Source organism: Acidovorax sp. 99, from assembly GCF_003096455.1.
In the GTDB taxonomy this organism is placed as follows: domain Bacteria; phylum Pseudomonadota; class Gammaproteobacteria; order Burkholderiales; family Burkholderiaceae_C; genus Acidovorax; species Acidovorax delafieldii.
The window spans coordinates 4,658,140-4,714,379 of record NZ_QEKU01000001.1 but is presented as its reverse complement, the minus strand read 5'-3'; the positions used below and the strand labels follow the sequence as shown (position 1 = coordinate 4,714,379).

Below are 56,240 nucleotides of genomic sequence, written 5' to 3'. Positions count from 1 at the left end.
ATGTGCTGGGGCGGCTGATTGGCAAAAAGCTGGGCGACAAGCTGGGCCAGAGCGTGGTGATTGACAACCGTGCGGGGGCGGGCACGGTGATTGGTGCGACGTCGGTGGCGCGGGCGGCGCCCGATGGCTACACGCTGCTGATGAGTTCGGGCACCACCTTCACCGTCAACCCCGCCGTGCGCGCCAAGCTGCCGTACGACCCGGTCAAAAGCTTTGAGCCCATCGGCATCACGGGCCGCACGGGGTTGATCTTGCTCGCCAACAAGGATGTGCCTGCCAACGACCTGAAGCAGTTTGTGGCCCTGGTGAAGGCGGCCCCCGACAAGTATTCGTATGGCTCGTTCGGCACAGGCACCACCTCGCAGTTTGCAGGCGAGATGTTCTTCCACGCAGCGGGTCTCAAGATCCAGCATGTGCCCTACAAGGGCAGTGCACCTGCAATGACCGACCTGCTCGGCGGGCAGATCCCGTTCACGGTGGACACCGTGTCGGCCGCGCTGCCGCAGCTCAAGGACGGCAAGATCAAGGCCATTGCGGTGACCTCTGGCAAACGCTCGGCCCTGCTGCCCAAGGTGCCTACGCTGGCGGAGAGTGGCTACCCCGGCCTGGAGATGGACACCTGGCTGGCCATGGTGGCGCCCCGTGGCCTGCCGCCGGCCGTGAAGTCCCGCCTGGAGCTGGCGCTGGCCCAGGTGGTGTCGGACCCCGAAACGCGTGACAAGATGATCGCGGTGGGGTTCGAGCCGTCCTATGCTTCGTCCAAGGTGTTGGCCGAGCTGATCGACAAGGAGCTGCCGCTGATGCGCGCCATTGCACAGCGCGCAGCCATCACCGCAGACTGAACCCGTGTGACCAGAACAAGGAGACAAGCCCGAGATGACCACAACAAGCCCCCAAGCCCTGGTTGAGCTGACCGCCAACGAACTGCGCCATCACATCGGCACGCGCGAGATTTCGCCGGTGGAGCTGCTCGACGCCTGCGTCGCCCGCATCGAGGCGGTGAACCCGCATGTGAATGCCGTCACCGCCACCTGCTACGACCGCGCCCGCACCGAGGCCAAAGCGGCCGAGCAAGCCGTGCTGCGCGGCGAACCACTGGGCCTGCTGCATGGCCTGCCCATGGGCGTGAAGGACCTGGAGGCCACGGCGGGCTTGCTGACCACCTATGGATCGCAGATCTACCGCGAGCACATCCCGGCCGAGGACAACGTGCTGGTGGCGCGCCTGCGCGCAGCGGGCGCCATCGTCACCGGCAAGACCAACATCCCCGAGATGGGGGCGGGCGCGAATTCGCGCAACACCGTGTGGGGCGCTACGGGCAACCCCTTCAACCCCAACCTGAACGCCGGGGGATCTTCGGGCGGCTCGGCCGCTGCGCTGGCGTGCGACATGTTGCCGGTGTGCACGGGCTCGGACACGGGCGGGTCGCTGCGCATTCCGGCGTCCATCTGCGGCGTAGTGGGCTTCAGGCCATCGCCCGGCGTGGTGCCCAGCTCGCGCAAGCTGCTGGGCTGGACGCCGATTTCGGTGGTCGGCCCCATGGGCCGGACGGTGGAAGAGGCCTGCCTTCAGCTGGCCGCATCGGCGGGCATGTCGGCGGGTGACCCGCTGAGCTACCCGCTGGACCCGATGAGTTTCTTGCTGCCTGAAACCGTGGACCTGAGCCGCCTGCGTGTGGCCTACACCGAGGACTTTGGCGCCTGCGCTGTGGACAACGGCATCCGCACCGTGTTCCGCCGCAAGGTGCAAGCCATGAAGCACCTGTTTGCCCGTTGCGAAGCCATCGACATTGACCTGGGTGACGTGCACCGCTGCTTTGACGTGCTCCGCGCCGAGGCCTTTGTGGCAAGCACGCGCGAGGCCTACGAGCGCGACCCCGCCAGCCTGGGCCCCAACACCCGCGCCAATTACGAAATGGGCGCCGCTATGACGCTGCTGGACAGCGCCTGGGCGCAGGCAGAGCAAACACGCATCCTGGCGCGGTTTCAGAAGCTGTACGAGGACTACGACATCATCCTCGCGCCCACCACGCCCGTGTCGCCCTTTGCCTGGACCGAGCTGTTCGCCAGCCACATCAACGGCGAGCCGCAGGCCAACTACTACCGCTGGCTGGCGCTCACGTATGTGACTACGCTGACCACCCACCCAGCGCTGAGCCTGCCGTGCGGGCTGGACGACGCTGGCATGCCGTTTGGCCTGCAGATCGTGGGCCGGTTCCGTGCTGACCGGCACACGCTGGGTGTGGGGCATGCGCTGGAGCAGGCGTTCAAGGGCATTGCAGGGCTGGCACGGCCCCGGCCCGATATTGCCAAGCTGACGCAGACGCGCGCCGAACCCGCGCTGACCTCCATCGTGACCGTGGCACCCGACCCCCGCGATGCCCGCAGCCTGCCGCGTGACGACCGTGCGGCATCGGCAGCGCAGGTGTCGGCCGTTTGAGCAGGAGGAGCAGATGCAAACCGTAGACACCATCGTCATCGGCGCAGGCATTGCCGGGGCCTCCGTGGCCTGGCAACTGGTGCAGCCCGCCGCCGCAGGGCAGAGCGCCAGCGTGCTGCTGCTGGAGCGCGAATCGCAGCCCGGCTACCACACCACCGGGCGTTCGGCCGCGCTCTACATGGCCACCTATGGCACGCCCAACATTCAGGCGCTGACCCGGGCGAGCCGCGCGTTTTACGATGCGCCGCCGGCGGAGTTTGGCGCTGACCCCATCCTCTCGCCCCGGGGCGTGGTCTATGTGGCTGGTCCCGACCAGCTGGACTTGCTGAAACAGACCTACGAGGAAGCGCACGCCACCTCGCCCAACGTGCAATGGGTGGACAAGCCCGAGCTGCTGGCGATGCTGCCCTGCCTCAAACCCGAGGCTGTGGCGGCCGGCATGAGCGAGCCCGAGGCGGCCGACATTGATGTGAACGCCCTGCACCAGGGCTACCTGCGCGGCATGCGTCAGCGCGGCGGCCAGGTGCTGACCCACGCCGAGGTGACGGCCGTGCGCCGTGACGGCGACGTGTGGCAGGTGACGCTGGCCGACGGGCGGGTGTTTGCCGCCCCCACCATCGTCAACGCTGCGGGTGCCTGGGCCGATGTAGTGGCAGGCCTTGCGGGTGTGCCGCCGATCGGGCTGGAGCCACGCCGCCGCACGGCGTTTACCTTTCCCGTGCCCGAGGGCATGGACGCTACCCATTGGCCCGCCGTGATCGGCATTGACGAAAGCTTCTACTTCAAGCCCGACGCAGGGCAACTGCTGGGCTCACCGGCCAATGCCGACCCCACGCACCCGCACGATGTGGTGCCCGAGGAGCTGGACGTGGCCACCGGGATTTATCACATCGAGGAAATGACCCGGTTCCAGATACGCCGCCCATCGCACACCTGGGCCGGGTTGCGCTCGTTTGTGCGGGATGGCGACATGGTGATTGGCTGGGACAACCATGTGCCCGGCTTCTTCTGGCTGGCCGGGCAGGGCGGATATGGGATTCAGAGCGCGGCGGGCGCCTCGTTGCTGGCGCGGCAGCTGCTGCGCGGCGAGCCGCTGGCCGGGGAGTTGGTGCGCGAGGGCGTGGGGGTGGAAGGGCTGTCGCCCGCGCGTTTGCGCTGAGCCGCCAGGGCCGAGAGAGAGGGGGGGCTCAGCCCCTCAGGCGAACGTGTTGACGTTGGTCCCCAGCGTACCGCTGGTGGCCAGCTGAGGCTGGGGCATGGACTGCTGCATGGCGTCGATCATGGTGGCGGCCGACACGGCCTGCATGTCCAGCGCCTTTTTCAGCACCACCATGTTCAGGGCGTCGGACGTCTTGGCGTTGGCCAGGCTGGTAGCGGTGTTGACGATGCTGTTGGTCAGGGCGACGTCCATGGTGACTCCTTGGGGCAATGGTGGTTTATCGGCACTACAAAAGCGAGCTTGAGGGTTGTTACATGTGCAGGGGGCGGTGAAGCTGCGCTGTTCTGCATTGCCTTAGTCCAGCGCAGGCACCCCCAGGGCTGGGCAGGCGGCCAGGTCGGAGGTGCGGGCGTTCGGCAACTGTCGGGCTGCGTCGCGCAAGGCGGTGCGCAGGCCTTCTTCCAGCGTGGGGTGGTAGAACGGCATGCCCAAAAGATCATGCACGGTCAGCTGCTGCTGCACGGCCAGGGCCAGCAGGTGGGCGAGGTGCTCGCCATCGGGGGCGCACAACTCGGCACCCAGCAGGCGACCACTCGCGTGGTCGGCATAAACGCACAGGCGTCCCTGGTTGCGCTGCGCGGTGCGGGCACGGCCCTGGTTTGTGTAGCTGGCGGTGCCGGTGACGGTGCTGTGCGCGTCCATGTCGGCCAAGCGCGGTCCCACAATGGCGATGTTGGGGTCGGCGAACACGATGGACAGCAAGGTGCGGCGCCGAAAGCGCGTGGGCGTGGGGGCCAGGGCGTTCAGGCCTGCAATATGGCCTTCATCGGCCGCCTCGTGCAGCAACGGGGTGTGGGTGTTGGCGTCACCCGCCAGAAACACCGGCAAATTGCCAATTTGCTGGGTTTGTGGGTCTACGGTGGGCAGGCCGCGCGCATCCAGCGGTACGCCCAGTGTCTCCAGGCCCAGGTGTTCAATATTGGGCACCCGGCCCATGGCGGCGATGACCTGGTCCACTACCACGCGGTTGGCGCCGCTGGCGACTTCAATGCCTCCAGGCACTTCGCGCAGCTGCGCCTCGGCGCCCATGTGCAGCACCATGTCCTGCTTGAGCTGGGCCGCCAGCTCGGCATTCAGCGTTGGGTCGCTCAAGCCAGCCAGCGTGTGGCCAGTGGTGAACGCAGCCACCTGCAGGCCCAGCCGCGCGAGCGCTTGCGACAGCTCCACTCCAATCGGGCCCATGCCGATCACTGCAATGCGGGGGCCTAGGGTTGGTTGTTCGAACAAGGTGTCGGTGGTGAGCATGCGGTCGCCAAACGCCAGCCATGCCTCGGGCACACGGGGGCGTGATCCCGTGGCGATGATGATGCTGCGCGTGGCGTAAGCCGTGCCATCAATGTCCACCAAACGCGGCCCCAGCAGCGTGGCGCGCCCTGGCACCTGGTTGCTGCCCAGTTCATTGGTGGCTTTGAGGGCGCCCGCCACGAAGTCGTCGCGCAGTGCGCGCACGCGCTGGAGCACGGAAGGCAGGTCGGCGGTCAATGCACTGGCGCCCCGAAGGCCAAACGCTTCAAAGGTGTGGCGACGGTGGAAAGCGTTGGCCGCCTCGATCAGCGCTTTGGACGGCATGCAGCCCACGCGGGCGCAGGTAGTGCCCCAGGGGCCTTCATTGACGATGAGGTAGCGGTCGGTGCGCTTGCGCACTTCACGCAGCGCGGCCAGGCCCGCCGTGCCTGCGCCAATGATGATGGTGTCGAGCGGTTGGGGCATGGGGCTCTTTCGGAGTCGGAAAAGCCGGAGTGTGTAGCGTGAACGGCCCCACCGCTGTAGGCATGCACGCCGTTTTACGACGACGCTGTGGGGGGCTTGCCGGGGCGCTTCCCAACCCTTTGTATGAAGGCGTAGCCCTGGGTCAGGCCTCGGCATCCGTCCAGCCCACGCGGCCTTGCCCGTGGTCGTTGATGCGTTGCACAAAGGGCGCCGCCTGTGTCTGGGGCAGGCGCAGTTGCAAGGTGACCAGGGTGCCATGCTGCACGTCGATCAGTTCGGCACCAGCTGTCTCGATTTCTCGGCGTAGCAGGCCCTCTAGGGCATAGGGCACCTGGCATTGCAAGGTGGTCATGCGCTGCAGCGTGACCTTGGGGGCGGTGAGCAGCGCCTGGGCAATGGTGTCGGTGTAGGCGCGCACCAGACCGCCCGCGCCCAGCTTGACGCCGCCAAAATAGCGCACCACAGTGGCCAGCACGCCTTCCAGGTCCTGGTGGCGCAGCACGTCCAGCATGGGGCGGCCAGCAGTGCCGCCGGGCTCGCCATCGTCCACTGCCGCCGACTGGCCGCCCGCCAGCAGGGCCCAGCAGATGTGGGCGGCGCCAGGGTGCTGCTTCCACAAGGCATCGACGGCGGCCTGGGCGCTGGCGCGGTCGGCCATGGGTTGCACGCAGCCGATGAAGCGGCTTTTCTTGATGATGAGTTCGCTGTGCGCCGGGGCGGCCAGAGTCTGGGGCATGGGGCAGCGAGTTTACGGCGAGCGCGTTGGTTGCTCGCATCGGGCTGTGTGTGACGGAAGTCACAGTCCTGACCCTGAAGGGTATGACTCGGCACCAATCGCGTCGCGAATGTGCGTTCTGTCACACACACCTTAGGCGTGCGTTCCTACACTGCAGAGTTGTCGCTGTGGCCTACGCTGTTGCTACGCATTTGAAAGCACCTGGGCCATCAGAAAAGGAACCGCCATGTTTGCCACCTCGCTCTCTGCACCTTTGCCTACCTCCCTCGCCAGCCATCTGTTTGGCCGTTTCATTGCTCCCTCTGGCTCCCAGGCGTCGAGCACCGGTGCGGTGGCACCGGCCAGCGCAATGCCCAGCGCGATGGACGAGCAGGACGACGAAGCGATGCCGGATTTGGCTCAGCGCGTGCGGGAAATCGGCGAGTGGTGATACGGCGCCCTGCGTGATGTGACAAACCACGCAGTGGACCGAATGTTTAGTCGGCGTTGTCTGCGCCGCGCTTCTCCTCCAGGTCGCGTGCCATGAGCACGCTGGTGTAGTTGGTCAAAGGGCGCCAGTCGCACTCGCCCACCACCCTGTAACCCCAGGATTCATACATTGCTATCAAAGCGGTAGCGGGTTGTGCAGTGTCTAAAGCCATCACCCGGGCGCCTGCCTTGCGGGCATAGTCCAGGGCATAGGCGTGCAACTGTTTGCCGTAGCCCCGGCCTTTGGCGTCGGGGGTGATGCAGAACTGGCACAGCGACCACACCGCAGGCTCGCGGTACAGCGGTACGGTGGACTCGGGTTGCGGCGGTCGCAGCGTGGCGGTGCCCACATAGTCTTCTCCATCCAGCATCACCAGCCCCGTGCCAGAAGCAAATCGCTTGGCTGTGTCTTCCACGGACTGGTGGGTGCCCCAGTAGCGCAGGCCCCGCTGCGCGTGGGGTGCGTATGCGGAGTGGATGAGGGCGGTCAGCCGTGCCAAGTCATCGTCGGCCGTGACGGGGCGAATCAAAAGCGGATTGGACAAAGTCATCGAGATGCTCCGTGGCCTCGCGTTGGGCGCTGCCGGTCATGCAGCGGATTGCGTAGCCTCATTCAAAGCTTCAGCTCCCAGGTTTCTCCCACCAATTGCTGACCAAAACCTTCGTAGGGCTCGGTCTTGACCAACTGAAAACCCCGTTGCGCATAGATACCGCGCGCCGCCGTCAGGCAGCTGTTGGTCCACAGCACCATCTTTTTGTAACCTTTTGCACGCGCAAAGGCAATGCATTCGTCGGTCAGGCGGGCGCCCAGGCCTAGACCCCGCGCTTTGGGGCTAAGGATGAGCATGCGCAGCTGCGCCGTGGTGGCAGATTTGCGCACCACAAACACCGAGCCCACGCGCTCGCCGTCCAGCTCGGCGATCCAGGCTTTCTCCCATGCGGGCTGGAACTTGCGCAAGAACTGCGCTGCGATGTCTGCCACCAAGGCCTCAAAACGGTTGTCCCAGCCGTACTCGCGCCCATAGATCTCGCCATGCTGCTGCACTACCCAGCCCATGTCGCCGGGCAAAGGGTCGCGCAGGACGGCGATTCGGGTGCCATCCGCCGCGTTGGAGGGGGAGGACAGCAGGGCTTCGATCCGTTCCATGGCCTCCACGACCTCCTGGCGCCGAGCCGGGGGCAAGGGGGCGAGCAGTGCGGCAGCTTCGTCGCGCGAACGCTGCTGCAGCGGCTCGAACGCCTCGCGTCCAGCAGCGGTGAGCGTGACCAGGCTTTGCCGCGCGTCCTTGGCGTTGGCATGCCGTTCTATCCACCCGGCCTGCTCAAAACGCCGCAATATCCTGCTCATGTACCCGCCGTCCAGCCCCAGCTCCCGCGCGAGTTCGCTCGCCACAGGGGCCTCACGATGGGCCAGCTCGTAGAGCACGCGCACGTCGGTCAGCGATAGCTTGCTGCCCAGGTACGGGTCCAGCACGCCAATGCGGCGGGTGATGAAGCGGTTGAACCGGCGCACGGCTTTCACCGCGCTCGCAGGCACGGGGACGGACTCGGGAAGGGTAGAGGTGTTGTTGCTCATGAATGCCTCTGTCAGTTAATTAATTGACTAAAGCAAGTATATGTCTGACGGCCATCAAGCCTGTAACAGTGAGGGGCAAGGGCTGCCGAGGCGACAAAAACCGTCCGTCAACGTAAAATCACGGGTTATCCACCACAGACGCGCCCCACGAAGGCCCCCATCGCACCGGGGGCGGCCGCGACCTCCTTTGCATGAACGCCCCCGTTGACGTCTCCTTTTTTGCGCGCGCCGCAAAGCCATTGACCAGCTACCGCCCGTACTGGGCCAAGCGCTTTGGCACGGCACCGTTCCTGCCGATGAGCCGCGCCGAGATGGAGAAACTGGGCTGGGACAGCTGCGACATCATCCTGGTGACGGGCGACGCGTATGTGGACCACCCGAGCTTTGGCATGGCCGTGATCGGCCGCACGCTGGAGGCGCAGGGCTTTCGTGTGGGCATCATCGCCCAGCCCGACTGGCAGAGCGCCGAGCCCTTCAAGGCGCTGGGCAAGCCCAACCTGTTCTGGGGCGTGACGGCGGGCAACATGGATTCGATGATCAACCGGTACACCGCCGACCGGAAGATCCGCAGCGATGACGCCTACACCCCCGGCGACGTGGGCGGCAAGCGCCCCGATCGTGCGGCCATCGTCTACAGCCAGCGCTGCCGCGAGGCGTACAAGGACGTGCCCATCATTCTGGGCGGCATTGAAGGCAGCCTGCGTCGCATTGCGCATTACGACTACTGGAGCGACAAGGTGCGCCGCTCCATCGTGGTGGACAGCAAGTGCGATCTGCTGCTGTACGGGAACGCCGAGCGTGCGCTCGTTGAAGTGGCCCACCGCATCGCAGCGCGTGAACCGGTGGAGCAGATCACCGATGTGCGCGGCACGGCCTTTGTGCGCCGACCGGACGACGAGAGCGGCAAGGGCTGGTTCGAGATCGACTCCACCACGGTGGACGAGCCCGGCCGCGTAGAGGCGCACATCAACCCGTACATGACCACCAGCGAGCAGGCTGCGGCCCAAGGCAGCACCTGCAGCAAAGAGGATGGAAATGCTACTGATTCTGTAGCGGGTACCGCAAATAACACCAGCGCTACCGGCCAAAACAGCCCCAACCCTGCCATTCAGCCGATTCAGTTTGTTGCCAATCCGGCGCTCAAGGCCAAGCTCAAGGTGCCCCCGCGCGAGAAGAGCGTGATCCGCCTGCCCAGCTACGAGCAGGTGAAAAGCGACCCCGTGCTCTACGCCCACGCCAACCGCGTGCTGCACCTGGAGACCAACCCTGGCAACGCGCGTGCATTGGTGCAGGCCCACGGCGAGGGTGTGACGGCGCGTGATGTGTGGATCAACCCGCCCCCCATCCCGCTGACCACGGCCGAGATGGACTACGTGTTCGACCTGCCTTACGCGCGTGGCCCGCACCCCAGCTACGCCGACGAAAACGGCAGTCATGACGGCGCGACCAAGATCCCCGCGTGGGAGATGATCCGCTTCTCGATCAACATCATGCGCGGCTGCTTTGGCGGCTGCACCTTTTGCTCCATCACCGAGCACGAGGGCCGCATCATCCAGAGCCGATCGGAAGATTCGATCATCCAGGAGATCGAGGACATCCGCGACAAGGTCAAGGGCTTCACAGGCACCATCAGCGACCTGGGTGGCCCCACGGCCAACATGTACCGCCTGGGCTGCCGCAGTCCCGAGATCGAGGCCGCCTGCCGCAAGCCAAGCTGCGTGTACCCCGGCATCTGCCAGAACCTCACCACCGACCACGGCCCGCTGATCAAGATCTACCGCCGTGGCCGCGCGCTCAAGGGCATCAAGAAGATCCTCATCGGATCGGGCCTGCGCTATGACCTGGCTGTGAAATCGCCGGAGTACGTGAAGGAGCTGGTACAGCACCACGTTGGGGGCTACCTCAAGATCGCGCCCGAACACACCGAGCAGGGCCCGCTCACCAAGATGATGAAGCCGGGCATCGGCAGCTATGACAAGTTCAAGCAGATGTTCGAGAAGTTCAGCGAAGAGGCGGGCAAGAAGCAGTTCCTGATCCCGTACTTCATCGCCGCGCACCCGGGCACCAGTGACGAGGACATGATGAACCTCGCCATCTGGCTGAAGAAGAACGGCTTCCGCGCCGACCAGGTGCAGACCTTCTATCCCAGCCCCATGGCCACGGCCACGGCCATGTACCACTCGGGCCGCAACACGCTGACCCGCGTGCGCCGCGAAATGCGCGATGTGGATGAAGAGTCTGTGGACATCGTGCGCGGCGAAAAGCGCCGCCGCCTGCACAAGGCCTTCCTGCGCTACCACGACCCAAACAACTGGCCGCTGCTGCGCGATGCGCTCAAGGCCATGGGCCGGGCGGACCTGATCGGCAACGGCAAGCACCACCTGATCCCGACCTTCCAGCCGCTCACCGACGGTGGTTACCAGAGCGCGCGGCGCAAGAACTCGACCCCGACAGGGGCCAAGCCCGCCGTGGCACCTGCGTCGCGCACGTTGCAGCAGCCCACGAAGGGCCGCATCCTGACCCAGCACACGGGCCTGCCACCGCGCGTGACCGGGGGCGCGGCCAAGCCGGCTGCTGGCGGCAAACCGTTCAAGAAAGCGCGATAGTCCGCTGCCTGCCTGCTTGCGTGGCGGGGCGGGGCTGGGCGGGCAGGGCGTCCATCTGCCCATTGCATCTGCAGGCTGAAACGGGGGGCTGGCATGCCGCGCCAACGGCATCGGTGGGGTGGCGGGACTCAGGCGCGCCAGGCCCGCGCGGTGGTCAGGCGGTCGTGTAGTCCCTCGCCAGGCATTCCGACAGCGGCACGGGCTTCGCCACCGCATAGCCTTGGGCGTAGTTCACGCCGATGAGTCGCAACGCATCCACGATGGCTCCGGACTCGGCGAACTCGGCAATCGTCTGCTTGCCCATCACATGGCCGATGCGGTGGATCATTTCCACCATGGCGCGGTTGGTGGGGTCTTGCAGAAGGTCTTTCACGAAAGCGCCGTCGATCTTGAGGTAGTTCACCGGCAGGTGCTTGAGGTAGGTGAAGGACGACATCCCCGCGCCAAAGTCATCGAGCGCGAACCGGCAGCCCAGTTGCTGCAGCTCCTTCATCAGTCGCACCGCGTTGGGCAGGTGCGATATCGCGCTGGTCTCGGTGATCTCGAAGCACAGCAGCGCGGGGTCCAGGCCGGATTCGGTGAGCGTGGTACGGATGTATTTGAGCAAGCTGTCATCCCCCAGGCTGGTGCCCGAGAGGTTGATGGCGCAGGTGTGTAGCGGCTGGGCGCCCGGGGTGCGCTGGTGCTGCGCCAGTGCCTGCAGTGTGTGGCGGATCACCCAGCGGTCGATGGACGGCATCATCCCGTAGTGCTCGGCGGCCGGGATGAAGGTGCCGGGCGCCACCAGTAGGTCGTTTTCCTCCTCGCGCAGGCGCAGCAGCACCTCCATGTGCAGGCCTTCCTCACCGGTGCCTTGCAGCGCGCGGATGGTCTGCGCGTACAGCTGGAAACGGTTGTGCTCCAGCGCCAGACGCAGGCGCCGCACCCAGTCCATGTCGCCTTCGCGCCGGGTCATCTCGATGTCTTCGGGCTGGTAGATGAACACCCTGTTGCGCCCGCCTTCCTTGGCACGGTAGCAGGCCATGTCGGCCACGCGCATGGCCTCCTGGATGAAGGTGAGCGCTGGGATGAGCTGCACCATGCCGATGGAAAGGCCCGTGCTGAGCTGCTGGCCTTCCCAGGCCAGGCGCAGGTCCTGGCCAGCCTGGCGCAATTGCTCTGCAATGCGCGCCGAGGGGCCAACGGGGCAGTCCTTGAGCAGGATGCCGAATTCGTCGCCGCCCAGCCGTGCCAGCGTGTCCCCTTCGCGCAGGTGGCTTTGCAGCATGCGACAGACCTCTCGCAGCATCTCGTCGCCGGCCTGGTGGCCGCAGGTGTCGTTGATGAGCTTGAACTGGTCCATGTCCACGTAGAGCAGCGAGCCCTCACGGCCCGGCTGGCGCGGGTGGCTGAGCAGGGCTTCAAGCCGGTGCTCGAACTCGCGGCGGTTCACCAGGCCCGTCAGCGCATCATGGCTGGCCTGCCACGAGAGCTGCTCTACATAGTGCTGCTCGCGCGTGACGTCGTGCAGCGCCAGCACCGCCCCGGTCAGCACACCCCGGTGCCGGATGGGGGAGCCCACCAGCCTCACCGGAACGATGCTCTGGTCCGGTCGCACCAGGGTGCGGTGGATGTTGCCCTTGGCGGCACCATCGCTGCGCAGCAGCGTCTGCACCAGGGCGTCGGCCGACACGGGTGGTGCATCACCTTCGAAGACCAGCAACTGCGCCAGAGGTTGTCCGGTGGCCTGGGCGGCTGGGCGGGCCAGCAAGGTTTCTGCGGCAGGATTCATGTAGGTGACCTCGCCGTGGATGTTGGTCGTCACCACGGCATCGCCAATGGCGGCCAGCGTGGTGCGCGCCTGTTCCCGCTCGACCTCCAGGGCGCGCTCCGCGTTCTGGCGCTGGGCCAGCAACTTGTGCGTGTGCCACAGGGTCAGAAGAATCAGCACCAGGGCGATGCCCATGTTGGTCCACATCAGCAGGAGCACGATGTGGCGCGAGCTTTCGCCCAGGGCCTCGTTGAAGTTCCGGGCCGCCGGGGTCACGCCCGCGTTGATCTCGCGGATGGTGTTCTGCCACCGTTCGCGGGTGGGGGCGTCCGCCGTGCCGGCGGTGTTGCGCTGGTGGATCTCGTGCGACAGCTCGCGCAGCGCACGGATGTACTCGTCGCCCACCAGCCATTGGTCTACCGGCTTCTTCACCAGATCAAAGCCGTCAAAGTAGCGCAGCAGCCAGATCAGGCCGTCAATGTCATCGGGGTGGTTGCCACCGCGCAGAAAGCCGTCGCGCGCCACATCCGTCTGCACCTGGCCTGGCTCCAGGGCCAGCCGGGCCGCCCGGTCGCCCAGCGGGATCTCCATGGCGCGGGTGAACCCTTCAAAGGCCTGGGGGGAGCCGGTGATGGCGTACTGGTTGAGAAAATAGATGGCGTCCTTCTGGCCTTTGGTCCATAGGCTTTCGCCAGCGACGAAGGCACGCACCGTGGACAAAACATGCAGGCTGGCCGTGGCGCACACCGCCAGCAGCAACACCATGGTGATGAAAGGCCAGGTCACCCGCAACGTCAACGGCACAGGCCTTCGCTCGACCGGCTGCAATACATCCATGGATGGCTCCCTCGCCTCGTGCCAAGCTGCTTGCGCCAGTGATGCCTGGTGGCCCCATCCGGCGCGCCCTCATCAGTGTGTCCGCGTGCTCTGTCAATGCCTGCGGTCCAGGGTTGTCCTGGAACGGGTGGCTGATTCGGCGGTGCGGTGCTTCCGGCCCACTATATAGAGATCAACTTGCCAGCGCATGCAAAGTTTGGCAACCCCTTGTGCCTGCGGGGAATGGCCGCCATGCCGATGCGCACCCGCACCTGAACCTGCGCGCGGCGGGCCATCGCTGGCTCCGCCCAGGTGTTGCCCGGCCTGACAGAAGCCGGTGTTTACGGCGCCGCAGCGTGGGTGCCCACCAGCACGGACTGCGGGCCATCGTCTGCGGGCTGCGAGATCAGGTCTTCGATGATGAAGGTGCGGTAATAGAACGCCGTGACCGCGCCTTCGGGGGCAATGGCTGCCACCAGCGTGTCGGTGTCGTCTTTGTCGTTCACTGCGATCAGAATGCCGTGGTGGCCGGAGCCCGCCAGGTCGGCAATGCGCCGCACCATGTCGCCTTCGGCGCCCACAGATGGCAGCGGCGCATCTGCAGTGCCCAGGGTGTGCACAATTTCTTGCAGGATGACTTCGGGGCTGGCGTAGGCGACATCGCCCTGATGGCCTGCTGCCTGCAATGCGAGTGCGGCCTGGCGCGCGCAGTCCTCGTCGGGGAACAGCGCAAACATCTGGCCGGTGGGGTAGAAAACGCCGCCCATGGTGGTCATGGTGGAATCAAGGACGAGGGGTTTCATGGGCATCTCCCGAAGTGTTTCAGACCTTTGGGATTGAAACCGGGCCTCCCGGCGCGCTGTGTAGGCCAGCGGGCCATCTGTGCGTCAGCCCGCTTTGCATTGCCGGGGGCTGGGTCACAAGAATATGTACCAAAAGCGCTTGATGCGCTAGTGCTTCATGGGTTGATTGCTATCAATTTGTTAGTTTTTGACCGCATCTGCTAGCCCAGCCATCCACCCAGCCAGGCCCCCAGCGCCGCGCAATGCAGCACCACCGTCGCCCAATACACCGCGCGAAACTCCGCCTTGCGGGATTTGTGCCGCAGCCACTGCTGGGCCCACCATGCGCCGGGCCAGCCGCCTGCAAGGCTCAGCAGGTGCAGGTGGCTTTCCTTGGTGCGCCACCGGCCATTTTGCGCGGCGCTTTTGTCGATGGCGTAGACCAGAAAGGTCAGGAGGTTGACGGCGACCGCCGCGCCCAGCACCCACCACGGTAGTCGGCCTGCCCAGAGGCCCCAGGCCAGCAGCCCCGCCCAGCCGAGCATGAGTAGCCGTATCAGCGCCGAGCCGGTGGGAGTGGTCGGTTCGATGGCCGCCACAGGGCGCCTGCGCCTGGCGGCCGGAGGTTGCCCCGCCCGTTGCACCGGCGCGCGCCGCGTGGGGTGCGCAGGGGGCGGCTGCGTTGGTGCCGTGCTGCGGGGCTGGAACGCGCCACCCGCGTTTGCAGCGGGCAACACCGCCATAGCCCGGGGCCCTTTTTCGCCGACATGAATCTCCTCGTACACCACGGCGAGCCCTTCGCGGGGCGGGGCGGTACCCCGGTAGTCCCGCACATGAAAGAACACATCGGCGGACGTGTCAGGGCTGCGGATAAAGCCGAAGGCGCGGCTGGCGTCCCAGCGGACGACGGTGCCTTGTTTCTGCATCGGTCAGGAAGTGCTTTCAGGCCAGGGTGTGCAAAGGAATGTCTTGCGCCACCGCCAAAGCATCAAGCTGCGCGCGGGTCTGTGTGCGCAAGAACGCCGCCACGGCCGCGTGGGTGGCGGGGGCGCGCAGCACCTGCGGGTCGCCCGTGGCGGGCAAGCCTGCGGCAGCACACAGGCTGGCGGCGAAGTGGGGTTCCAACGCGGCCACGGCCACGCGGCCGTCGGCGCAGGGGTAGATGCGGTAGCCTGCGTGGTTGCCCCCCACGTCGCCCTCGGGGGTGGTCAGGCCCCAGTCGCGCGGCTGGGCCAGCCAGGCAGCGGCGTCGGCCAGGGCGACTTCGATGCACACGCCGTTGCCGGTGTGGGCGCGCTCCAGCAGGGCCTGCAGCACGGCCTCGCTGGCCATCAGGGCGCCACCCATGTCGGCGTACAGGGTGGGTGGCATCTCGGTGCCGGTCACCAGGCCGGCGTCGGCCAGGTAGGTGAGGTCGTGGCCGGGCTCTTCGGCCCGCTCGGCCGCCGCGCCCACGATGCGTACCAGCGAGAGGCGTGGATATTTTGATTGAAGCGCCTCCCAGGAGAGGCCCAGCTTGGCCAGGGCCGACGGGCGGAACGAGGTGATCAGCACATCGGTGCTTGCCAGCTCTGCATGCAGCGTGGCCTGGCCTTCGGGCGTTTTGAGGTGGGCATGCACCACGCGCACGCCCTGGTGCAGCGTGGCATAGGCCGCAGGGCTGTAGATGCCCATGGGGTCGGCACTGGGGTAGCCGGGGGGCGGGGGCGGTTCGAGCTTGGTGCACTCGGCGCCCATGCGTGCACAGCGCATCAGGGCGGCGGGGCCGGGCAGGTTCAGCGCGAGGCTCAGGACGCGGACATTGCGCAGGGGCTGGGGCAGGGCGTTTGTCATGGGTGGGGGCTTGTCTCGGTGTTGTGGTTTTGAAAGGAAGGCGCGGCGCCGGAACTTCAGGGGCGTGCGCGGGCTCACTCCCTGCGTTATACATAATTTGTTACGCTCCCTGACCCATGCAACGCAGAACCTCTTTGGCCGCCCTCACGGGCCTGGCCGCCTTTCCGGGAGCTTTCATGACCACGTCCCTGAGCAGCGCCGCCACGGCATCTGCATTGCAGGCGCTCAAGCCCTCGCCCCGCATGCCCGTGCTGTTTGTGGGCCATGGCAGCCCCATGAATGCCATCGAGGACAACGCCTGGCGCCGCAGCTGGCAGGCCATGGGCGCGGAGCTGATGGCGCGCGCCGTGCAGCCGCAGCTGATCCTGTGTGTGTCGGCCCACTGGCTCACGCGTGGTGGCTGGCAGCTCACTGGCATGGCCAACCCCAAAACCATCCACGACTTTGGCGGCTTCCCGCAGGCGCTGTTCGACCAGCAGTACCCCGTGCCGGGCGCACCGGCCGTGGCGCGCAGCCTGGCCAAGGAGCTGAAATCTCCTGCCACGGGCGCCGCCCTCGGCGTGGACGAGGGTGAGTGGGGGCTGGACCACGGCACCTGGTCGGTGCTCAAGCCCATGTTCCCCCAGGCGCGTATCCCGGTGATGCAGCTCAGCATGGACTACAGCCGCGCCCCGGCCGAGCACTATGCACTGGGCCAGCAACTCAAGGCCCTGCGCGAGCGGGGTGTGCTCATTGTGGGCAGCGGCAACATCGTGCACAACCTGCGCGCATCCCGCCGTGGCTCGGCTGCCAACGAAGCCTACGACTGGGCCACGGAGTTCGACACCGTGGTGCAGGAGCAGATCAAGAAGGGCCAGCTGGGCGCCTTGCAGGACTTCCAGAAGCTGGGCGCCGTGGCCCAGCAGGCGCACCCCACTTACGAGCACTACCTGCCGCTGCTTTACGCAGCGGGAGCCGTGCTGCCCAGCGAGATGCCCCGCTTTTTCAACACGGGCTATCAGTCGGCATCGATCTCGATGCGGTCGGTGCTGTGGGGCTGATGGATGCTTTCTGAAGCCGATTGAATGCTTCTTTTTTTGATAGCTATTGGCGCATTTACATCTAGCGCTTGAGGCCAAAAACGCCTGAAATCGCCGCGTCGCAGCGGTGGGGCGTCTTCAGGCCGTCGCGTGACCTGCGGTCTGGATCGTCAGCCACGGCCAGCGTTCGCGGTAGCTTTGCGCCTTGGCCTCAAACAACGGCAGGTGCGGGCAGGCGGGGTTGGGTTTGAGAAGTCCTGCGTACAGCTCTTCCAGTCCGTACGGCGCGTACAGCGTGGGCTGAGCAACGCCGGGGGTGATGGCAGGTTGCAGGCCCACGCAGGTGCAGGGCACCAGAAAACGCTCGATCCCGTTGCGGGCGGACTGCAGCGGCGCATACGGGTAACCAAACCAGCGCTCGTACCAGAGGTGCACGCGGGCCTGGTTCTTGGCTTCGACGGTGATGGGCAGGTCGGCGAAGAGGGCGGTGGCGCGGGCTTGCACCTGCTGCTCTGCCGATTCGGACAAGTCGTTGCCGTCGAAGTAGAACAGGTCGTAGTCCTTGATGTTCGCGGTGGGCTCCAGGCCAGAGTGCAGGTTCCACACCGTCTGGAACAGGCAGCCCGCCACCAGCCACCCGTCGGGCAGGCCCAGAAACGGCAAACGCTCCAGAAGGGCCGCGTTGTGCGGGTTCTGGAGCGTTTCGCTCACAAAGCGGCGCGCGAGCGCCGCTTCCTCATCGTGCTCAGACGACCTTTGCAATGGCCTGGCAGACGTAGTCGATGTTCTTGCTGTTCAGGGCGGCCACGCACATGCGGCCGGTGTCGGTACCGTACACGCCGAACTCGTTGCGCAGGCGAACCATCTGGTCCTTGGACAGGCCGGAGTAGCTGAACATGCCGATCTGGGTGGTGATGAAGGACATGTCCTGCTTCACTCCCGCAGCCTTGAGGCCGTCCACCAGCTTTTGGCGCATGGCCTTGATGCGCACGCGCATTTCGGCCAGTTCTTGTTCCCACATGGCGCGCAGCTCGGGGTTGTTCAGCACAGCAGCCACCACCGCGCCACCGTGGATGGGTGGGTTGGAGTAGTTGGTGCGGATGACGATCTTGAGCTGGCTCAGCACGCGGCCGGCTTCTTCCTTGTCGGCGCACAGCACCGACAGGCCACCCACGCGCTCGCCGTACAGGCTGAAGCTCTTGCTGAAAGAGGTGGACACAAAGAAGTTCAGGCCGGCAGCCACAAACTTGCCGATCACGGCGCCGTCCTCGGCGATGCCGTGGCCAAAGCCCTGGTAGGCCATGTCCAGGAAGGGCGTCAGGCCCTTGGCCTTGACGACGGCGATGACCTGGTCCCACTGCGCGGCGGTGATGTCGTAGCCGGTGGGGTTGTGGCAGCAGGCGTGCAGCACGACGATGGTGCCGGGGGCGGCTGCATTCAGGCTGGCCAGGAAACCTTCGAAGTTCACGCCGCGCTTTTCAGCGTCGTAGTACGCGTAGGTGTCCACTTCAAAACCGGCGTTGGTGAACAGCGCGCGGTGGTTTTCCCAGCTGGGGTCGGAGATCAGCACCTTGGCGTTGGGGCTGACCTTCTTCAGGAAATCGGCACCGATCTTGAGGCCGCCGGTGCCGCCGATGGCCTGCACGGTGGCTACGCGGCCAGACTTCACGGGTTCGCTCTCAGCGCCGAACACCAGGCTCTTGACGGCGTTGTCGTACGCCACGATGCCGTCGATGGGCAGGTAGCCACGGGCCGTGGGGGTGGACATCATGGTCTTTTCTGCGGCCTGCACACATTGCAGCAGGGGCAGCTTGCCGTTGTCGTCGAAATAAACGCCGACGCCCAGGTTGACCTTGTTGGGGTTGGTGTCGGCGTTGAATTGCTCGTTGAGGCCCAGGATGGGGTCGCGGGGGGCCATTTCGACGGCGGTGAACAGAGACATGAAAATCCTTGAAAGGTTGTCAGTAGCGAAGAATCCGGGCGTGGTGTACTGTGCCGGGTTCGGCCGATTTTAACGGCCCGCCTTCACCACCCGTTGACCGCCCCCATGCCGGATATCACAGAAGTCATAACTGAAAAGCAAGACGGCGAATTCGTCCGCTTCCCCGACTCCCCGTTTGAACTGTTCCAGCCGTATCCACCGGCAGGCGACCAGCCCGAGGCCATCAACAAGCTGGTGGAGGGACTGAATGATGGGGAAACCTTCCAGACGCTGCTGGGTGTGACGGGATCGGGTAAGACCTTCACCATGGCCAACGTGATCGCGCGCATGGGACGCCCGGCCATCATCTTTGCGCCCAACAAGACACTGGCCGCGCAGCTGTACAGCGAGTTCCGCGAGTTCTTTCCCAAGAACGCCGTGGAATATTTCGTCAGCTACTACGACTACTACCAGCCAGAGGCCTACGTGCCGCAGCGCGACCTGTTCATCGAGAAGGACAGCGCGATCAACGAGCACATCGAGCAGATGCGGCTGTCTTGCACCAAGAGCCTGATGGAGCGGCGCGATGTGGTGATCGTGGCCACCGTGTCGGCCATCTACGGCATTGGCGAGCCCGAGAGCTACCACCGCATGGTGATGACGCTGCGGGTGGGGGACAAGCTGGGGCAGCGGGACGTGATCGCCCAGTTGATCCGCATGCAGTACCAGCGCAACGAGGCGGATTTCAGCCGAGGCAAGTTCCGTGTGCGGGGCGACACCATCGATGTGTTCCCGGCCGAACACTCCGAGCTGGCGATTCGCATTGAGCTGTTTGACGACGAGATTGAGAGCCTGCAGCTGTTCGACCCGCTCACGGGCCGCGTCAAGCAGAAGATCCCGCGTTTTACCGTGTACCCCAGCAGCCATTACGTGACGCCGCGCGACAAGGTACTGGCGGCGGTCGAGACCATCAAGCTGGAACTGGCCGAACGCCTGCAGCAGCTGGTGGCTGACGGCAAGCTGGTCGAAGCGCAGCGGCTGGAGCAGCGCACGCGATTTGATCTGGAAATGCTGAGCGAAGTGGGCCACTGCAAAGGCATCGAGAACTACACGCGCCACCTGTCGGGCGCGGCGCCGGGCGATCCGCCCAGCACGCTGACCGACTACATGCCCAAAGACGCGATCATGTTTCTGGACGAAAGCCACCAGATGATCGGCCAGCTCAACGCGATGTACAGCGGCGACCGCTCGCGCAAGACCACGCTGGTTGAATATGGTTTTCGCCTGCCTTCGGCCCTGGACAACCGACCGCTCAAGTTCGAGGAGTTTGAGCAACGCATGCGGCAGGTGATCTTTGTATCGGCCACGCCCGCCGACTACGAAAAGACCCATGCAGGCCAGGTGGTGGATCAGGTAGTGCGCCCCACGGGCTTGGTGGACCCGGTGGTGGAAGTACGCCCCGCCACCCATCAGGTGGATGACGTGCTGCAAGAAATACGCATTCGTGTCGAAAAGCATGAGCGTGTACTCATTACCACGCTGACCAAGCGAATGGCTGAGCAGCTGACCGACTATTTGACGGACAACGGTGTGAAGGTGCGCTACCTGCACAGCGATGTGGACACCGTGGAGCGGGTGGAGATCATTCGCGACCTGCGGCTGGGCGCGTTTGACGTGCTGGTGGGCATCAACCTGCTGCGTGAAGGACTGGACATCCCGGAGGTGTCGCTGGTAGCGATTCTGGACGCCGATAAGGAAGGCTTCTTGCGCGCAGAGCGCAGCCTGATCCAGACCATTGGCCGTGCTGCGCGTAACCTGAACGGCCATGCCATCTTGTACGCCGACCGCATCACTGACTCCATGAAAAAAGCCATGGGCGAGACGGAACGTCGGCGCATCAAGCAGATCGCATACAACGAGGCCAACGGGATCACGCCGCGCAGCATTGTCAAGCGGGTAAGAGACCTGATTGACGGCGTGTACAGCGAAAAAGCGGGCAAGGATGCCGAGCGCTTGGAGCAGGAAGCCCTGCAGCGTGCGCAGGTGGAGGACATGTCCGAGAAGGACGTGGCGCGCGAGATCAAGCGCCTGGAAAAGCTCATGCTGGAACACGCGCGCAACCTGGAGTTCGAGCAGGCCGCCCGGGTGCGCGACCAGCTGACGCGGCTCAAGGACCAGGCCTTTGGAGCCCATGGCAGCGATTCCGTAGCCTTGTAGAAAAGGATTGTAGCTGGGTGTGTGATGGGAAATTACTATTGAGTCGATTAATAACTATTTGGTTTTTTAACCCGACAGAATCAATAGGGATTTGTGCTATACTCGCACAAAACACTCAACAAAACAGCCCAACGATGAAGGGCTCCGCAGCAGGTGACTGGGCGGAGTAAGGGGCGGAGACGGTGCCTCGCTGGCAAACAGTCAGCGCAGGCGGTTTCTTCAACGAACAAGCCTTAGCACAAGGAGCTTGCGATGCGTCTCACAACCAAAGGCCGTTTTGCGGTCACCGCCATGATTGACCTGGCCCTGCGCCAGAACAACGGCCCCGTCACGCTGGCTGCCATCAGCCAGCGCCAGCAGATTTCGCTGTCGTACCTGGAGCAACTCTTTGGCAAGCTGCGCCGCCATGAACTGGTGGAATCCACCCGTGGCCCCGGCGGCGGCTATACGCTGGCCCGCAAGGCAGGCGACATCACCGTGGCCGACATCATCGTTTCGGTCGATGAACCCATCGACGCCACGCAGTGTGGTGGCAAGGAAAACTGCCTGGGTGAAGCCGGCCGTTGCATGACGCATGAACTGTGGGCCTCGCTGAACCAGCGCATGGTGGAGTTTCTGGACTCGGTCACCCTGCAAAAGCTGGTGGACGAGCAGCTCGCCAAGGGCGTGCAGATCGAAGACAAGCCTGTGGTTCGCCGCGCCATCTCTACGACGCCGGTGGTCAAGCCCATCCGCGTGAACGCCCCCAATTCGGTGTTTGCGCTGGGTAACGTCTTCGCCAAATCCTGATGCTTGGTGCGCCGTGCTGGCCCTGGGGTCAGCACTGCCCTGACCGCGTTGTAATCGTTTTCTTGTTTGTTCTGCCTCTTCTGTTTGCCAGCCAGAACCTTTTACTGAGCCAGCCATGGACATGACCCCGCACTTTCCCATCTATCTCGACTATGGCGCCACGACCCCGGTAGACCCCCGCGTGGTGGACGCCATGATTCCCTGGTTGCGTGAGCACTTTGGCAACCCGGCGTCGCGCAGCCACGCATGGGGCTGGGAGGCCGAAGAGGCGGTGGAAAAAGCGCGTGTGCAAGTGGCCGACCTGATCGGTGCCGACCCCCGCGAAATCGTCTGGACCAGTGGTGCGACCGAGTCCATCAACCTGGCCTTGAAGGGCGCTGCGCATTTCTACAAAGGCAAGGGCAAACACCTCATCACGCTCAAGACCGAGCACAAGGCCGTGCTGGACACCATGCGCGAGCTGGAGCGCCAAGGCTTTGAAGCCACCTATCTGGACGTGCAGGAAGACGGCTTGGTCAACATGGATGCCCTGAAGGCTGCCATCCGTCCAGACACCGTGCTGATCAGCATCCTCTTCGTGAACAACGAAATCGGTGTGATCCAGGACATCCCCGCCATTGGCGCTCTGTGCCGTGAGAAGGGCATCCTGCTGCATGTGGATGCCGCCCAGGCGACGGGTCGTGTCGAGATCGACATGAACGTGCTGCCCATCGATCTGATGAGCATGACCGCCCACAAGACCTACGGCCCCAAAGGCATCGGTGCGCTGTACGTGCGCCGCAAGCCCCGCGTGCGGCTGGAAGCCCAGATGCACGGTGGCGGCCATGAACGCGGCATGCGTTCGGGCACCTTGCCCACGCACCAGATCGTGGGCATGGGCGAGGCTTTCCGCATTGCCAAGGAAGAAATGGCCGAGAGCAACGCCAAGGCGAAGGCCCTGCAGCAGCGCTTGCTCGACGGCCTTAAGGACATCGAACAGGTCTACATCAACGGCAGCCTGGAGCGCCGTGTGCCGCAGAACCTGAACATGAGCTTCAATTTCGTCGAAGGCGAATCGCTCATCATGGGTATCAAGGGCCTGGCGGTGTCTTCGGGCTCGGCCTGCACCTCTGCCAGCCTGGAGCCCAGCTATGTGCTGCGCGCTTTGGGCCGCAGCGACGAGCTGGCCCACAGCAGCCTGCGCATGACTATCGGCCGTTTCACGACCGAGGAAGAGATTGACTACGCCATCTCCACCATTCGCGAGAACGTGGCCCGCCTGCGCGAACTGAGCCCGCTGTGGGAGATGTACAAGGACGGCATCGACATCAGCACCATCCAGTGGGCTGCTCACTGATTCCGCACACATTCTGGACGTATTGAAGAGGTACACATCATGGCTTATTCAGACAAAGTGGTTGACCATTACGAAAACCCCCGCAACGTGGGTTCGTTCGACAAGGGTGACGATTCGGTGGGCACCGGTATGGTGGGCGCGCCTGCTTGCGGCGACGTGATGAAGCTGCAGATCAAGGTGAACCCTGAAACCGGCGTGATCGAAGACGCCCGCTTCAAGACCTACGGCTGTGGCTCGGCGATTGCCTCCTCGTCGCTGGTGACCGAGTGGGTCAAGGGTAAGACGCTGGACGAAGCCGCAGCGCTCAAGAACAGCGAGATCGCCGAAGAGCTGGCCTTGCCGCCCGTCAAGATCCACTGCTCCATCCTGGCGGAAGATGCCATCAAGGCAGCTGTGCTGGACTACAAGACCAAGCACGCCGCCACGGCCACTGCCGCCTGATTGTTTGACAGATAGATCGAGAGACATGGCCATTACGCTGACAGAAGCTGCAGCCCGGCACGTCAACCGCTACCTTGCCCGCCGTGGCAAGGGGCTGGGCGTGCGTCTGGGGGTCAAGACGACCGGCTGCTCGGGGCTTGCCTACAAGCTGGAGTATGTGGACGCGAGCGAGCCCGAGGACATCGTGTTTGAAAACCACGGCGTCAAGGTGCTGATTGACCCCAAGAGCCTGACCTACATCGATGGCACCGAGCTGGACTTTGTCCGTGAGGGGCTGAACGAAGGCTTCAAGTTCAACAACCCCAACGAGCGTGATCGCTGCGGTTGCGGGGAGAGCTTCCGCGTCTGAACGTCTTCAGCTGATGTAACGCCAAACCGCCAACGCGCTCTGTGCTGGCGGTTTTTTCTTGGATTTTCTTCACGCCCCCTTGCGCATGAATCTGCAATCTGACGACTTCGAACTGTTTGGCCTGGCGTGCCGCTTTGCACAAGAACGCAGCGCCATCGACGCGCGCTGGAAGGAACTGCAGCGCGAAGCCCACCCCGACAAGTTTGCTGCGCAAGGCGCTGCGGCGCAGCGCGTAGCGATGCAGTGGTCCGTGCGCATCAACGAGGCTTACCAACGCCTGAAGGACCCCATGCGCCGGGCGGCCTATCTGTGCGAACTGCACGGAGCGCCTATCCGTGCCGAAGACAACACCGCCATGCCCGCTGCGTTTTTGATGCAGCAGATGGAATGGCGCGAGGCACTGGAAGATGCCCGCGCAGACAGCGAGCTGGACGCACTGGACGATGAGGTGGAACAGGCCCGGCGTGCCGCTTTGTCGCAGTGCGAGCAACTCATCGACCAGCAGCAGGACTATGCCGGCGCGGCCCGCCAGGTCAGAGCCCTCATGTTCATTGCGCGATTTGCGGACGACATAGAACGTCGCCGAGAGCAACTGGGACAATAGAGCGGTTTTGCTTTCCCCCTGGGGCCCCTGTCGCTTGCTGAGGTGATGGCGTCCCCCACCACGTTGAGACCCGAAATTTCATGGCGCTTTTGCAGATCTCCGAACCCGGCCAGTCCCCCGACCCGCACCAGCGGCGCATCGCGGTGGGCATTGACCTGGGCACCACCCATTCTCTGGTTGCCGCTGTGCGCAATGGTGTGTCCGAATGCCTGCCCGATGCACAGGGCAGGGTGCTGCTGCCCTCGGTGGTGCGCTACCTGGCCAATGGCGGTCGCCAGATCGGATATGACGCCGTGGCGGCGCAGGCCCAGGATGCGCGCAACACCATTGCCTCGGCCAAACGCTTCATGGGGCGTGGCCTCAAGGACGTGGCGGAAGCGGGCAAGCTGCCATACGACTTCGTGGCTGCTGCTGATGGCGGCGAGGGCGGTATGGTCAGCCTGGCCACGGTGGATGGCAACAAGTCGCCCGTCGAGATCAGTGCCGAGATTCTGGCCACGCTGCGCTACCGCGCCGAAGACACCTTCAATGATGATCTGTATGGCGCAGTGATCACCGTGCCTGCGTACTTCGACGACGCCCAGCGCCAGGCCACCAAGGATGCGGCCAAGCTCGCTGGCATCAACCTGCTGCGCCTGATCAACGAGCCCACGGCGGCGGCGATTGCCTATGGCCTGGACAACGCCAGCGAGGGCGTCTACGCCGTCTATGACCTGGGTGGGGGTACGTTTGATATTTCCATCCTGCGCCTGACGCAGGGCGTGTTCGAAGTGATCGCCACGGGCGGCGACTCTGCCCTGGGAGGCGACGACTACGACGCGGCGCTGGCGGACTGGGTTCTGCAGCAGGTGGGGCAACAGGCGGTCACACCAGCCGACAAGTCGGCCGTGCGCATGGCTGCGCGCGCCTGCAAAGAGGCCTTGACTGCTACTGATTTGGTAGCATTTAAGGCAGAGCTATCTAGCGCTTCTGTGCAATTTGACGTCAAACGGTCGGATTTTGACGCGGTGACGGCCGATTTGACCGCCCGCTCCATGGCGGCTGTGCGCCGTGCCCTTCGCGATGCGCATCTGGCGCGCGATGAAGTGCAGGGCGTGGTCATGGTGGGCGGCTCCACCCGCATGCCGCAGGTGCAGCGGGCCGTGGCGGAGTTCTTTGGCACCGAGCCACTGACCAACCTGAATCCCGACGAAGTGGTCGCGCTGGGTGCCGCCATCCAGGCCAACCAGCTGGCCGGTAACAACACGGCAGGCGACCTGCTGCTGCTGGACGTGATTCCGCTGTCCCTGGGCATCGAGACCATGGGCGGGCTGGTGGAACGCATTGTTGCGCGCAACGAGACCATACCTACCGCCAAGGCGCAGGACTTCACGACCTACAAGGATGGACAGACCGCGCTGGCCATCCATGTGGTGCAAGGCGAGCGTGACCTGGTGCAGGACTGCCGCAGCCTGGTGCGCTTTGAGTTGCGCGGTATTCCCCCGATGGCGGCCGGCGCTGCGCGCATCCGTGTGACCTTCACCGTCGATGCCGATGGCCTGCTGAGCGTGGCCGCGAAAGAGCAGGGCAGTGGGGTGGAGGCCCGCATTGACGTGAAACCATCGTACGGCCTCACGGACGACCAGATCGCGCGCATGCTGCAGGACGGCTTTGCCACGGCCGCGCAGGACATGAAAGCCCGTGCCGTGGTCGAGGCCCGCGTGGACGCCGACCGCATGCTGATTGCCACGCAAAGCGCGCTTGACGCGGATGGCGACGTGCTCAGCCCCAAGGAGCGGGCTGCCATCGACGCCCTGATGGTGGCCTTGCGCCACCAGCGCGACGCCGACGATGCCGCGGCCATCGAGGCCGCCACGGAAGCCCTGGCCAAGGGCACCGAGGCGTTTGCAGCCCAGCGCATGAACCGCGGTATCCAGCAGGCCCTGGCCGGCAAGAACGTTGCGAGCCTGTGATACGAGCCAGCGCATCCCTCTGAACAAGAAAAAGACCACCCCATGCCTGTCATCAAGATCCTTCCCCATCCCGAATACTGCCCCGCTGGCACTGAGATCACGGCGCCCGCAGGCACCTCGATCTGCGAAGCCCTGCTGGACAACCACATCAACATCGAGCACGCCTGCGACATGAGCTGTGCCTGCACCACCTGCCACGTCATCGTGCGCCAGGGACTGAGTTCGCTGAATGCGGCAGAAGAAGAGGAAGAAGACCTGCTGGACCGCGCCTGGGGCCTGGAGCCGCAGTCGCGCCTGTCTTGCCAGGCCATCCTGGCGCAGACCGACCTGATCGTGGAAATTCCGAAGTACACGATCAACCACGCCAAGGAAAACCACTGATGTCCCGGCAAATTGTTCTGGACACTGAGACCACCGGCCTTTCGGCCGAAGGTGGTGACCGCATCATTGAACTGGGTTGCGTGGAGCTGCTCAACCGCAAGCTGACCGGCAACAACCTGCACCTGTACTTCAACCCTGGCCGTGACAGCCATGAAGATGCGCTGAAGGTGCACGGCATCAGCAACGAGTTCCTGAAGGACAAGCCCAAATTTGCCGACGTGGTGGACGACATCCTGCAGTACCTGCAGGGCGCCGAGATCATCATCCACAACGCTGCGTTCGACGTAGGCTTTCTCAACAAGGAACTGGAGCTGGTGGGGCGCTCGGCATTTGGCACCTATGTGCAAAGCGTGACCGACACGCTGGCCATGGCCAAGGAGATGTACCCGGGCAAGCGCAACTCGCTGGACGCCCTGTGCGACCGTCTGGGCGTGGACAACTCGGGCCGTACGCTGCACGGCGCCTTGCTCGACGCCGAGCTGCTGGCCGACGTCTACATCAATCTCACACGCGGGCAGGATGCCTTGCTGATCGCCGACGATGGCCATGACAGCGCTGACGGCGTGAAGGTGGCAGCCATCGATTTGCGCGGCCTTGCGCTGCCGGTGCTGCGGGCGAGCGAACAAGAGCAGGCGGCCCATGCCGAGGTGCTCACGCAGATCGACAAGGCCAGCGGTGGCAAAACAATTTGGCGAACTCTCCAGTCGGCCTGAAAAGCTGTGCCATAATAGAAGGCTGTCGCAGCGACAAGGGTGATTAGCTCAGCGGTAGAGCACTGCCTTCACACGGCAGGGGTCACATGTTCGATCCATGTATCACCCACCATGTTGCTGCCAGACTTTTCGCAGCGGTATCTTTCTCCAAGGTGCTTGCGACGGGTGATTAGCTCAGCGGTAGAGCACTGCCTTCACACGGCAGGGGTCACATGTTCGATCCATGTATCACCCACCAATTCAAAAACCCCTGCAGGTTCCTGACCTGCGGGGGTTTTTTCTTGGCTCGTCCGCCTGTCTGCAAGCTGCAAAGTGCAGCGACCATTCGCCAAAGCGGCGTACAACGCAGGCTTGCGCGCTACATTTGTCGCCCGTACCTGCAACGCTGCATCCATGATCACCTTCCACAATCCCTTGCACCAGGGGCACGCACCGGCCCACGAATTCTTCCGGGGCGAGCGCGTGCCCTGTTTTGAAAAACCCGAACGTGTGGACTATGTGGAAGACGCCCTGCGCACACGCGGTCACGTCATGGTGTTGCCCGATGTGGACTGCAATGCCGTGCTGGCGCAGGTGCATGCGCCGCGCTATCTGGCATTTCTGCAGACCGCCTGGCAACAATGGCTGGCGCTGGACCCAACCAATGCGTCAGTGCAGCCTTTTCCGTCTGTCTGGCCGGTGCGCACGCTGCGCAGTGATGTGGAACCCGATAACTTTGTCGCACGGCTGGGGCTGTACTCCATGGACAACGGTACACCCATGGCGGCAGGAACCTGGGCCGCAGCCAAGGCGGGGGCCGATGCTGCTGCCAGCGCGGCGGCACGCGTTGCGCTGGGGACGCGCGCCGCGTTTTGCTGCACACGGCCGCCAGGGCATCATGCGGGCCCGGACTTCATGGGGGGCTATTGCTTCTTGAACAACGCCGCCGTGGCAGCGCAAACCCTGCGCAACCAGGGCGCCCAGCGTGTGGCGGTGCTGGATGTGGACTACCACCACGGCAACGGCACGCAGAGCATCTTTTACGACCGCAGCGATGTGCTGTTCATCAGCATGCACGGTGACCCGCGCACGGAGTACCCCTTCTACCTGGGCCACGCCGACGAAACGGGCGAGGGGGCTGGTGTTGGGTTTAACCTGAACCTGCCCTTGCCTGCGGGCACCAGCGCGGCAACATGGTTCGATGCACTTGAGCAAGCGTGCCTGCGCATCACGGATTACCGCGCCGACGGGCTGGTGATTTCTCTGGGGCTGGATGCCTTTGAGGGCGATCCCATCTCGCGGTTTGCACTGGCATCGTCAGATTTCACCCGCCTGGGCGAGCGGCTGGCACGGCTGGGGTTGCCCACGGTGTTTGTGCTGGAAGGCGGCTATGCGGCGGCCGAGCTGGGCACCAATGCCGTCAACGTGCTCGATGGTTTTGAGCAGACCTGACGCGGCACCCGGCAGGTGATGCAGGAGACGCACTGATGATCGATACGGTGGATTGTGTGGTGGTGGGCGCGGGCGTGGTGGGTCTGGCGGTGGCCCGTGCACTGGCGCTCCAGGGGCGGGAGGTGATGGTGCTGGAGGCAGCGGACGCGATCGGCACTGGCACCAGTTCGCGCAACAGCGAGGTGATTCATGCCGGGCTGTATTACCCCGCAGGTTCGCTCAAGGCCAGGCTGTGCGTGCGGGGCAAGGAATTGCTTTACGCCTACTGCACGGAGCGCGGTGTGCCCCACCGCCGCTGCGGCAAGCTGCTGGTGGCCACCTCTGCCGCCCAGCTGGACAGCCTGGAAGGTATCCAGGTGCGGGCCCGTGCCAACGGAGTGCTGGACCTGCAACGCCTCAGCCGCGAAGAAGCCCTGGAGATGGAGCCCGCGCTGGCCTGCGTTGGTGCCTTGCACTCGCCCAGCACCGGCATCGTCGATAGCCATGCGCTCATGCTGGCGCTGCAGGGCGATCTGGAGCATGCGGGTGGTGTTGTAGCGCTAAATTCGCCGCTGGCGCTAGCATCTATTGGCTCTGATGCTATTGATTTGGAAGCGGTGGATGGTACACGCCTCCGCGCACGCACCGTGGTCAACGCCGCCGGGTTGCACGCCCCCGCGCTGGCTGCGCGATTCGCCGGGCTGGCCCTGCAGCATGTGCCCACCGCTTGCTACGCCAAGGGCAACTATTTCACGTTGTCTGGCAAGGCACCGTTCAGCCGACTGATTTACCCGGTGCCCGAGGCGGCTGGGCTGGGTGTACACCTCACGCTGGACCTTGGCGGCCAGGCCAAGTTTGGCCCGGACGTGCAATGGGTGGACTCGCCCGACGATCTGCAGGTGGACCCCGCGCGCGGCGATGCCTTCTATGCCGAGGTGCGCAAATATTGGCCGGGCTTGCCAGGCGGCGCTCTGGCGGCGGGCTACGCGGGCATGCGCCCCAAGATCCACGGGCCCAGTGCACCCGCTGCCGACTTCGTCATTCAAGGGTCTGCTGTCCATGGGGTAGCCGGGCTGGTCAACCTCTTTGGCATCGAGTCGCCCGGCTTGACAAGTGCCCTGGCCATTGCGGAGCATGTGGCTGCGCTGGTTTGATCTGCAGCAAGCCATTTGCAATCAGTAACCTCTTGCGTCCCCGTCCTACGAGGGGTTTCTGCGCGGATGGCTAAGATGAACTTCAGTCCCAACGTTCGCGTGCGGGGTTTTCCATCACTTTTGGCACTACACAGAAAGGCTTGTATGACTGCTTCTGACACCACGACCACCCAGGGCGAACTGGAAAAGCTGGTTTCCGATCTGCGGGGGCTGTTGGCCAACAAGGACCTGGACGCAGTGCCTGAAATCAAGCTGCTGCGCCAGCGCCTGGACGATGGCATGCACAACGTGCGTGAGTCCGCTGTGCGCGCCGCTCAGGACGCCGCCCGCCAAGCGAAGGAAGCCGCTTTGGCAGCCGACCGCTACGCCCATGACGAACCTTGGCGTGTGGCGGGTGCCGCATTGGCCGTGGGCGCGCTGGTTGGCTTTCTGCTTGCACGCCGCTGATCGTCGCTGTCCTCCCATGACGGCACGCCACAGAGGCAACAAGACATGAATTGGCTCTCGCTGCTGGGTCTGGAAGGGTTGGCCGCCCGCTGGCGTGCCAACCTGATCGAGGGCGCCATCGCCGCCGAAGACCGGATGGATCTGGCCCGCCTGGAATGGGCGGACCTCAAGCAGCGGCTGCAACAACTGCTGGTGCTGACCATTCTGGTCGTTGGGCTCACGGTGGTGGCCCTGATCATGGTGTCGCTGGCGGTGCTGGTGCACTTTTGGGACTCCCCGCAACGCACGCTGGTGGCGTGGCTGGTGGCTGCCGTATGGGCTGCAGGCTGGGCCGCCGCCACGGTGTCGTTGGTGTCTGTGGCGCAGCGCGCGGGCAGCGGCTTTGCGCTGACGCGGCGAGAGTTGGCCCAGGACTGGCGTGACATCAAGGAGCGCTTGTGAGCACCCCCCACCCCACCATTGGTACACCGCAGACTGCGCCCACGGTAAGGCTGGTGGCTACGCCGGAGCAGCAGCGCGTGCTTGACCGAATTGAACTGCAGCGCGAGCGGCTGCGTGCCCGCCGCGTGGCCCGGGCCCAGGCCCGCGCGCTCGCGGAGCAAGCCGGAGGCGCCACGGGCGGTGGAGATGCCTCGCTGGCGCTGCGAGCCGCCGGGTTCGCGCGCGAACACCCGCTGGCGGTGGCAGCCATGGCCGGTGTCGCTCTGGTGGCCGGCCCGCGCAGGTTGATCCGGTGGGCGGGCATTGTCCTGCCGATGCTGATGCGCTTGCGGCGCTGACGACTGGTGGGGTTGCGGAGGGCGGCGTTCCGCTGCTCAAACCCACGCCGAAAACTGAAACGGAGCCCTGTTGCCAGAGGCTCCGTTTTCTTATGGAGCCATGCGGTCGAGCGTCTGTCGCCCGAGGGGTCAGCGCAAGGCCTTGATGGCCTTGGCGGCCTTCACAACCAGCGCAGGGCCTTCATAAATCAGGCCGGTGTAGATCTGCACCACGTCTGCCCCTGCGCGAATCTTGCTCACTGCGTCGTCGGCGCTCATGATGCCGCCAACACCAATGATGGGGAATCCGCTGCCCAAGGTTGCGCGCAGCTGCCGAATGACCTGGTTGCTGGCTTCCAGCACCGGAGTGCCACTCAACCCCCCCGTCTCTTCCGCGTGGCGCATGCCCTGCACCGCAGCGCGGCTGATGGTCGTGTTGGTGGCAATCACACCGTCCATGCCGTGGCGCTGCAGCGTCGCGGCGATCACTGCCACCTGGGCTTCATCCAGGTCCGGTGCAATCTTCACAAAAACCGGCACGCGCCGCTGGTGCTGGGTGGCCAGCGCCTCACGGCGCTCGGCAATCGCTCCCAGCAGTGCATCCAGTGCGGCATCGCTTTGCAAGGCGCGCAGGTTCTGGGTGTTGGGTGAGCTGATGTTGACCGTCACGTAGTCGGCATGGGGGTATACGCCCTCCAGGCAGATCAGGTAGTCGCTGGTGGCGTTCTCGATGGGGGTGGTGGCGTTCTTGCCGATGTTGAGACCGAGCAGCATGGGGTGCTGACGGTTCTGCTTGCGAAACTGCGCCTGCTGCACATTGCGCAGGAAGGCATCCAGGCCTTCGTTGTTGAAGCCCAGGCGGTTGATGAGTGCGCGGGCCTCGGGCAGGCGAAACATGCGCGGCTTGGGGTTGCCCGGCTGCGCTTTGGGGGTCACGGTGCCCACTTCGACAAAACCGAAACCCATGGCGCCCAGCGCGTCAATGCAGCGCGCATTCTTGTCCAGGCCCGCCGCCATGCCCACGCGGTTGGGAAACTTCAGCCCCGCCAGGGTGATGGGGTCGTTCACAGTTTCGTTGCACCAGGCCCATTGCAGCGGCGTGCGCTGCCCGCGCGCCAGCATGTCCATGGTGAGTTCGTGGGCGGCTTCGGCATCCAGGCCGAAGAGAAAGGGGCGGGTGAGGGCGTAGGGGATCAGGGACATGGGGAGATAATTCAGGATTACCCCTGATTTTCTCCCATGACGACCACCACTCCCCTGACCCAAGACGAACTCAAGACCCTGGTAGGCCAAGCCGCGCTGCAATACGTGGTGCCTGGCGAGATTGTGGGGGTGGGCACCGGCTCCACCGTCAACAAGTTCATTGACGCCCTGGCGGGCATGAAGGACCAGATCAAGGGCGCTGTCTCCAGCTCCGTTGCCAGCACTGAGCGCCTGAAGGCACTGGGTATTGCCGTGTTCGATGCCAATGAGGTCCCATCGCTCTCCGTCTATATCGACGGCGCGGACGAGATCGACGGCCAGGGTTACATGGTCAAGGGTGGCGGCGCGGCACTGACACGCGAGAAGATCGTGGCAGCATTGGCCGAGCGCTTTGTGTGTATTGCCGACGAATCCAAGTTGGTGAAGGCCCTGGGCCAGTTCCCGTTGCCGGTGGAGGTGATCCCGATGGCTGCCAATCACATTGCGCGCCGTTTTACCGCCATGGGTGGACAGGCCAGCTTGCGACTCAAGGACGGACAGCCCCTGGTGACTGACAACGGCCAGCACATTCTGGACGTGAAGGGCTTGTCCATCACCGACCCGCTGGCGTTCGAGTCAGAGATCAACCAATGGCCTGGCGTGGTGACCGTGGGTGTGTTTGCCCACCAGAAGGCATCCGTGTGCCTGCTGGGTACGGCGCAGGGCGTGAAGACCATCACCTATTGAGGAATGGTGGTTGGGTGGGTGACAAGCCCACCCCCATAGTTCACCAATACAAAAGGGGCCTCTGGAGGCCCCTTTTATGTTGGGTGGATGTGAATAGAAGGACCAGCCGCCTGGAGGCGGCTACGTCACAGAGTGTCAGAACCGGATACCGGCGGGATTGCTTGGTGTTGGGCCGTCATTGACCGGTGGAGGGAGCGCGGGCCGTGCCGGCGCTTTCGGTTCAGCGGCGGGTGCGGACTCCACCGGCTTGGCCGCAACCAGCGGGGTGGGCACTGGCTGGCGGTAGTTGCTGGGCAACTGGGATTGTTTGGGGTAGCCCGCTGCGTCGAGGTATTGGATCCACTCCGCGTCTGAAAAGCCCACCAGTTGCTGGCCGCCAATGGTGCCAAAAGGCAGGCTGGTGCTGCCACTCAGGCGTTGCAGTGCGGCAATGTCCTCATTGCTGGCCACTGTGCGCTCGGTGTACGGCACACCGCGTGATGTCAGCATGTTGCGCAAGCTTCCGCAGGGTGCGCAGTCATTGCCGGTGTAGATGGTCACCGGGTACCGGTTGGCCACCTGGCGCAGTTCGAAAGGCAACGCTCCATTGGCCGCTGCTGGGCTTGCGGTCGCGGCAGCCGGGGCTGCAGGGCTGCGCGCGGGCGGTGCAGTGGTTTCGGCCGGAGGGCGGTCTGAAAAAGTCACCTTGCCGTCGGGCCCGACAATGCGATAGACATTCTGCGCCTGGGCCCCCACTGAGGCGAGGGCCATCAACAAGGAGGCAGCGGCAGGAGCGAACGTAGTACGGGGCATGCGGGTTCTCCTCATTCTTGTGGGGCTGTGGTTTTTAGAGGCCAGGCGACAGACCGCACTCAGGCGGTCAGTTCTTCCGCCATGCCCTGGTGGCGCAGCAGGGCATCCAGACTGGGCTCACGGCCACGGAAAGCCTTGAAGGACTCCATGGCGGGGCGGCTGCCACCCGCTTCCAGGATGGCCTCACGGTAGCGTCTCCCGGTTTCGGTGCTGGGCAAGCCGTCGGTACCAGCGGTTTCTTCAAAGGCGGCGTAGGCGTCGGCGCTGAGTACCTCGGCCCATTTGTAGCTGTAGTACCCCGCTGCATAGCCGCCGGCAAAGATGTGGCTGAAGGTGTGGGCCGTGCGGCTGAACGCGGGCGGCTGCAGCACGGCCACTTCCTGGCGCACCTGGGTCAGCAGGGGCATGAAGTCCTGGGCCGGGTCGTGTTCGGTGTGCAGCAGCATGTCGAACAAGGCAAACTCGATCTGGCGCAGGGTCTGCATGCCGCTCTGGAAGTTCTTGGCGGCGATCATCTTGTCAAACAGCGTGCGCGGCAGCGGCTCGCCGGTGTCCACGTGGGCCGTCATGTGTCTGAGCACATCCCATTCCCAGCAGAAGTTTTCCATGAACTGGCTGGGCAGCTCCACGGCGTCCCATTCGACGCCGCCAATGCCAGAAACATCGCGTTCGTTCACCTGGGTCAGCATGTGATGCAGTCCATGGCCAAATTCATGGAACAGCGTGATCACGTCGTCATGGGTCAACAGTGGCGGCTTGCCGTCCACGCCGTCCGCGAAGTTGCAGACGAGGTGGGCAATCGGCGTTTGCAGCACCCCGGTGTCGGGGCGCTGCCAGCGCGTGCGCACGTCATCCATCCAGGCGCCGCCCCGCTTGCCGGTGCGGGCGGGCTGGTCGAGGTAGAACTGGCCCACCAGCTGGCCGTTGCGTTCGATGCGATAGAACTCCACCGCAGGGTGCCACACCGGTGCCGTGTCGCGGCGGATGGACACTTCAAACAGCGTCTCAATGATCTTGAACAGGCCTGCCAATACCTTGGGTGCCGTGAAGTACGCCTTGAGCTCCTGCTCGCTGAAGGCGTAGCGGGCTTCCTTGAGCTTTTCAGAGATGTAGGGCCAGTCCCAGGGCTGCGGATCGGTCAGCCCCAGGTGTTCGGCCGCAAAGGCGCGCAGGTCGGCCACGTCCTTTTCGGCATAGGGCCGGGCGCGGCGGGCGAGATCACGCAAGAACTGGACAACCTCGGCGGGCGACTGGGCCATCTTGGGCACCACGGAGACTTCACCAAAGTTGGCGTAGCCCAGCAGCTGGGCTTCTTCTCGGCGCAAGGCCAGGATTTCGCCAATCAGCGCGGTGTTGTCGAATTTCTGGCCTTCGCCTTCGGCCTGGTCCGAGGCACGGGTGACATAGGCGCGGTATAGCTTGGCGCGCAGGTCGCTGCGGGTGGCAAACTGCATCACCGGCAGGTAGCAAGGCATTTTCAGGGTGAGCTTGTAGCCGGGCTTCCCGTCCGCCTGTGCGGCCGCCAAAGCGGCTTGCTGCACATCGGCCGGTACACCGTCCAGTTCCTCAGCGGTGGCGTAGTAGGCAAAGGCATCGGTGGCGTCCAGCGCGTTTTCGCTGAACTTCTGGCTCAGCTCGGCCTGGCGTTCCTGGATCTGGGCGAAGCGCTCTTTGGCCGCCCCGGTCAGCTCAGCGCCGCTGAGCACGAAGTTGCGCACTGCGTTGCGGTGGGCTTGGCGCTGCTCGGGCGTCAGGGTGGCGGGGTCGATGGCCTTGTACTTGGCATAGAGGCGTTCGTCAGCGCCCAGGCGGGTCCAGAACTCCGTGACGCGGGGCAGGGCGGCGTTGTAGGCCGCGCGCAGTTCCGGTGTGTCGGCAACGCTGTTGAGGTGGCTGACAGCCCCCCAGGCGCGGCCGAGCTGTTCGGTGGCTACATCCAGCACCTTGGCGATGGCATCCCAGCGGGCAGGGAAGTCGGGCGCCGTGACGGTCTCCAGAGCCTGATTGGCACGCTCCAGCAGCACATCAACCGCAGGGGCTACGTCCTGTGGGGTGATGCGGTCAAAGGCGGGGAGGTCGGAGAAGTCGAGAAGGGCGTTGCTCATGCGGGATTAGATGGCGCCAGGCGGCGCAGGTTCAAGTTGCAAAGCGGCTGGCGTCTTCCCCGGGCGCGGTCAGCGCGCGGCAGCCCGCTCGGCGGCTTCGATGGTGTTCACCAGCAGCATGGTAATGGTCATGGGTCCAACCCCGCCAGGGACGGGGGTGATCCAGCCCGCCACCTCTTTGACGCCCTCAAAGTCCACATCGCCACACAGTTTGCCATCGGCCTTGCGGTTGATGCCCACGTCGATCACGATGGCACCGGGCTTGACCATGTCGGCGGTGAGCGTGTTGGCGCGGCCGACCGCAGCCACCACGATGTCTGCCTGGCGGGTGTGGTAGCCCAGGTCGGGGGTGCCGCTGTGGGTGACGGTGACCGTGGCGTTGGCCTGCAGCAGCAGCAGGGCCATGGGCTTGCCCACGGTGTTGCTGCGCCCGATGACCACGGCATGTTTGCCCTTGATCGACTGGCCCGTGGACTCGATGAGCTTCATGCTGCCGTAGGGCGTGCAGGGGCGGAAACCGTCCAGCCCGGCCATGAGTTCGCCAGCCGACAGCACCGAGTAGCCATCCACATCCTTGGAGGTGGCAATGGCCTCGATGACCTTGTGCGGGTCAATGTGCTTGGGCAGGGGCATCTGCACCAGGATGCCGTGCACCGTGGGGTCGGCATTGAGGGCTTCGATGCGTGCCAGCAGCGCAGCCTCGCTCAGATCGGCGTCGTACTTTTCAAAGATGGAGCGCACGCCGCTGTCCTCGCAGGCCTTGACCTTGTTGCGCACATACACGGCCGAGGCTGGGTCTTCGCCCACCAGAATCACCGCCAGGCCAGGCTGGTGGCCACGGGCGGTGAGGGCGGCAGCGCGTTGCGCCACCTCGCTGCGAAGTTGGCGGGAAAGGGCGTTGCCGTCGATGAGTTGGGCTGTCATGTCAGAAGATACAAGTCAAAATGGCTGGTAGCGCTAGTGCAATATGCGCTGGTAGCTATCAAAATGGGAGCGATCAGCCCTTGGGCGCGTTCTGCCCCAGAGCGATCTTCAGCAGATCGGCCACCGTGTTGGCGTTGAGCTTTTCCATGATGTTGGCGCGGTGTGCCTCCACCGTCTTGATGCTGATGCCCAGGTCGTCAGCGATCTGCTTGTTCAGGCGACCGGCCACGATGCGTTCGAGCACTTGCGCCTCGCGGCTGGTGAGCTTGGACAGCAGGGCGTCGCGGCTGGCGGCCTGCTGGTAGCCCGCGAAGGCTTCGCGGGCGTGGTCCAGCATGCGCTCGACCAGGCCCACCAGCTCTTCTTCGTCAAAAGGCTTCTGGATGAAGTCCAGCGCACCTTTCTTCATGGTGTTCACGGCCATAGGCACGTCGCCGTGGCCGGTGATGAACACGATGGGCAGCGGCGATTTGCGCTCAATGAGGCGATCCTGCAGTTCCAGTCCGGTCATGCCGCCCATGCGGATGTCCACGATCAGGCAGGCCACCTCGCGTGGATCGTAGCGTGAGAGAAACGTCTCGGCCGAATCAAAGCAACGCACCCGGTAGTCCTTGCCTTCCAGCAGCCACTGCAGGGAATCGCGAACTGCTTCGTCGTCGTCCACAACGTAAACAGTGCCTTTTTTCGGAATCAAGCTCATGCAACAGTCCTTGGGTTTTGTTCGTTTGCTACAGAATTTGTAGTGGCATCAGCAGGCTTGGCAAGCGGCAGCCAGAAGGAGAACCTGCAGCCTGTAACCTCCGAGCCATTGTAGAGGTTCTCCGCCTGCATCCGGCCCTGGTGGGACTCGACGATGCTGCGGCACAGATTGAGGCCCATGCCCATGCCTTCCTGCTTGGTAGAGAAGAATGCCTCGAACAGGCGCTCCAGCACTTCGGGGGCCAGCCCCTTGCCGGTGTCCTGCACCGAGAACTCGACCACCTGGCGGTCATCGATCTGCTTGGGCACCACGCGCAGCTCCACGCTGCGGTTGGGGGCGGGGCGGTCGGCGTGCTGGATGGCCTCGGCGCCGTTCTTCATCAGGTTGACGAGCACCTGCTCGATCAGGATGGTGTCGGCCATCACTTGCGGCAGGCGCGCGGCGACGTAGTGCGTCAGGCGCACGTTGTGCCGGCGCAGTTCGATGTCGGCCAGCTCGACGGCTTCGTTGACCATCGAATGCACATCGGCCAGTGTGCGGTTGGGCTCGCTCTTTTTCACGAACGAGCGGATCCGCTGGATGATCTGGCCTGCGCGCTGCGCCTGGTGGGCTGTCTTTTGCAGGGCGGTGAGCAGGGCCTCTTCGGTGAGCTGGCCGCTCTGGATGCGCGAAACCATGCCGCTGCAGTAGTTGTTGATGGCGGTGAGCGGCTGGTTGAGCTCGTGCGCCACGCTGGACGCCATCTCGCCCATGGTGATGAGGCGGCTGACCGACTGCGCGCGCTCGGCCTGCCGCTGGGCCTGCTCTTCAGCCAGGCGGCGGGGGGTGATGTCCGTGGCAATCACCATCTGGGCCAGGCGGCCGTCCACCCAGTTCAGATAGCGCGAGCGCACTTCCAGCCACTTGCCCAGGTCGGGCAGGTAGATCTCGGCGTTTTCACTGCGGGCGCTGGTCAGCGTGTCGGTGGGCAGGCCCATCAGGCCGTCCTCATCGTCCATGCCACTTTGCTCCTTGCCCGCAATCGGCACCACGCCTGCCTGCGCCACCAGTTGCAGGTGCCCGCCGGTTTGCGACCCGAACCACTGGCGGTAGAGCTTGTTGGCAAACAGCAGCTCTTCGCTACCCAGGGGGGCCACCGACACCGAGGCGTCCAGCGATTCCAGCACGATGGTGAAGCGTTCGTGTGACGCCGACAGCTGTTCGCGAATGCGGTTGGGCTCGGTGATGTCGGTCATCGACGTCATCCAGCCTGTCTGCTGGCCATGGGCGTCGATCAGCGGAGACACATAGAGCCGGGCGTCGAACAGCGTTCCGCTCTTGCGCTTGACACGCACCTGAAAGCCGCCTGCCATGGTGTTGCCGCGCAGTTCGTCGCGCAGCTTGGCCTGCAGGGTTTCGTGATCGGCCTCGGGCCAGTAGGGGAAGGGGGCTTTCAGGCCCACCAGCTCTTCGGCACTCCAGCCCGTCATCTGGCAAAAGGCGGCATTTACATAGCTGATGCGGCCTTCCATGTCCAGGGCGCGCATGCCGGTGAGGATGGAGTTTTCCATCGCCCGGCGAAAGTTGGTCTCGGCCACCAGGGCCTCTTGCGCCTGCATTCGGCGACGGGTGTGGCGCCAGGTGGCGATCAGCATCCAGGCTGTCATCGCGCTCAGCGTGCCCACCAGCCAGAACAGCCCGCTGCCCACCACGCCAAGCGACGTGCGGTAGGCCTGAGCGCGCAGCACCAGACCGTTGCCGACGGGGGAGACCGGTACCTCGTACTCGTTGGCCTTGGGCGTCCAGGGGAGCAACTGCGTGGCCTTGTTGCGCGGGCCCAGCGGCGTGCCCGCCAGCACCTGGTTCTTGCTGTCGAGCAGCGTCACCGCGTAGCGCGCCAGCACTTCGGTGGGGGTGCCGTAGCGCAGCAGGCTGTCGATGGAATATTCACCCAGCACCACGCCGCTGAACTTGCCCTGGTTATTGAGCGGTACCTGCAACTGCAGCAGTGGGGTCGCATCGCCCGACGTGGCGGCCGGCTGCGCGTACACCGGTTGCTGCAGGTCCCGCGCCAGGCCAAAGGTGTCGGCGGTATCCCCGGGCTTGAGGACTTCGCCTGCGATGCGCAACTCACCACTGGCCAGTGTCGGGGCGGCCTGGCTTGCGCGGATGCGTCGGCGGTCGTCAATCCAGGTGATGGCCTGCAGCTCAGGGTACTGGCTGATCAGTGCCTCCGCGCGGCTGATGAACTCCGCCTTGCCCAGGTCCTGGTTGGACACATCGCGTGCGATGCGCATGAGTTGCTCTTGCCGCTCCAGCAGGCGCAGGCGTACGCGCTGCTGGGCGTATTCCACGTCGCGCCGTAGGGCTTCTTGTTCGCGCTCTGCTTCTTCGGCGCGCAGGTACCAGAACGCCGCAACGATGGCCGCCAGGAACATCAGCACTGCCGCGAGGGGGGCGAGTGCGGCAAAACGGTCTTGCCGGGTGGGCGACAAGCCGCGCCACCACTTGCGCCACCAGCGTATCGGCGCTGCCACGGTCGTGGCCGTGGGGGAGGGGGTGGTGGGCATCGAATCCATGTAGGGAGTGTAGAGGAGCCCCGGGAGCGCTCAGGCCTTCCGCATCATGTGCGCCTGCAGCAAATTATTGCAATATGAAATGAATAGGCACCATTTGAAATTACGAAAAAATATGCGAAACTAGAGCCAACGTACTAAATTGCTGCCACACCTACAGGAGACAAAGCATGTCAGCTCAGCCCGACCCTCAGGCCGGTTTCGGCATCGGTTCCGATACCGACCAGCAAGAAACCCGTGAATGGATGGACGCGCTGTCCGCCGTGATCGACAAGGAGGGCCCAGAGCGCGCCCACTTCCTGTTGGAACAACTTCTTGAACACGCCCGCCAGAGCAGCATCGACCTGCCGTTTTCTGCCAACACGGGTTACGTCAACACCATCGAGCCGGAAAAAGAGGCGCACTGCCCTGGCAACATCGCCATCGAAAAGCGCCTGCGCGCCTACATGCGCTGGAACGCCATGGCCATGGTGGTGCGTGCCAACCGCCTGAACCCTGCCGACGGCGGCGACCTGGGCGGTCACATTGGGTCGTTTGCTTCGGTGGCCAGCATGTTCGGTGCGGGCTTCAACCACTTCTGGCATGCCGCCAGCGAAGACCACGGCGGTGACCTGCTGTACATCCAGGGCCACAGCGCCCCCGGCATCTATGCGCGCGCCTATCTCGAGGGCCGCCTGAGCGAAGAGCAGCTCGACAGCTTCCGCCAGGAAGTGGACGGCAAGGGCCTGTCCAGCTACCCGCACCCCAAGCTGATGCCCGAGTTCTGGCAGTTCCCTACGGTGTCCATGGGCCTGGGGCCATTGATGGCCATCTATCAGGCCCGCTTCCTCAAGTACCTGCACGCCCGTGGCATTGCCAACACCGAAAACCGCAAGGTGTGGGTGTTCTGCGGTGACGGTGAAATGGACGAACCCGAATCCCTGGGCGCCATCGGCCTGGCCGCGCGCGAAAACCTCGACAACCTGGTCTTTGTGATCAACTGCAACCTGCAGCGCCTGGACGGCCCGGTGCGGGGCAACGGCAAGATCGTGCAAGAACTCGAAGGCGAGTTCCGCGGCGCGGGCTGGAACGTGATCAAGCTGCTGTGGGGCAATGGCTGGGATGCCTTGCTGGCCCGCGACAAGACCGGCAAGCTCAAGCAGCTGATGATGGAAACGCTGGACGGCGACTACCAGGCCATGAAGGCCAACGACGGCGCCTTCGTGCGCAAGAACTTCTTCGGCAAGTACCCCGAGACGCTCAAGCTCGTCGAGCACATGACCGACGAAGAGGTTTTCGAGCTGCGCCGTGGCGGCCACGAGCCCGCCAAGGTGTATGCCGCCTTCCACGCTGCCAATGAGCACAAGAACCAGCCCACCGTGCTGCTGGTCAAGACCGTCAAGGGTTATGGTATGGGCAAGGCCGGTGAAGGCAAGAACACCGTGCACCAGACCAAGAAGCTGTCGGACGACGACATCAAGTACATCCGCGACCGCTTCAACATCCCGATCCCGGACAGCCAGCTGGCTGACATTCCGTACTACAAACCGGCCGATGACACCCCGGAGATGCAGTACCTGCACGAGCGCCGCAAGGCCCTGGGTGGCTACCTCCCCAAGCGTCGTCCCAAGGCGGACGAGCACTTCACCGTGCCCGCCATCGAGACCTTCAAGGCCATCCTGGAGCCCACGGCCGAAGGCCGTGAAATCTCCACCACCCAGGCCTACGTGCGCTTTATCACGCAGCTGCTGCGCGACCAGGCCCTGGGGCCGCGTGTGGTGCCCATCCTGGTGGATGAGGCCCGCACCTTCGGCATGGAAGGCCTGTTCCGCCAGATCGGCATCTACAACCCCAAGGGCCAGCTGTACACCCCCGTCGATCGCGACCAGGTGATGTACTACAAGGAAGACAAGGCTGGCCAGATCCTGCAGGAAGGCATCAACGAAGCCGGCGGCATGGCCAGCTGGATTGCTGCCGCCACCAGCTACAGCACCAACAACCGCATCATGGTGCCGTTCTACGTGTACTACTCGATGTTCGGCTTCCAGCGCATTGGCGACCTGGCCTGGGCTGCAGGTGACATGCAGGCCCGTGGCTTCTTGCTGGGCGGCACCTCGGGCCGTACCACGCTCAACGGTGAAGGCCTGCAGCACGAAGATGGTCACAGCCACATCCTGGCCAACACCATCCCCAACTGCGTGAGCTACGACCCCACCTTTGCCCACGAAGTGGCGGTGATCATGCACCGTGGTCTCAAGCGCATGGTCGAGCAGCAGGAAAACGTCTTCTACTACATCACGCTGCTCAACGAGAACTACCCGATGCCGGGCCTCGTGGAAGGCACGGAAGAGCAGATCATCAAGGGCATGTACCTGTGCAAGCCCGGCGCCGAGGGTGACAAGCGCGTGCAACTGCTGGGTTCGGGCACCATCCTGCGCGAGTCGCTGGCCGCCCAAACCCTGCTGGCCGCCGACTGGGGCGTGCAGGCCGATGTGTGGAGCTGCCCGAGCTTCAACGAACTCACCCGCGAAGGCCAGGACGTGGACCGCTGGAACCTGCTGCACCCGCTGGAAACCCCGCGTGTGCCGTTCGTGGCGCAGCAACTGGGCAGCAGCACGGGCCCCGTGGTCGCATCCACGGACTACATGAAGGCCTATGCTGAGCAGATCCGTCCGTTTGTGCAGAGCTCGGCCAAGGGTGGCCGCAACTACAAGGTGCTGGGCACCGACGGTTTTGGCCGCAGCGACTTCCGCAGCAAGCTGCGCGAGCACTTCGAGGTGAACCGCCACTACATCGTCGTGGCCGCCCTCAAGGCGCTGAGCGAAGACGGCGTGCTGCCCGCCACCAAGGTGGCCGAGGCGATCGCCAAGTACGGCATCAATGCTGACAAGATCAACCCGCTCTACGCATAAAACGAACGGAGACAGAACAATGGCATTGGTCAACATTCAAGTCCCGGACATCGGGGACTTCGACGAAGTGGGCGTGATCGAGTTGCTGGTCAAGGTGGGTGACACCGTGAAGGCCGAGCAGTCGCTCATCACGGTCGAATCGGACAAGGCATCGATGGAGATCCCATCCAGCCACGCAGGCGTGGTCAAGGAACTCAAGATTGCGTTGGGCGACAAGGTCAAGCAAGGTTCGGTGATTGCGGTGGTGGAGTCCGCTGACGCGGGCGCTGCGGCAGCTCCGGCGGCTGCACCGGCTCCTGCCGCAGCTGCTTCCGCGCCCGCCCCCGTGGCGGCACCTGCGCCAGCTCCTGCTGCTGCAGCCCCAGCGGCCACAGGCCCGGTCGAAGTGCGCGTGCCCGACATCGGGGACTTCAAGGACGTGGCCGTCATCGAGATGCTGGTCAAGGTCGGCGATACCATCAAGGTCGAGCAGTCCCTGTTCACCGTCGAATCCGACAAGGCCTCCATGGAGATCCCGTCGCCCGCCGCTGGCGTGCTCAAGGAACTCAAGGTCAAGATTGGCGACACCGTCAACATTGGTGATCTGGTGGCTCTGCTTGAAGGTACGGCATCTGCTGCAGCGCCTGTAGCAGCACCGGTTGCGGCCGCTGCGCCGGCACCTGCCCCAGTGGCTGCGGCCGCTCCTGCGGTCGCAGCCGCAGCACCCGCCGCCTCGGTGCCTGTCCCTGCCCACCAGCCCGGCACCCCCACGGCAGGCCTGCCCCATGCATCGCCTTCGGTGCGCAAGTTCGCCCGCGAACTGGGCGTGCCCATCGACGAAGTCAAGGGCACCGGCCCCAAGGGCCGCATCACCCAGGACGACGTGGCCGCCTTCACCAAGCAGGTGATGGCGGGCGCGGTGCAGACCAAGGCCCAGGCCGCCAAGGCGCCCGCTGCGGCATCCGGCGGCTCCGGCGTCGGCCTGGACCTGCTGCCCTGGCCCAAGGTGGACTTCACCAAGTTCGGCCCGGTGGAGCGCAAGGACCTCTCGCGCATCAAGAAGATCAGCGGCGCCAACCTGCACCGCAACTGGGTCGTCATCCCGCACGTCACCAACCACGACGACGCGGACATCACCGACCTCGAAGCCTTCCGCGTGCAGTTCAACAAAGAGAACGAGAAGAGCGGCGTGAAGGTCACCATGCTCGCCTTCATGATCAAGGCTGCTGTGGCCGCGCTCAAGAAGTTCCCCGAGTTCAACAGCTCGCTCGACGGCGACCAGCTGGTGATGAAGAACTACTTCCACATCGGCTTTGCGGCCGACACGCCCAACGGTCTCGTTGTGCCGGTCATCCGCGACGCTGACAAGAAGGGCATCGTCCAGATCAGCCAAGAGATGGGCGACCTGGCCAAGAAGGCGCGCGACGGCAAGCTCGGCCCGGCCGACATGACCGGCGGCTGCTTCTCCATCAGCTCCCTGGGCGGCATTGGCGGGCGTTACTTCACGCCCATCATCAACGCTCCCGAAGTCGCCATCATGGGCGTGTGCAAGAGCAGCCTGGAGCCCAAGTGGGACGGCAAGCAGTTCGCACCGCGCCTGATGCTGCCGCTGTCGCTCAGCTGGGACCACCGCGTGATCGACGGCGCCGCTGCTGCGCGCTTCAACGTGTACTTTGCCTCGCTGCTGGCGGACTTCCGCCGCATCGTGATGTAACGAAAGGGCAAGACACACCATGGCAATCATCGACATCAAGGTGCCCGACATCGGCGACTTCGCCGAAGTGGCCATCATCGAAGTGCTGGTCAAACCCGGCGACACCATCAAGGCCGAGCAAAGCCTGATCACCGTGGAGTCCGACAAGGCCTCCATGGAGATCCCGTCCAGCCACGCTGGTGTGGTCAAGGAACTCAAGGTCAAGCTCGGCGACAAGATCGCCGAAGGCTCGGTGGTGCTGACGCTGGAAGTGCAGGGTGCAGGCGCAGCCGCTCCAGCGCCTGCCGCATCCTCAGCGCCTGCCGTTTCTGAGCAGAAATCGGCTGTAGCGCAGGTAAATAATGTGCCGGCAGCTATCAATCCAGTAGCATCCAGCTTTGCTGGCTCCGCTGATCTGGACTGCGACGTGCTCGTGCTCGGCGGCGGCCCCGGCGGCTACAGCGCCGCTTTCCGCGCGGCCGACCTAGGCCTCAAGGTCGTCATCGTCGAACGCTACGCCACCCTGGGCGGCGTGTGCTTGAACGTGGGCTGCATCCCATCCAAGGCGCTGCTGCACGTGGCAGCCGTCATGGACGAAGTCAGCCACATGGCCGACTTGGGCGTGGACTTTGGCGCCCCCGCCGTCAACATCGACAAGCTGCGCGGCCACAAGGAAAAGGTCATCGGCAAGCTCACCGGTGGCTTGGCCGCCATGGCCAAGATGCGCAAGGTGACCACCGTGCGTGGCTACGGTGCTTTTGTCGGCGCCAACCACCTCGAAGTGGAAGAAACCACCGGCACCGGCCAGGAGAAGACGGGCACCAAGAAGGTCATCGCCTTCAAGAAGGCTATCATCGCCGCCGGCAGCCAGGCCGTGCGCCTGCCCTTCATGCCCAACGACCCGCGCGTGGTCGATTCCACCGGCGCCCTGGCGCTCAAGGAAGTCCCCAAGCGCATGCTGATTCTGGGCGGCGGCATCATCGGCCTGGAAATGGGCACCGTCTACAGCACCCTGGGCGCACGCCTGGACGTGGTGGAAATGATGGATGGCCTGATGCAGGGCGCTGACCGCGACCTCGTCAAGATCTGGCAGAAGATGAATGCCAAGCGCTTCGACAACATCATGTTGAAGACGAAAACCGTCGGCGCCGAGGCCACACCCGAAGGCATCAAGGTCACGTTCGCGCCAGCGGAAGAGGGCGGCACCGCCCCCGAGCCACAGGTGTACGACCTGGTGCTGCAGGCCGTGGGCCGCACGCCCAATGGCAAGAAGATCGCTGCCGAAAAGGCAGGCGTGGCGGTGACGGACCGTGGCTTCATCAACGTCGACATCCAGATGCGCACCAACGTGCCGCACATCTTTGCCATCGGCGACATCGTGGGCCAGCCCATGTTGGCGCACAAGGCGGTGCACGAGGCACACGTGGCGGCTGAAGTCATCGCCGGTGAACTGCAGGGCAACAAGGAGCTGGCAGCCGCCGCCTTCAACGCCCGCGTGATTCCGAGCGTTGCCTACACCGACCCCGAAGTGGCCTGGGTGGGCCTGACGGAAGACCAGGCCAAGGCCCAAGGCATCAAGGTCAAGAAGGGCCTGTTCCCCTGGACGGCCTCCGGCCGCGCCATTGCCAACGGCCGCGACGAAGGCGTGACCAAGCTCCTGTTCGACGACTCGCCAGAGGCCCATGGTCACGGCAAGATCTTGGGCGGCGGCATGGTCGGCAAGCATGCGGGCGACATGATCGGCGAGATCGCGCTGGCCATCGAGATGGGCGCTGACGCCGTGGACATCGGCAAGACCATCCACCCGCACCCCACGCTGGGCGAAAGCATTGGCATGGCGGCGGAGATTGCCCACGGGTCTTGCACGGACGTGCCACCACAGAAGAAGTGATCTGACGATCCGAGCGAAGGCAGCAGTCGCAACCGCCTGAGCGCCGCCATGGCCGCCGCCAAAAGGTTCCCCCAAGCCCCCGCCCACCCGGAGCGGGTGTGCTGGGGGTGCGATCGTTACTGCCCAGCCAATGCCATGCGCTGCGGCAACGGCTCTGACCGCACCCAGCACCCTGCAGAGCTGTTTGGCGAGGACTGGGACCAATGGGGCCTGAGCGCCGAAGAGGCCGCCGCAGCGCCTCCCGAGCCACTCTCCTAAACGCCGCCACGTCCCCAATCTGGTGATGGATCGGCGCCTGGGGCGTGCGCCTGCTTCGCAGGTCTATGCCATCCGAGCGCTGACGGCACCTGTATCCAGATCGCTTGCGTCAAAGTACCCCGGCAAAAGTCGTGGAAAATAGAGGGTTTCCTGCCGCTGAGCCCCTTGGCAGAGCATTCGTCCAGCTTTCTAACCTTTTTGCTCCCCTGAGCCTGTCCATGCAAGACGTTCAAAACTCCAAGATCTCTGTCGAGAAGATCGGCGGCACTTCCATGACCGCCTTTGGCGATGTGCTGCGCCACATCGTGCTGCACGACCCCAAGCGCATTAACGGCCGGATCTACGTGGTGTCTGCCTATTCGGGCGTGACGAACCAGCTGCTGGAGCACAAGAAGACGGGCGAACGCGGCATCTATGCCCTGTTTGCCGAAGGCAAGGGTTACCAAGATGCCTTGACCCAACTGGCGGTCAGCCTCAAAAAGCTGAACGCCGGCTACGCTGACCTGCGGTTGCCGCTGGATGTGGCCGATGCCTTCATCGACCAGCGCATTGGCCAGGCGCGTGAATATCTGAACGCCATGCAGCACGTGCTGGCCAGCGGCTATCTCAGCCGCAAGGATGTGTTGCTCGCGGCGCGCGAAGTGTTGGCTTCGATTGGCGAGTCGCACAGCGCATTCAACTCGGTCGAAATCCTCAAGGCCAATGGCGTGAATGCCATGCTGATGGACCTGGCCGGTTTTGACGACAACGAAGCCTGGACGATTGACGAGCGCATTGCCAACAGCTTTAAAGGCATCGACCTGAGCGACAAGGTGGTGGTGGCCACCGGCTACACCAAGGGCACCGAAGGCATCATGCGCGAGTTTGACCGGGGCTACTCCGAAGTCACGTTCAGCAAGATCGCCGTGGAAGTGCGCCCCGCAGAGGCCGTGATCCACAAGGAATTCCACCTGTCGTCTGCCGACCCCAATCTCGTGGGCCTGGAAAACGCCATCGTCGTGGGCGCCACCAACTACGACGTGGCCGACCAGCTGGCCGATGTGGGCATGGAAGCCATCCACCCCAAGGCCGCCAAGCCCATGGAACTGGCGGGCATCCCGATCCGCCTGAAGAACACGTTTGAGCCCGACCACCCCGGTACGCTCATCACCAAGGATTTTGTGGGTGAGCGCGCGCGTGTGGAGATCGTGACCGGCACTGACAAGGTCACGCTGATCGAGATCCACGACCCCAGCATGGTGGGCACGGTGGGCTTTGATGCGGGCCTGATGAATGTGTTCTGCAAGCACGACGTGAGTTACATCCTCAAGGCCACCAACGCCAACTCCATCGCCCATCTGGTGTGGGACAACCAGGTCACACCCGAGCTGGTGGCCGAGCTGCAGGAGGACTACCAGGTCGTGACGATCAAGCCCAGCGCCATCGTGTGCACCATCGGCTCCAACATCGGCATCCCTGGTGTGCTGGCCAAGGCCGCACAGGCGCTGGCCGATGCGCGGGTCAACGTGAACTGCGTGTCGCAAACCCTGCGGCAGGTGAACATGCAGTTCGTGATCGAGCGTGAAGACTACAAGACGGCCATCAAGGCGCTGAACCTTGCGCTGTGCGTGAACTCAGGAACTCCGGTTCCACGCGTTTGAAGGAATAGCGGCAGGCATGCTTGCCGCTAAGCCTTTCCATAAGGAGCCCGCCATGCGCGGGCTTTTTATCGCCTGGATGTCTCCGTCAGGCGGTGCCGAGCAGCCTTTCGAACAGATCCGCTCCTCCCATCTGCCCGCCCTTGAGCATCAACTCGAGCCCTTGGCGCGACGGTTCTGAACTGTGTGCGCGGCTCAGCGTGACCCCTGGGCAGACCGTGGTCTTGTACGACAGCCCCCACAACTGCAGCGCCTGGACTGCGTGGCTTGACGTATCACCTCCGGCGATGCCGATGCGGCGCAGTGGCGCGCCGCGTTCTGCGCGGGCTTGCACCACGCGGGCGATCAGATCGGCGCTGGCCTGGGCAATGTCGGTGGACGAGGCCGCAGCGGCCAGCGGCGCGCCGTCCGTGGGGCCGGTGAAGGCCAGCACGTTCTGCCCGCTGTGCAGCCCCGCGCAGAGGTTGTCCTGCAGAGCCTGCGCGTAGGCCTTGTCGCTGCACAGCCGTTGGGCGTCCACTGCGATGCGGTGGTATGCGGTGGCGGCCTGCACCTGCGCGGCGGTCAGGGGGGACAAGCTGCCCGCCCAGGCCAACACCGGCCCGTCGGTGGGCGCCAGCGGTGCAGCGGCAGTGGACGCCGGCTTGCCCCAGTGGGCGACCAGCGCCTGGGCCACGGCGCTGGAGCCCACGGCCAGCAACCGGGCATGTTGGGACTGCTGCCACAGCAGGCGGCCCACGGTGGCCAACTGGCCGGGCGTGGTCAGGTCCAGCAAGGTGGGCGCCATGGCGTGGGACGCTGCTCCATGCGCCAGCAGGGCCAGCAGGGCGGCGTCCAGGACGTCGGTGTCGGTGTCGTTGGTGGCGTCGTACAGCGGGTAGTGCAGGGCGGTGATGCCATCGAGCCCTTGGCGCGCCAGATGGAGCCGGAGATCAGCCTCGCCCATGGGCGTGACCGGGTGCTGGCGCATGGTGGGGTGCCGGTCGATGCGGTGCACGGCGCCGCCCGTGCCCGCAGCAGCGAACAGGTTGCTGAACGCGCAGTAGCGCCCCAGGCTGGGCTGCCCGCCCACGATGGGCACCCAGCGGTTGCTCACAAACGGGTGCAGGGTGTGAATGCCGCAAGCGATGTTGCCGACATGCGGGGCGCTATCGAAGGTGGAGCACACCTTGTAGTGCAGCACCGGCGGTGCCAGCTTTTCAAAGAAGCGGCCGACAGCGGACATCTCGGCCCGCATGGCCTCTGGCGGCATGGCGCGCGCAGCGCCCGCAATGCCGATGGCGTCCAGCGGCCCGGCGGCTGCCAACGTTTCCGCGTTGGGTACGCCCATGAACAGCATGGACCGCAGGCCCGCCTGGGCCAGCACGGCCAGGGTGTCGGTGGCGCCGGTGAAATCGTCGCCGTACCAGCCGTACAGGGGGGCACTCGTCGTCATCGCTTATTTCTTGCCGAAGAATTCGATCGCACGGCGCAGCTCGGATGCGTGGGTGGCGCGCTGGGCCAGGGTCTCGCCCTTTTGCACTGCGTCCCAGGCCTGCTGCAGGCTGGCCACGCCCGCAGCGGGGCCGTCCGGGTGGGCCAGGATGCCGCCGCCGGACATGAACAGCAGGTCGTTGGACTGGATGCTGTCCCACGTGGCGGGCACCGTGCCGGCCCACTGGCCGTTGGAGAACGCGGGCAGCACGCGGTCGTCCAAGCCTTCACACAATGGCGCCAGCGTGTCGTGGGCCGACTCGATCACTTCTTCATCGGTCTGCGAAAACTTGCCTTGCAACCCATGCACGTGCATGTGGTCCACGCCCGCCAGGCGCCACAGCGTCTGCCAGGCGTTGAACGAGAAGCCCAGCAGCGGGTGGCGCGACAGTGCGCCGTAGCCGTTGCGGTGGCCGTGCAGCGCCAGCGGGGTGTGGCGGCGCAGGGTTTGCACCGCCGAGTAGCCGCACCAGTTCAGGCTGACCATCACACAGCTGCCACCTTCGGCCGCAATCAGGTCGGCGTGGCGGCGCATGGCGTCGGTCTCGTCGGTGATGTTGAAGGCCACCATCACCAGCTTGCCGGTATTGTCCTGGTGGGCGCGCACCCGGCGCATCACGGCCTTGACGCGGTCGGCCAGCGGCGCGTGAACGGGGTTGGCGCAGACCTCGTCGTCCTTGATGAAGTCCACCCCCGCAGCGCACAGGCGGCCTGCCAAGTCGCCGGTTTCTTCGGCGGACAAGCCCACGTTGGGCTTGATGATGGTGCCGATCAGCGGGCGGCCCTGCACGCCGGTCAGCGCGCGGGTGCCGGCGATGCCGTGGCGGGGCATGTCGAACTGGGCGCGGTAGGCGCTGGGCAGTTTCATCGACTCCAGGCGCAAGCCGGTGACTTCGCCCAGGTCGTACAGATTGCCCGACACCGTGGCGGCCAGCGTCGGCAGGTTGGGGCCGATGTTGTCGCACGGAAAGCTCACGCGCAGCCGGGCACGCTGCCAGGTTTGCGGCGTGTCGAACATGCCGCGCCGCTGCATCCAGCCGTTGGGCAGAGAGGGCGCGGGCGCCACGTCCAGCAGCTCGACAGACTCGACCGTGGCGCGGGCGCGTTCGCGCAGCGCGTCGGTCTCGCCCTCCACCCGGGTGAAGGTGCCACACGATTGTTCGCCCGCCAGCACCTCGGCCACGTGGGCCGGGTCCAGGGGGGTCTCGATCAGGTAGGTGGCTTCGAAGCGGTCTGGCGACATGGGTGGCTTTTGCTATGTTATTGATAGCTGCAGGTGCATATTGAATAGGCGCCTGAAGGCTATTTGGCTTGAAATCAGATCTTGGAGAGGTCTGGGAAGGGCCGCACCGGGTCTGTCGTGCCGTCCCAGGTTTCCGATTCCGCACGGATCAGGTCGAACATGCGCCCCTTGGGGCCGGCCACCTCCGACAGCTCGATCACCGTGCCCGGGTGGTACTCGGTGTCGAAGTAGACAAAGCGGCCCTTTTCGCCCACTTCGCCGCTCATCACCGTCTTGAAGCCCTGGGCCGTCAGGCGCGCCAGGTCGGCGTCGTAGTCGCTCGTCCAGTACGCCACGTGCTGCAGCCCGGTGCGCCCGGCCTGCAGAAAGTCGCGGTACATCGACGGCACGTCGTTGCGCGTCTGGATCAGTTCGACCTGCACATAGCCCGAGTTGGCCAGAGCCACCGAGTTGTGCGGCTCGTACGACTCGCCCTTGTAAACGTAGTTCTTGATCGGAACCTTGGGGTTGTAGAACCAGGGGCCCACGCCCAGGGTCTTGCTCCAGTAGTCCATGGCGGCTTCGATGTCGTGGACCACATAGCCAAGTTGGCGGATGGCGCCGAAATGACGGCTCATAAAAATTTCCTTTGGTGGTGATGCGTCAGGGCAGGGCGCAGCCGGGCGGGGCCCATCAGGCGCCGCCCAGGTTGCAGGCTTGGCTTGCTTTTTGGCTTACTTGGCGCCGTCGATGATTTCTTTGGGGATAGGCACGCCTGCGTACTTCACGTGGATGTCGTTGAGCTTGCCGTTGGCCAGGTTGGTCTTGATCCAGCCGTTGACGGCGGCCATCAGCTCGGGCTGGCCTTTGCGCATGGCCACGCCGAGCTGGTACGACTGCAGGATGAACTTGGTCTCGAAATCGCGCGCCGGGTTCTTCTTGGCGATGGCCGCGATGATCGGCGGCGTGATGGCGACGATGTCGGCCTGGCCCGTGGCGGCGGCTGTGATGGACGCGGATTCATCGTCAAACCGCACCACCTTGGCCTGCGGTGCGCGCTCGGTCACGATCTTGTCTTGCGGGCCACCGCGGGTCACGGCCACGGTTTTGCCCGCCAGGTCTTCGATGCTGGTCAGCTTCAAACTCTTGGGCGCGCCCACTGCCGCCTGGATGGCGCCGTAGGGGATGGAGAAGTCCACCGCCTTCTGGCGCTCGGGCGTGATCGACAGCGACGAGATGATCAGGTCCACCTTGTTGGACAGCAGGTTGGGGATGCGTGCGGAGTTGGTGGTGTTCACGATCTCCAGCGTCAGGCCCAGGTCCTTGGCCAGCAGCTCGGCGGCTTCCACGTCCGAGCCCACGGGCTTCATCTTGTCGTCCACGTAGCCGTAGAACGGCGCGCCAAAGTCGATGCCCACGCGCAGCTTGCCGGCGGACTTGATGTCGGCCAGCTCGGCCATGGCGGGCATGCACAGGGCGGCGGCGCCCACAGCCAGCAAGGTGCGGCGGAAGAAGAGGGAAGCGGTCATGGTGGTTGTCTCCTGGTGGTTTTTGGACACGGAATCGAAAGGGGCAGGGCTGAAGCTGAAACTCAAAGCCCGTGAGAAAGAAAGTCGCGCAGCTCTGCGGTCTGCGGGTTCTTGAGCATGTCGCCGGGGCCCGTCTCCCACACCTTGCCTTCGTGCATGTAGATGATGGTGTCGGCCACACGGGCGGCAAACTCCATCTCGTGGGTGACCAGCACCATGGTCATGCCGCCCTGGGCCAGGGCTTCGATCACGCGCAGCACCTCGCCGGTCAGTTGCGGGTCGAGGGCAGAGGTCACCTCGTCGAACAGCATCACCTGCGGCTCCATCGCCAGCGATCGGGCAATGGCCACGCGCTGCTGCTGCCCGCCGGACAGCAGCTCGGGATACGCCTGCGCCTTGTCCGCCAGGCCCACCTGCTGCAGCGTGCGGGCGGCAATCTCGCGCGCCTTGGCTGCTGGCAGGTTCTTCACGGCCTTGGGGGCCAGGGTGATGTTCTGCTCCACCGTCAGGTGCGGGAACAGGTTGTAGCTCTGGAACACGATGCCCACGTCCTGGCGCAGCTGGCGCAGGTCGATGGCCGGGTCGTGCACCGCGTGGCCGCAGACGTTGATGGTGCCGCTGTCGATGATCTCCAGCCGGTCGATGCAGCGCAGCGCCGTGCTCTTGCCGGAGCCGCTCTTGCCGATGATGGCCACCACCTGGCCCCGTGGAATGGCAAACGACACGCCCTTGAGCACCTGGTTGCTGCCAAAGCTTTTGTGCACGTCCTTTAGTTCAACGACGGGCTGCGCAGGCGAGGCCGCTGGCTGGGAGTGTTGCGCGGCAGCGTCTCGGGCGAGGTTCATGGTGTCTTCTCGTTTCATGCGGTGGTCACAGAGGGGGTGGCTGTGCCACGGTTGTTTCCAAACTGCTGGCGCTGCTCCAGCTTGCGGCTCCAAACGGACAGCGGGTAGCACATCGCAAAGTAGACGATGGCGATCAGCAGGTACACGGTGAAGGGCTGAAAGATCGAGTTGTTGATGAGCTGGCCGGCGCGCACCAGTTCGATGAACCCCACGATGGACGCCAGCGAAGTGTTCTTCACGATCTGCACCATGAAGCCCACCGTGGGCGGCGTGGCAATGCGCACTGCCTGCGGCAGCACCACCAGCCGCATGCGCTGGGTGCGCGACAGGGCCAGGCACTCGGCCGCCTCCCACTGCGTGCGCGGCACCGACTCAATGCAGCCGCGCCAGATCTCGCCCAGGTAGGCGCTGACGTAAACAATCATCGCAATGCTGGCGGCCACGATGGCGGGCAGCTCCAAGCCCGCAATGGACAGGCCGAAGTAGCACAGGAACAGCACCACCAGCAGCGGCGTGCCCTGGATGATCTGAATCCACGCAACCGTCGCCCAGCGCACCGCCTTGATCGGGCTGACGCGGCACAGCGCAATCACGCCCCCGGCCAGGCCACCGCCCACAAACGCAATCAGCGACAGGCCGATGGTCCACAGTGCGCCAAACAGCAGGTACTGCAGGTGATACGAATTCAATCCACCGTCAATCATTTGGCGTTCCCCAATTTGCGTTGGCGCGTGAACACGATCTGCCCAAACACCCACAACCCCAGCCGCATCAACAGCGACAGCGCCAGATACGCCACCGCCACCAGGATGTAAGCCTCGAACGGGCGGAAGGTCTCCGACTGCACCCGCGCCGCCACGGCGGTGAGTTCCTCCACCGAAATCTGCGAGGTGATGGACGACGCCAGCATCAGCAGCACGAACTGGCTGGTGAGCGCGGGGTACACCTTCTCCATCGCCGGGCGCAGCACCACATGCCAGTACACCTGCCGGCGCGTCAGGCCAAGGCACTCGGCCGCCTCGATCTGGCCCTTGTGGATCGAATCCATGCCCGCCCGCATGATTTCGCAGGTGTAGGCCGCCACGTTGATCACCAGCGTCAGCAGCGCCGCAGCAAACGCCGACACTTTGAAGCCCAGGCTGGCCAGGCCAAAGAACACCAGAAACACCTGCACCAGCAGCGGCGTGTTGCGCAGCACCTCCACATACGCACCGCAGGCCCGCACCAGCCAGCGCTGGTCGCTGCGCCGGCCAATGGCCAGCAGCGTGCCGCCCACAAAACCGATCACGGTGGCCGGGAATGACAGCAGGATGGTCATCCACGCCCCTTCCAGAAACTGGGGCCAGTTGGCCAGCACGCTGGCAAAGTCGAACTCGTACGTCATGGGTAGGGCAGCCGTGCGCGTCAATCAGCGAGTGCTGGCGCGGCGGCCAAAAGCTGGCGGCTTGCCCTGTGGGCGCAGGCGAGCGTGAGCGGAAATACCAGGCATGTCTTTGTCTCCTGCGTGATCGGTCTGGCAAGGGTGCCAGCCGTCACAACCTAGGGTTTTTACTGATGGTTTCTGATGCCTTTCAGCACCGAACGCCCAGTGATACTATCCGCAGAATCCATCAAATACCAGCAAGCTGGATGATGGTTTTTGATTGAATCGCACATGGCCCAAACCCCGCCCAACCCCAGCAGTCCCCGCAGCCCGCGCATCCCCGACATCGCCCAGCTGTCCGGCGTCTCCACGGCCACGGTCGATAGGGTGCTGAACCAGCGGTCGGGCGTGCGCAACGCCACCGCGCAGCGGGTGCTGCAGGCCGCTGCCACCCTCGGCTACCTGCCGCAGGCCGAGCTGCACGCGGCGCTGCAGCCCCAGCCCCTGCGCCTGATGGTGCTGATCCCCGAGGGCAGCAACCGCTTTCTGCAAATGCTGGGCGACGTGATCGGCTACGCGCAGGACCACTGGGCACCGTTCAACGTGCGCTGCCAGGCGGCGTATATCGAAAGCTTCAACCCCGACGCCTTGGCCAAAGCGCTGCTGCACTACGGCAAGCGCTGCGACGGCATCGCCTTCATGGCGCTGGAGCACCCCGTGGTGCGCGAGGCCGTGGCCCAGCTGGCCGAGCAGGGTGTGCCCACCGTCACGCTCATCTCGGATTTATCCAACTCGCGCCGCGTAGCCTACGTGGGCCTGGACAACCGCGCCGCAGGCCGCACCGCCGCCTACCTGATCGCCCGCTTCATGGGCCCCTTGGCCCACAGCCGCAAGGCGCATGTGGCGATGATTGTGGGATCACTGCGCTACCGCGCCCACGAGGAGCGCGAGGCGGGTTTTTTGCACCTGTTTGAAGAGCAGTTCCCCCTGGTGCAAGTGGTGGGCGTGCGCGAAGGCCAAGACGACGC

At 64.6% G+C, this 56,240-nt stretch carries 50 protein-coding genes, 2 tRNA genes and 1 pseudogene (2 of these 53 only partly in view); 29 read left to right on the top strand and 24 right to left on the bottom strand.

The window, feature by feature from the left end:
* The 3 genes and pseudogenes from C8C95_RS21670 to C8C95_RS21660 all read left to right on the top strand — a co-directional run.
* Positions 1-842 (top strand): annotated as a pseudogene (locus C8C95_RS21670) (tripartite tricarboxylate transporter substrate binding protein) (it extends 146 nt beyond the left edge of the window).
* 34 nt (positions 843-876) lie between these two features.
* Positions 877-2,439, top strand: coding sequence for an amidase family protein (locus tag C8C95_RS21665; RefSeq protein WP_116749957.1), 1,563 nt, complete (start codon positions 877-879; stop codon positions 2,437-2,439).
* A gap of 13 nt (positions 2,440-2,452) precedes the next feature.
* The gene (locus C8C95_RS21660) at positions 2,453-3,598 is read left to right on the top strand and encodes an FAD-dependent oxidoreductase (protein ID WP_116749956.1); all 1,146 of its coding nucleotides are present in this window, start codon (positions 2,453-2,455) and stop codon (positions 3,596-3,598) included.
* Positions 3,599-3,634: 36 nt separating this feature from the next.
* Here the strand turns inward: C8C95_RS21660 and C8C95_RS21655 are convergent, their stop codons facing one another.
* From C8C95_RS21655 to C8C95_RS21645, 3 genes are all read right to left on the bottom strand, one after another.
* Complete coding sequence (locus C8C95_RS21655; protein ID WP_116749955.1) at positions 3,635-3,850, bottom strand: YjfB family protein; 216 nt, start codon at positions 3,848-3,850, stop codon at positions 3,635-3,637.
* 102 nt (positions 3,851-3,952) lie between these two features.
* Positions 3,953-5,368 (bottom strand): dihydrolipoyl dehydrogenase, encoded by a 1,416-nt coding sequence (locus C8C95_RS21650; RefSeq protein ID WP_116749954.1) that lies wholly within the window; start codon positions 5,366-5,368, stop codon positions 3,953-3,955.
* A 142-nt stretch (positions 5,369-5,510) separates the two neighbouring features.
* Positions 5,511-6,104 carry a YigZ family protein gene (locus C8C95_RS21645; protein WP_116749953.1) on the bottom strand — a complete coding sequence of 198 codons (594 nt, stop codon included), beginning with the start codon at positions 6,102-6,104 and terminating at the stop codon, positions 5,511-5,513.
* Between the two features lie 226 nt (positions 6,105-6,330).
* Between C8C95_RS21645 and C8C95_RS21640 the strand changes: the two genes are divergently transcribed.
* Complete coding sequence (locus C8C95_RS21640; protein WP_060984005.1) at positions 6,331-6,534, top strand: hypothetical protein; 204 nt, start codon at positions 6,331-6,333, stop codon at positions 6,532-6,534.
* Between the two features lie 46 nt (positions 6,535-6,580).
* Here C8C95_RS21640 and C8C95_RS21635 read toward each other — a convergent pair whose 3' ends face one another.
* Positions 6,581-7,123 (bottom strand): GNAT family N-acetyltransferase, encoded by a 543-nt coding sequence (locus C8C95_RS21635; protein ID WP_116749952.1) that lies wholly within the window; start codon positions 7,121-7,123, stop codon positions 6,581-6,583.
* A gap of 62 nt (positions 7,124-7,185) precedes the next feature.
* Entirely contained in the window at positions 7,186-8,148 is a 963-nt protein-coding gene (locus C8C95_RS21630) for a bifunctional helix-turn-helix transcriptional regulator/GNAT family N-acetyltransferase (RefSeq protein ID WP_116749951.1), read from the bottom strand.
* Positions 8,149-8,339: 191 nt separating this feature from the next.
* Between C8C95_RS21630 and C8C95_RS21625 the strand changes: the two genes are divergently transcribed.
* Positions 8,340-10,754: a YgiQ family radical SAM protein gene (locus C8C95_RS21625; RefSeq protein ID WP_116749950.1), complete on the top strand. Its 2,415-nt coding sequence runs from the start codon at positions 8,340-8,342 to the stop codon at positions 10,752-10,754.
* Between the two features lie 154 nt (positions 10,755-10,908).
* Here the strand turns inward: C8C95_RS21625 and C8C95_RS21620 are convergent, their stop codons facing one another.
* The 4 genes from C8C95_RS21620 to C8C95_RS21605 form a co-directional block, all read right to left on the bottom strand.
* A complete protein-coding gene (locus C8C95_RS21620; protein ID WP_243415748.1) occupies positions 10,909-13,341 on the bottom strand; it encodes an EAL domain-containing protein in 2,433 nt (810 codons plus the stop codon).
* Positions 13,342-13,661: 320 nt separating this feature from the next.
* Positions 13,662-14,123 (bottom strand): hypothetical protein, encoded by a 462-nt coding sequence (locus tag C8C95_RS21615; RefSeq protein WP_116750405.1) that lies wholly within the window; start codon positions 14,121-14,123, stop codon positions 13,662-13,664.
* Between the two features lie 200 nt (positions 14,124-14,323).
* A complete protein-coding gene (locus tag C8C95_RS21610; protein WP_116749948.1) occupies positions 14,324-15,028 on the bottom strand; it encodes a cold shock and DUF1294 domain-containing protein in 705 nt (234 codons plus the stop codon).
* A gap of 16 nt (positions 15,029-15,044) precedes the next feature.
* Complete coding sequence (locus C8C95_RS21605; protein ID WP_116749947.1) at positions 15,045-15,935, bottom strand: CoA transferase; 891 nt, start codon at positions 15,933-15,935, stop codon at positions 15,045-15,047.
* A 134-nt stretch (positions 15,936-16,069) separates the two neighbouring features.
* On the opposite strand from C8C95_RS21605, the gene ygiD reads away from it, so the two are divergent.
* The gene (gene ygiD, locus C8C95_RS21600) at positions 16,070-16,975 is read left to right on the top strand and encodes a 4,5-DOPA dioxygenase extradiol (RefSeq protein WP_116749946.1); all 906 of its coding nucleotides are present in this window, start codon (positions 16,070-16,072) and stop codon (positions 16,973-16,975) included.
* 117 nt (positions 16,976-17,092) lie between these two features.
* Here ygiD and C8C95_RS21595 read toward each other — a convergent pair whose 3' ends face one another.
* Both C8C95_RS21595 and C8C95_RS21590 read right to left on the bottom strand, forming a co-directional pair.
* Positions 17,093-17,665, bottom strand: coding sequence for a nucleotidyltransferase family protein (locus tag C8C95_RS21595; RefSeq protein ID WP_243415747.1), 573 nt, complete (start codon positions 17,663-17,665; stop codon positions 17,093-17,095).
* A gap of 34 nt (positions 17,666-17,699) precedes the next feature.
* Positions 17,700-18,896 carry an amino acid aminotransferase gene (locus C8C95_RS21590; RefSeq protein ID WP_116749944.1) on the bottom strand — a complete coding sequence of 399 codons (1,197 nt, stop codon included), beginning with the start codon at positions 18,894-18,896 and terminating at the stop codon, positions 17,700-17,702.
* A gap of 105 nt (positions 18,897-19,001) precedes the next feature.
* Here C8C95_RS21590 and uvrB point away from each other — a divergent pair, with 105 nt between their 5' ends.
* The 16 genes from uvrB (at position 19,002) to C8C95_RS21510 (ending at position 31,447) form a co-directional block, all read left to right on the top strand.
* Positions 19,002-21,092, top strand: coding sequence for an excinuclease ABC subunit UvrB (gene uvrB / locus C8C95_RS21585; RefSeq protein WP_099730352.1), 2,091 nt, complete (start codon positions 19,002-19,004; stop codon positions 21,090-21,092).
* Positions 21,093-21,344: 252 nt separating this feature from the next.
* Positions 21,345-21,881: a Fe-S cluster assembly transcriptional regulator IscR gene (iscR, locus tag C8C95_RS21580; protein ID WP_015013980.1), complete on the top strand. Its 537-nt coding sequence runs from the start codon at positions 21,345-21,347 to the stop codon at positions 21,879-21,881.
* 115 nt (positions 21,882-21,996) lie between these two features.
* The gene (locus C8C95_RS21575) at positions 21,997-23,217 is read left to right on the top strand and encodes an IscS subfamily cysteine desulfurase (protein ID WP_056063047.1); all 1,221 of its coding nucleotides are present in this window, start codon (positions 21,997-21,999) and stop codon (positions 23,215-23,217) included.
* Between the two features lie 39 nt (positions 23,218-23,256).
* Complete coding sequence (iscU, locus tag C8C95_RS21570; RefSeq protein WP_056744672.1) at positions 23,257-23,658, top strand: Fe-S cluster assembly scaffold IscU; 402 nt, start codon at positions 23,257-23,259, stop codon at positions 23,656-23,658.
* Between the two features lie 25 nt (positions 23,659-23,683).
* Positions 23,684-24,007, top strand: coding sequence for an iron-sulfur cluster assembly protein IscA (gene iscA, locus C8C95_RS21565; protein ID WP_116749943.1), 324 nt, complete (start codon positions 23,684-23,686; stop codon positions 24,005-24,007).
* 85 nt (positions 24,008-24,092) lie between these two features.
* Positions 24,093-24,611, top strand: coding sequence for a Fe-S protein assembly co-chaperone HscB (gene hscB, locus C8C95_RS21560; protein ID WP_056744674.1), 519 nt, complete (start codon positions 24,093-24,095; stop codon positions 24,609-24,611).
* An 80-nt stretch (positions 24,612-24,691) separates the two neighbouring features.
* Complete coding sequence (gene hscA / locus C8C95_RS21555; RefSeq protein WP_116749942.1) at positions 24,692-26,563, top strand: Fe-S protein assembly chaperone HscA; 1,872 nt, start codon at positions 24,692-24,694, stop codon at positions 26,561-26,563.
* A gap of 42 nt (positions 26,564-26,605) precedes the next feature.
* On the top strand, positions 26,606-26,944 hold the full coding sequence (gene fdx, locus C8C95_RS21550) for an ISC system 2Fe-2S type ferredoxin (protein WP_116749941.1): 339 nt from the start codon (positions 26,606-26,608) through the stop codon (positions 26,942-26,944).
* Positions 26,944-27,657 carry a DNA polymerase III subunit epsilon gene (dnaQ, locus tag C8C95_RS21545; protein WP_116749940.1) on the top strand — a complete coding sequence of 238 codons (714 nt, stop codon included), beginning with the start codon at positions 26,944-26,946 and terminating at the stop codon, positions 27,655-27,657. The genes fdx and dnaQ overlap by 1 nt, the downstream gene beginning before the upstream one ends.
* Before the next feature lie 37 nt (positions 27,658-27,694).
* A tRNA-Val gene (locus C8C95_RS21540) sits at positions 27,695-27,769 on the top strand.
* A gap of 51 nt (positions 27,770-27,820) precedes the next feature.
* Positions 27,821-27,895 (top strand) — tRNA-Val (locus C8C95_RS21535).
* A 155-nt stretch (positions 27,896-28,050) separates the two neighbouring features.
* Positions 28,051-29,088, top strand: coding sequence for a histone deacetylase family protein (locus C8C95_RS21530; RefSeq protein ID WP_116749939.1), 1,038 nt, complete (start codon positions 28,051-28,053; stop codon positions 29,086-29,088).
* Positions 29,089-29,123: 35 nt separating this feature from the next.
* Positions 29,124-30,221, top strand: coding sequence for an NAD(P)/FAD-dependent oxidoreductase (locus C8C95_RS21525; RefSeq protein ID WP_116749938.1), 1,098 nt, complete (start codon positions 29,124-29,126; stop codon positions 30,219-30,221).
* A 144-nt stretch (positions 30,222-30,365) separates the two neighbouring features.
* The gene (locus C8C95_RS21520) at positions 30,366-30,668 is read left to right on the top strand and encodes a DUF883 family protein (protein WP_008904788.1); all 303 of its coding nucleotides are present in this window, start codon (positions 30,366-30,368) and stop codon (positions 30,666-30,668) included.
* Positions 30,669-30,713: 45 nt separating this feature from the next.
* A complete protein-coding gene (locus C8C95_RS21515) occupies positions 30,714-31,109 on the top strand; it encodes a phage holin family protein (protein WP_099730347.1) in 396 nt (131 codons plus the stop codon).
* Between the two features lie 17 nt (positions 31,110-31,126).
* On the top strand, positions 31,127-31,447 hold the full coding sequence (locus C8C95_RS21510; RefSeq protein ID WP_056745150.1) for a hypothetical protein: 321 nt from the start codon (positions 31,127-31,129) through the stop codon (positions 31,445-31,447).
* A gap of 129 nt (positions 31,448-31,576) precedes the next feature.
* Here C8C95_RS21510 and C8C95_RS21505 read toward each other — a convergent pair whose 3' ends face one another.
* The gene (locus C8C95_RS21505; RefSeq protein WP_116749937.1) at positions 31,577-32,629 is read right to left on the bottom strand and encodes a quinone-dependent dihydroorotate dehydrogenase; all 1,053 of its coding nucleotides are present in this window, start codon (positions 32,627-32,629) and stop codon (positions 31,577-31,579) included.
* 36 nt (positions 32,630-32,665) lie between these two features.
* On the opposite strand from C8C95_RS21505, the gene rpiA reads away from it, so the two are divergent.
* The gene (gene rpiA / locus C8C95_RS21500) at positions 32,666-33,355 is read left to right on the top strand and encodes a ribose-5-phosphate isomerase RpiA (RefSeq protein ID WP_116749936.1); all 690 of its coding nucleotides are present in this window, start codon (positions 32,666-32,668) and stop codon (positions 33,353-33,355) included.
* Between the two features lie 135 nt (positions 33,356-33,490).
* Here the strand turns inward: rpiA and C8C95_RS21495 are convergent, their stop codons facing one another.
* From C8C95_RS21495 to C8C95_RS21475, 5 genes are all read right to left on the bottom strand, one after another.
* Positions 33,491-34,147 (bottom strand): glutaredoxin family protein, encoded by a 657-nt coding sequence (locus C8C95_RS21495; RefSeq protein WP_116749935.1) that lies wholly within the window; start codon positions 34,145-34,147, stop codon positions 33,491-33,493.
* Between the two features lie 59 nt (positions 34,148-34,206).
* A complete protein-coding gene (locus tag C8C95_RS21490) occupies positions 34,207-36,252 on the bottom strand; it encodes a M3 family metallopeptidase (RefSeq protein ID WP_116749934.1) in 2,046 nt (681 codons plus the stop codon).
* 69 nt (positions 36,253-36,321) lie between these two features.
* Complete coding sequence (folD, locus tag C8C95_RS21485; protein WP_056062998.1) at positions 36,322-37,176, bottom strand: bifunctional methylenetetrahydrofolate dehydrogenase/methenyltetrahydrofolate cyclohydrolase FolD; 855 nt, start codon at positions 37,174-37,176, stop codon at positions 36,322-36,324.
* A gap of 73 nt (positions 37,177-37,249) precedes the next feature.
* Positions 37,250-37,876 carry a response regulator transcription factor gene (locus C8C95_RS21480; protein WP_007848524.1) on the bottom strand — a complete coding sequence of 209 codons (627 nt, stop codon included), beginning with the start codon at positions 37,874-37,876 and terminating at the stop codon, positions 37,250-37,252.
* On the bottom strand, positions 37,873-40,434 hold the full coding sequence (locus C8C95_RS21475; protein ID WP_056062995.1) for a PAS domain S-box protein: 2,562 nt from the start codon (positions 40,432-40,434) through the stop codon (positions 37,873-37,875). The genes C8C95_RS21480 and C8C95_RS21475 overlap by 4 nt, the downstream gene beginning before the upstream one ends.
* A gap of 167 nt (positions 40,435-40,601) precedes the next feature.
* On the opposite strand from C8C95_RS21475, the gene aceE reads away from it, so the two are divergent.
* The 5 genes from aceE to C8C95_RS21450 all read left to right on the top strand — a co-directional run bounded on the left by aceE (position 40,602) and on the right by C8C95_RS21450 (position 48,783).
* Entirely contained in the window at positions 40,602-43,322 is a 2,721-nt protein-coding gene (aceE, locus tag C8C95_RS21470) for a pyruvate dehydrogenase (acetyl-transferring), homodimeric type (protein WP_116749933.1), read from the top strand.
* A 19-nt stretch (positions 43,323-43,341) separates the two neighbouring features.
* Positions 43,342-45,015 carry a dihydrolipoyllysine-residue acetyltransferase gene (aceF, locus tag C8C95_RS21465; protein ID WP_116749932.1) on the top strand — a complete coding sequence of 558 codons (1,674 nt, stop codon included), beginning with the start codon at positions 43,342-43,344 and terminating at the stop codon, positions 45,013-45,015.
* Positions 45,016-45,034: 19 nt separating this feature from the next.
* A complete protein-coding gene (gene lpdA, locus C8C95_RS21460) occupies positions 45,035-46,885 on the top strand; it encodes a dihydrolipoyl dehydrogenase (RefSeq protein WP_116749931.1) in 1,851 nt (616 codons plus the stop codon).
* A 48-nt stretch (positions 46,886-46,933) separates the two neighbouring features.
* On the top strand, positions 46,934-47,143 hold the full coding sequence (locus C8C95_RS21455; RefSeq protein ID WP_116749930.1) for a DUF3079 domain-containing protein: 210 nt from the start codon (positions 46,934-46,936) through the stop codon (positions 47,141-47,143).
* Positions 47,144-47,361: 218 nt separating this feature from the next.
* Entirely contained in the window at positions 47,362-48,783 is a 1,422-nt protein-coding gene (locus tag C8C95_RS21450; RefSeq protein WP_116749929.1) for an aspartate kinase, read from the top strand.
* Between the two features lie 85 nt (positions 48,784-48,868).
* Here C8C95_RS21450 and C8C95_RS21445 read toward each other — a convergent pair whose 3' ends face one another.
* The 7 genes from C8C95_RS21445 to C8C95_RS21415 form a co-directional block, all read right to left on the bottom strand.
* Positions 48,869-50,215 (bottom strand): four-carbon acid sugar kinase family protein, encoded by a 1,347-nt coding sequence (locus C8C95_RS21445; RefSeq protein WP_116749928.1) that lies wholly within the window; start codon positions 50,213-50,215, stop codon positions 48,869-48,871.
* A 3-nt stretch (positions 50,216-50,218) separates the two neighbouring features.
* Positions 50,219-51,496: a ribulose-bisphosphate carboxylase large subunit family protein gene (locus C8C95_RS21440; RefSeq protein ID WP_116749927.1), complete on the bottom strand. Its 1,278-nt coding sequence runs from the start codon at positions 51,494-51,496 to the stop codon at positions 50,219-50,221.
* Between the two features lie 74 nt (positions 51,497-51,570).
* Complete coding sequence (locus tag C8C95_RS21435; protein ID WP_057271685.1) at positions 51,571-52,113, bottom strand: VOC family protein; 543 nt, start codon at positions 52,111-52,113, stop codon at positions 51,571-51,573.
* 96 nt (positions 52,114-52,209) lie between these two features.
* Entirely contained in the window at positions 52,210-53,004 is a 795-nt protein-coding gene (locus C8C95_RS21430) for a transporter substrate-binding domain-containing protein (protein ID WP_116750404.1), read from the bottom strand.
* A gap of 62 nt (positions 53,005-53,066) precedes the next feature.
* Positions 53,067-53,849 (bottom strand): amino acid ABC transporter ATP-binding protein, encoded by a 783-nt coding sequence (locus tag C8C95_RS21425; RefSeq protein ID WP_116749926.1) that lies wholly within the window; start codon positions 53,847-53,849, stop codon positions 53,067-53,069.
* Positions 53,850-53,863: 14 nt separating this feature from the next.
* The gene (locus C8C95_RS21420; protein WP_116749925.1) at positions 53,864-54,553 is read right to left on the bottom strand and encodes an amino acid ABC transporter permease; all 690 of its coding nucleotides are present in this window, start codon (positions 54,551-54,553) and stop codon (positions 53,864-53,866) included.
* On the bottom strand, positions 54,550-55,233 hold the full coding sequence (locus C8C95_RS21415; RefSeq protein WP_116749924.1) for an amino acid ABC transporter permease: 684 nt from the start codon (positions 55,231-55,233) through the stop codon (positions 54,550-54,552). Before C8C95_RS21415 ends, C8C95_RS21420 begins: the two co-directional genes overlap by 4 nt.
* Positions 55,234-55,503: 270 nt before the next feature.
* Here C8C95_RS21415 and C8C95_RS21410 point away from each other — a divergent pair, with 270 nt between their 5' ends.
* Positions 55,504-56,240, top strand: the 5' portion of a protein-coding gene (locus C8C95_RS21410; protein ID WP_116750403.1) for a LacI family DNA-binding transcriptional regulator. It continues 331 nt past the right edge of the window; only the first 737 of its 1,068 coding nucleotides appear in the window; its start codon is at positions 55,504-55,506; its stop codon lies beyond the right edge, outside the window.

What these genes read in the sequence shown, in the direction of transcription:
- C8C95_RS21665 (WP_116749957.1), top strand. Translation starts at nt 877, where the DNA reads ATGACCACAACAAGCCCCCAAGCCCTGGTTGAGCTGACCGCCAACGAA.
- C8C95_RS21660 (WP_116749956.1), top strand. Translation starts at nt 2,453, where the DNA reads ATGCAAACCGTAGACACCATCGTCATCGGCGCAGGCATTGCCGGGGCC.
- C8C95_RS21655 (WP_116749955.1), bottom strand. Translation starts at nt 3,850, where the DNA reads ATGGACGTCGCCCTGACCAACAGCATCGTCAACACCGCTACCAGCCTG.
- C8C95_RS21650 (WP_116749954.1), bottom strand. Translation starts at nt 5,368, where the DNA reads ATGCCCCAACCGCTCGACACCATCATCATTGGCGCAGGCACGGCGGGC.
- C8C95_RS21645 (WP_116749953.1), bottom strand. Translation starts at nt 6,104, where the DNA reads ATGCCCCAGACTCTGGCCGCCCCGGCGCACAGCGAACTCATCATCAAG.
- C8C95_RS21640 (WP_060984005.1), top strand. Translation starts at nt 6,331, where the DNA reads ATGTTTGCCACCTCGCTCTCTGCACCTTTGCCTACCTCCCTCGCCAGC.
- C8C95_RS21635 (WP_116749952.1), bottom strand. Translation starts at nt 7,123, where the DNA reads ATGACTTTGTCCAATCCGCTTTTGATTCGCCCCGTCACGGCCGACGAT.
- C8C95_RS21630 (WP_116749951.1), bottom strand. Translation starts at nt 8,148, where the DNA reads ATGAGCAACAACACCTCTACCCTTCCCGAGTCCGTCCCCGTGCCTGCG.
- C8C95_RS21625 (WP_116749950.1), top strand. Translation starts at nt 8,340, where the DNA reads ATGAACGCCCCCGTTGACGTCTCCTTTTTTGCGCGCGCCGCAAAGCCA.
- C8C95_RS21620 (WP_243415748.1), bottom strand. Translation starts at nt 13,341, where the DNA reads ATGGATGTATTGCAGCCGGTCGAGCGAAGGCCTGTGCCGTTGACGTTG.
- C8C95_RS21615 (WP_116750405.1), bottom strand. Translation starts at nt 14,123, where the DNA reads ATGAAACCCCTCGTCCTTGATTCCACCATGACCACCATGGGCGGCGTT.
- C8C95_RS21610 (WP_116749948.1), bottom strand. Translation starts at nt 15,028, where the DNA reads ATGCAGAAACAAGGCACCGTCGTCCGCTGGGACGCCAGCCGCGCCTTC.
- C8C95_RS21605 (WP_116749947.1), bottom strand. Translation starts at nt 15,935, where the DNA reads ATGACAAACGCCCTGCCCCAGCCCCTGCGCAATGTCCGCGTCCTGAGC.
- C8C95_RS21590 (WP_116749944.1), bottom strand. Translation starts at nt 18,896, where the DNA reads ATGTCTCTGTTCACCGCCGTCGAAATGGCCCCCCGCGACCCCATCCTG.
- uvrB (WP_099730352.1), top strand. Translation starts at nt 19,002, where the DNA reads ATGCCGGATATCACAGAAGTCATAACTGAAAAGCAAGACGGCGAATTC.
- iscR (WP_015013980.1), top strand. Translation starts at nt 21,345, where the DNA reads ATGCGTCTCACAACCAAAGGCCGTTTTGCGGTCACCGCCATGATTGAC.
- C8C95_RS21575 (WP_056063047.1), top strand. Translation starts at nt 21,997, where the DNA reads ATGGACATGACCCCGCACTTTCCCATCTATCTCGACTATGGCGCCACG.
- iscU (WP_056744672.1), top strand. Translation starts at nt 23,257, where the DNA reads ATGGCTTATTCAGACAAAGTGGTTGACCATTACGAAAACCCCCGCAAC.
- iscA (WP_116749943.1), top strand. Translation starts at nt 23,684, where the DNA reads ATGGCCATTACGCTGACAGAAGCTGCAGCCCGGCACGTCAACCGCTAC.
- hscB (WP_056744674.1), top strand. Translation starts at nt 24,093, where the DNA reads ATGAATCTGCAATCTGACGACTTCGAACTGTTTGGCCTGGCGTGCCGC.
- hscA (WP_116749942.1), top strand. Translation starts at nt 24,692, where the DNA reads ATGGCGCTTTTGCAGATCTCCGAACCCGGCCAGTCCCCCGACCCGCAC.
- fdx (WP_116749941.1), top strand. Translation starts at nt 26,606, where the DNA reads ATGCCTGTCATCAAGATCCTTCCCCATCCCGAATACTGCCCCGCTGGC.
- dnaQ (WP_116749940.1), top strand. Translation starts at nt 26,944, where the DNA reads ATGTCCCGGCAAATTGTTCTGGACACTGAGACCACCGGCCTTTCGGCC.
- C8C95_RS21530 (WP_116749939.1), top strand. Translation starts at nt 28,051, where the DNA reads ATGATCACCTTCCACAATCCCTTGCACCAGGGGCACGCACCGGCCCAC.
- C8C95_RS21525 (WP_116749938.1), top strand. Translation starts at nt 29,124, where the DNA reads ATGATCGATACGGTGGATTGTGTGGTGGTGGGCGCGGGCGTGGTGGGT.
- C8C95_RS21520 (WP_008904788.1), top strand. Translation starts at nt 30,366, where the DNA reads ATGACTGCTTCTGACACCACGACCACCCAGGGCGAACTGGAAAAGCTG.
- C8C95_RS21515 (WP_099730347.1), top strand. Translation starts at nt 30,714, where the DNA reads ATGAATTGGCTCTCGCTGCTGGGTCTGGAAGGGTTGGCCGCCCGCTGG.
- C8C95_RS21505 (WP_116749937.1), bottom strand. Translation starts at nt 32,629, where the DNA reads ATGTCCCTGATCCCCTACGCCCTCACCCGCCCCTTTCTCTTCGGCCTG.
- rpiA (WP_116749936.1), top strand. Translation starts at nt 32,666, where the DNA reads ATGACGACCACCACTCCCCTGACCCAAGACGAACTCAAGACCCTGGTA.
- C8C95_RS21495 (WP_116749935.1), bottom strand. Translation starts at nt 34,147, where the DNA reads ATGCCCCGTACTACGTTCGCTCCTGCCGCTGCCTCCTTGTTGATGGCC.
- C8C95_RS21490 (WP_116749934.1), bottom strand. Translation starts at nt 36,252, where the DNA reads ATGAGCAACGCCCTTCTCGACTTCTCCGACCTCCCCGCCTTTGACCGC.
- folD (WP_056062998.1), bottom strand. Translation starts at nt 37,176, where the DNA reads ATGACAGCCCAACTCATCGACGGCAACGCCCTTTCCCGCCAACTTCGC.
- C8C95_RS21480 (WP_007848524.1), bottom strand. Translation starts at nt 37,876, where the DNA reads ATGAGCTTGATTCCGAAAAAAGGCACTGTTTACGTTGTGGACGACGAC.
- C8C95_RS21475 (WP_056062995.1), bottom strand. Translation starts at nt 40,434, where the DNA reads ATGGATTCGATGCCCACCACCCCCTCCCCCACGGCCACGACCGTGGCA.
- aceE (WP_116749933.1), top strand. Translation starts at nt 40,602, where the DNA reads ATGTCAGCTCAGCCCGACCCTCAGGCCGGTTTCGGCATCGGTTCCGAT.
- aceF (WP_116749932.1), top strand. Translation starts at nt 43,342, where the DNA reads ATGGCATTGGTCAACATTCAAGTCCCGGACATCGGGGACTTCGACGAA.
- lpdA (WP_116749931.1), top strand. Translation starts at nt 45,035, where the DNA reads ATGGCAATCATCGACATCAAGGTGCCCGACATCGGCGACTTCGCCGAA.
- C8C95_RS21455 (WP_116749930.1), top strand. Translation starts at nt 46,934, where the DNA reads ATGGCCGCCGCCAAAAGGTTCCCCCAAGCCCCCGCCCACCCGGAGCGG.
- C8C95_RS21450 (WP_116749929.1), top strand. Translation starts at nt 47,362, where the DNA reads ATGCAAGACGTTCAAAACTCCAAGATCTCTGTCGAGAAGATCGGCGGC.
- C8C95_RS21445 (WP_116749928.1), bottom strand. Translation starts at nt 50,215, where the DNA reads ATGACGACGAGTGCCCCCCTGTACGGCTGGTACGGCGACGATTTCACC.
- C8C95_RS21440 (WP_116749927.1), bottom strand. Translation starts at nt 51,496, where the DNA reads ATGTCGCCAGACCGCTTCGAAGCCACCTACCTGATCGAGACCCCCCTG.
- C8C95_RS21435 (WP_057271685.1), bottom strand. Translation starts at nt 52,113, where the DNA reads ATGAGCCGTCATTTCGGCGCCATCCGCCAACTTGGCTATGTGGTCCAC.
- C8C95_RS21430 (WP_116750404.1), bottom strand. Translation starts at nt 53,004, where the DNA reads ATGACCGCTTCCCTCTTCTTCCGCCGCACCTTGCTGGCTGTGGGCGCC.
- C8C95_RS21425 (WP_116749926.1), bottom strand. Translation starts at nt 53,849, where the DNA reads ATGAACCTCGCCCGAGACGCTGCCGCGCAACACTCCCAGCCAGCGGCC.
- C8C95_RS21420 (WP_116749925.1), bottom strand. Translation starts at nt 54,553, where the DNA reads ATGATTGACGGTGGATTGAATTCGTATCACCTGCAGTACCTGCTGTTT.
- C8C95_RS21415 (WP_116749924.1), bottom strand. Translation starts at nt 55,233, where the DNA reads ATGACGTACGAGTTCGACTTTGCCAGCGTGCTGGCCAACTGGCCCCAG.